Here is a 57,671-nt window from a genome sequence, read left to right as displayed (position 1 = left end):
CGTCGGTGCTGAGACCCCTGATCTTGTCCATGATGTGTCCAGGCAGTTGTCGTTCGACCAAGGCCTCGTACTCAAAGAGACGCTGTACCTCGGGGGTATCAGCGGCTTCTTCGAACAGGAGGTGGTGGATGGCTGCCTCATAAATAGATGCATATTGTTGGACCTGCAGTTGAATTTGAGCCTGTTTCGCCCAATCCTCATCAATCCTCAAGCCTTCCCAAAGCTTGTAGAGGTTTCTCGCCGCATAGAATTCTTGACCAATCCGCTGGCGAAGCTCCGCGTTGCTAATGAAATCAAAGTAGTCGACATGCCAAGCAACGTCCCCCGGAAGGTCGTTACGCGCATACTGGATCGCTTGTGACCGAGCCGGTTCATTGAGTGGCATGGGAAACCTTCCATCTAAGGTGACTAACTTTCCCGACATACTCTAGACGGCCATGGTGTCGATGATCTTTCCTGTCTGCCGGTTCGAGCCCGCAAGCTTTAGTTCATGCGCCCTCTGACCTTCTCGTGGTCAGTAGTGACCTGCGGCGCCCCGATTAGGTTGGCAGCTGCAGCCGCCCTGCCTGCCTTGGTGCGTTCGGAAGGGTGCATTCATTCCCGTTCGGCCCGCCATGGGCGAATCAGTGCAGCGGATAACCAGCTGAAGCGGATCAGCCGACGGGCCTATTTCCGCCGTTGCCACAACCCTGCTGAACGGGAACGACCTTGCCCAGAACCTTGATATGGAGCGACTCCCAAACCGATAACGGCGCATATGTTGTTGGGGCTCGAGGGTAGACAGTCGGGCCGGCCCCACCCTCACCACCACACATGGAGCCGGGACCCTGCTGCGCATGTCCGCAACGCAACATTGCAGCGGTGGCGCCCTCTGGGAACGGCAGAGCCGCTCCCAGAGGGCGCTTATTCTCCACGCTGGTGGAGCCTTAACCTGGCTAGGACTTGGTCCCCACAACGGGGTGGACCCGTGATCCCACGGACTTCGTTTAGAACTTGCTGACGTTAATCACACACTGAAGGATCTTTTCAACGGTGGCATCATCCATGGCTGTGGACAGCGCAATCAGTCCATTCGTTCCGAAAAGAAGTCCTTCACTGTATGCGCCCCACCATGTGGTGTTCATGTCGTCGGGAAAGATTCGTATGAGCGATCCGAAGCCGGAGCATCGCACCCCTGCCTTCAGCAGTCCCTCTCGGAGCGCATCGCCCTTGGCATTGAGCTCGCGGATGTCCTCCTGCTGGAAGTAGTCCAAGGCAATTAAGCCGGCATTCATGGTCACAGGGTTGGCGCTGAAGGTTCCGCCCCAGACAATTGTGCCTGGCAACGCGGGATTGGTGGCACCCATGACTGTGGCCTTTCCGCCAACTGCTCCAACAGGGAAACCTCCTCCTATGACTTTGCCAAGAGTAGTCAGGTCAGGTTCAACCCCGTAGACGCCCTGCAATCCTTCAAAGCTTGACCTAAAGGTGATGACTTCATCGATGATGAGCAGGGCATCGTGTGCCTTGGTTTCTTCGCGGACTAATGCCACGAATGATTCGTCGGCGGGCTTGAGGCCTGCACGGTTAGGCATCAAGTCGATGAGGACTGCTGCTACCTCCCGACCACGTTCTTGAACGAACGCTTTGAATTGCTCCGCGTCTCCGACCGGCAGTGTGACCACCGAATCAGCCACACTGCGGGGAATGCCCGGCATGGTCAAGTCGACAACGGCGTCCGAGGTTCCGTGGTAACTTCCCGCGAAGCGCACAATCACGTCCCTCCCCGTATGGGCCCGGGCGATCCGGATGGCCTGCATTACGGCCTCTGTGCCTGAGTTGACGAATCGCCACTGCTCGGCTGCGGGCAGTCTCCTGCTGAGCTCTTCCGCCAACCGGATTTCCGATTCGGTCGGCAACCCGAACGACGTGCCTTGTTCGACTATCTCGTGGACTTTCTCGAGCACAGGCCGGAACCTGTGGCCGTGGATCAGTGAGGTGTAGTTGTTGTTGCAGTCGATGACTTTGTGACCATCGACGTCGACTACGTGCGCACCATCGCCGACTGCCGCATACGGCGCACTGGGCGGGACGAAGAGGGTAGAGCGTGTATTGCCACCAGGAAGGACATGAAGGGCTTCCTGGAAGAGACCGGAGTTTGTTGCCACTTGGACGCCTGTCATTATTCGACCTCCTTGACCGAGGCTGTCGGCTGGATGCCGGTACCCCGTGTCTCCCTCGTTGCCAGCGCGGTGAGGGCAACGACGAGGCAACCCAGACCCACGTAGATCTGGATCGATAGAGTTGAATGAAAGGTGCTCAGCAGCCAGAGAGAGATCGTCGGAGCGAGGCTGCCGCCCACGATGCCCGAGAGTTGGTATCCGATGGATGCGCCACTGTAACGGTGTTCGGTATCGAACAGTTCGCAGATCCATGAGGCCTGCACGCCGTACATTGCCGAATGGAAGAAGAGGCCAATAACGACACCGAGGATGATGAAGACGCTGCTCTTTGTATCCAGCATGGGGAAGAACGCGAAAATCCAGGCCAAGCAGCCAACTGCGCCGAACACCGTAACCCGGCGACGACCAAATTTGTCGCTGAGTGCGGCGAAAGCTGGATAGGTGAAGATCTGCATGGATGCGACGCTTTGTGGCCACAACAGGAGGTCTCAGAGACGCGTTCAACGACGCCTCTCACCGAAGTGTTGCCGCGACAGTGGTGCTCTTCCTCGAAGACCTTCGAGCCGGCAAACCCACCCTCAGGTAGAGCGCGGCCGACATCCCCGGAAAGCGTCGTGGCCGGTAGTACGCCCCACTAACCCAGCCGTGAAGGAAGGATGAGCATGCTCACCGCGCTCACCCGCAGGATACAAGAGATATGCGGGAACGAACTCGCACTACCCCGCCAACAGGTGCTTGCACTGGCCAGGAGGAACACCACCCATGGGCCCCTCGAAGCTGCCATCTCAGTCATGGCGCGACGACCGTCCTTGCTGAGTCCGGGCGTTACCGTCGACATCGTCTGTTTCACCATGGACCATTTCCGCCTAACGATGTCGGTCACCATGCGAGCCCATCCGCGCCAACCCCTCGGCGACGTGTTCTGGCAAGAAGCAGAGGCCTGGGCGCACGCCTTAGCCGACAACGCAGCGGTAACCATTGAACCCCGCGGGGTTATCCACAACGGTGGAGGCAAGATTTTCCAGTATGGATTAAAGGAGAGGGATCTGAACGGCAGGTCAACCGATGAAGCTCCTACTGCACCTGGGACTTCCCGAGTCATTCGCCACGCTCCGTCAGCTGCCGAACCAGTTCCTCATCCACCGCATCAATCGCAGCGGCCGTCACATCCGTCACGGAGTTCTCCTTTTTCCTCAGGAGTTACACCGACATTTACAGTCCTAGGCCACGAGCAGGCCCTGGCTCTCGCCGGACAGATAAGGCAGGTGAATACGCCCTAGCGCTTGATGGTGAACGGGCGTAGCGTCGTTGATGCCGAGGCGGGGCGGACGGATTGCCTACGGTCTCGGGTGGAATGGTGTTCTGTCGCAAGGAGCCCGATTGTGGCTGGTTGGAATATTGATACCGCCGCGGGGTCTTTGAGCGCGACGGTCTCGTTGGTTGAGGGCTCAAACTTCTGCATATCCCTGCCGAACGGTGACATCCATCCTGAGCAACCCCACGGGGTATTTCATGAAGACACGCGCATACTTTCCCGGTGGGTCCTGACAGTCAATGGCCAACCAATCGAAAGCCTGACTGCGGAAACCAAGCAGCCGTATAGGGTGGCCTTTGCTGGCCGGGTCCCGGGCAGCGAGGGCTATGCGGACGGTCCGCTCCTTGTCTATCGCCTCCGGGAAGTCGGGATCGGAATTTCCGAAAAGTTGACGGTGCGAAACTTTTCCTCGAGGCCGGTGGACTGTCACATTGTTATCGACGTCGGTACGGACTTCGCAGACTTGTTTGAGGTCAAGGAATCCAGGATCCAGCGGCGATGGAAGACGACTTGGGCACAGAGGTCCGACTCAGTGACAATAGCCGGTGAATGGGAGCAGGTTCGTAAGTCCGTCGTTATCAACGCCAAGGGCGCGGAGATCTCCCCTGGGATCCTCACATATCGCGAGGTCATACCGCCCCACGGCCACTGGACAAAGAATTTGAGCGTAGTTCCGGAGGCATCCGAGGGAAGCGCACCTGATTTTTTCGAGCATCCGGCACCGGGCGAAATGTCTGCTCGGGACCGTCGTCGGCAAGAGTGGGTAGCGAAGATCCCCGTGCTCCAAATAGGGAGCAAATCCATCGAGAGGACCCTCCGCAGGAGCTACGACGATCTGGGGGCTCTGCGCATTGATGATCCCCAACATCCAGAACGCGTTGTCGTAGCTGCGGGGGCGCCCTGGTTCATGACGCTGTTCGGCCGGGACTCCATATGGGCTTCCGGCATGGCGCTGCCAGTGGATCCGTCGCTGGCTTTGGGCACGCTGCAGACCTTGGCTGACCGCCAGGGCCGAACGGTTGACCCGATGAGCGAGGAAGAGCCAGGCAAGATCCTGCATGAAGTCCGGCTAGGAGTGTCCAGTGGACTGGCCCTGGGCGGCAAGTCTGCCTACTACGGGAGCATCGACGCGACACCGTTGTTCGTAGCCCTGCTTGGTGAGGTTAGTCGGTGGGGATTCGCCCCTGAATTGATTGAGGCCGTGTTGCCGCACGCAGACCGAGCTCTGGACTGGATCCGGGACTACGGCGATCGAGACGGCGATGGCTTCGTCGAATATCAACGGCTGAATGACCAGGGCCTGATCAACCAGGGCTGGAAGGATTCATGGGACGGGATCAATTTTGCGGATGGCTCACTGGCCGAGCCTCCAATCGCACTTTGTGAGGTCCAGGCTTATGTCCACGGTGCTTACGCGGCGCGTGCCTGGATGGCCTACGACGCGGGTGACTATGGCAAGGCCGCGGAGATGCGACAGCGGGCAGCGCGACTAAAGAGGCAGTTCAACGAGATGTTCTGGCTTCCCGACAAGGGCTACTACGCCGTGGCGCTCGATAGAGACAAGCGTCCTGTGGACGCCTGCGCGTCAAACATGGGCCAATGCCTGTGGTTCGGTGTCGTCGATGAGGACAAAGCACCTCTGGTAGTGAAGCGGTTAATGTCTCCCGAGATGTACAGCGGTTGGGGCATCCGCACCTTGGCCAGTGATATGGGCGCCTACAACCCGGTCAGCTACCACAACGGCTCAGTGTGGCCCCACGATAACGCCCTTATTGTCGCGGGGCTTCTTCGATATGGCTTTATCGAAGAAGCGAAAGAAATCTCAACAGCCTTGTTTGAAGCCGCCAGTTACTCCGGCGGCCGCCTACCGGAACTATTCTGCGGTTTCAGCCGGGAAGAATTCTCCGATCCCGTGCCGTATCCAACGGCCTGCTCCCCCCAAGCATGGGCAGCTACCACCCCTATCCAGCTCATAACGAGCCTGATGCGATACGACCCCGACGTTTCCGCAGGGGCCCTGTGGCTTGATCCGGTGCTTCCCGATACATATGGCGGTCTGCACATCCGACACGCTCCGATGGGGCAAGGCCGGATCTCCATCGACATCTCCAACTCAGACGTGTCGGTCAAGGGGCTGCCTGCCGGCATGTCTCTTCAGCGTGGGCGCCGGCCGTGGATAACCGATCTGGTTGATGCTGCCCCATTGGAAGCGAAAGGTCACGGGCAACCCGCCGAAGGGACGACATCGCAGGCGCCTAAGCGCGACGAAGAGTCAGGCTAACAACCCAGCAACTAAGAGTGCGGAAGGTCTGGCGCAACCCCGGTTGCGCTGCACGATGACCGCTGAGCGACTGCACGGTTGCTGTGAACTCAAATCGCCGGCCGGCAGCAGCTGCGCATGCCTGCCACACGATCGCTCCGCACCAGCAAAAAGCCGCGACGGCAAGGTCACCTAAAGGCAACGGTTCCGAAAAGCGAACTCAGATCACCCACGCAATGGCGTGTGCGGCAAAGGCGACCGTCACAAATATGCCATAAGCATCCCTCGAGACCGTGCTATTGCAACTTGCGTGCGACCGTAGTAATTTATGACACATTGCACAGTTCGAGCAAGGAGAGATGCAATGACCGATACCGCCACCACGACGAGCCGAGTGTCCGTAGTTCGCGAGACTGAGCGTGAGAGTTTGTGGTTCCTGGGTGACCTGATTCAGCCCATCATCACGACGGAAATGACGAATGGCCTCTTTCAGATGTCCCTGACCCATTCCAAAGCCGGCTCCGAACCGCCGTTGCACGAGCACAACGGAGAGGATGAGATCTTCTACTTGCTGGAGGGGCAGATATCGTTCTGGGCAGCCGACGTCGCAGTGACATTGAACGCCGGGGACTGCATTCTGCTGCCCAAGGACGTACCGCATATTTTCAAGGTCTCCCCCGAGGCCGAAGCCAAGTGGCTAGTCATGAGCGCACCAAGCGGTTTGGAGCAGTTTTTCCGGGCCGTGGCCATCCCTGCGGAATATACGGGACCTCAAGCCGGCTGGGCCATGGACGAGGAGACCGAGCAACGGCTTGAGGCGGCTGCAAAAGCGTTCAACATCAAGATCATTGCTCCTCCGGGGACCCGCCCCAACGCCACGGCTTAGCCCCTGAATTGCTACTCGAAGGCCAGGAAGGCACCGAATCATGAACGAAAACACAACCACGGCAGTACCTCCCACCAAACGCTTGGTCGTTGCTGGTCCTCCTGCGGCTGACGTCGTCGCTGAGCTCATCAACCGCATTCACGCAGTGGGTCCGATCTTGCGCGAGAACGCAGTCATCGCCGATAAAAACAGGGTTCTACCAGACTCGACGATCGAGGCACTCGAAAGCACCGGCGCCCTGCGCATTTCCGCACTGCAGCGCTACGGCGGCTACGAAGGTGGGGCATCGATGCTGCTGGAAGTTGCCCGCACTGTCGGGTACTACTGCCCTGCCGCAGCATGGGTGACAGTGATCTCCAACGGGTCTGTCCTCTTGGCCAACCGCTATGACGATGAACTTCTCGATGAGATCTTCGCCGACGGCCCTGTCCGCATGGCTTCGATTTTTGCCAGTCCCCAGGGACACGCCACTCCCGAGGGTGACGGATGGCGCGTCAGCGGAGAGTGGCCCTTTGCGTCAAATTCCATGCACTCGGAGTGGGCGATTGGAATCCTCAATGTCAGCGACGCTGAGAGCGACAACACCAGCATCGGGTTCGCAATTATGCGGCGAGGTGAATACTGGGTCAAGGACACGTGGTACACGATTGGCATGCGGGGAAGCGGCTCGAACACCATGGTCGCTGAAGACCAGTGGATTCCCCGCAGCAGGATCATCACCTTCGAACAACTGATGGGCCAAGCCATAGAGTCGGACCCCGCCGTAACGTTTGGGCGGCGCCTGACCCCGCATCTGACCATGTCGACCACCATTCAGGCCCCTGCGCTGGGGGCAGCATTCGCTGCTTTGGACTACGTCTCAGAAATCTCCCACAAACGAGGGATCACCTACACAAACTACAAGCGGCAAATTGATTCCGGTGCTTTCATCCAAGGGCTCGGAGCAGCAAGCATGAAGATCGACTCTGCGCGTCTTCTGCTTGAAAGGTCCGCGGCAACCATCGACCAAGCCGCCGCGGGCACCACGCCGATTCCACTCGTGGACCGGGCACGAAACCGCGGTGGCATCGGTCATGCAGGGCACGAGCTGGTGGACGCGGTTAATGAGCTGTGCTGGCTGCATGGAACGGCCGCTTTCGCCGAGAACAGCCTTCTGGGCCGGATGTGGAGAGACATCAACACTGGAACGCGTCACGCCTCGATTACGGCACCCATGGGCTACGAACTCCATGGAAATGGCTTGACCGACACCGAGTTCATCTCAGCAAAGCTTTAGCCGACGCCATGACACTGAACGGCACGTCCACATCATCATCCGGGTCTTTCGCGGCGAAGCTTCGCAGAGCAGATCTTCCCGGGATCAACGCCTGGTACGGTATCCGGTTCGCCGAACTGACAGGCGGCAAACGATTCACACCTACACGCCCTGCCCACGGCCAGGTTCACGCTGGTCGGCTGGCCGACGTGCCGGTCTTTCCCCAGCGTGCGAGCCGGTTGGCCAGTGCGATGGGACATGGCGTCACATCGAACGAACAGTCCGACGACGCGTTCTTCATGAACGTCTGGGCCCCCAAGAACGGCGACAACCTACCCGTGCTGTTTTTTGTCCACGGCGGGGCATGGATGAGCGGAGGCGGGTCCATGGAATGGTATGACGGCACTGACTTGGCACGTCAAGGCATCGTTGTCGTAACGGTGAACTACAGGATCGGCCCGGTTGCTCACTTGGCCGATCCTGCCACTGCGGCTCTTCCTCTCCCGGCGGAAGACCTGCTGTGTTCCCTGCGATGGGTCAAGGAGCACATCAGGGCGCTCGGCGGGGACCCCGAACGGGTGACACTAGTCGGGCAGTCTGCCGGGGCCTGGTACGGCCACCTGCTCAGCACGGTGGAGGAGGGCGCAGGCCTCTTCCACCGTGTGGCGCACCTGAGCATGGGGACCCGATCACCTTGGGAGCGCACACGCTTTGATGAGATCCGTGCGCGTGTCGAGGCAGCACTGGAGGGCAGGGACATGCAGGTGGTTCCCGCAAGCGCTCTTCTTTCAGCCGGCATTGCCGGCCTTGGAGGACAAAACCGGCCCCTGGGGCATGCCTCGTCGGCCTTCCTGCCTGCCGTGACTGCTCGTCTGCCAGAACAACTGCTCGACCCTGCCTGGTGTGCCTCGAACTGCCACGTCGACAGCGTTTACTTCCGAAACACGGCCGACGAGTCCGCCACCTTCTTCTTCAATTCACCGCCGGAGGTGAACGCAACAGCCGCCCAAGTCGACGCTGTGCTCGAATCACTCGCAGAAGCCGACATACCGCCTAGGTTCGATGCATCGGCGGTATCCCCCTACCGAGCACTCGTTGCACTGTCTTCGTGGCGCCAGTTCCAGCGGCTTCCGAGCGAGTTGCATCAGAGTTACGCCGCGGCTGGCCTTGACGTCCATGCAGCGTCCTTTGATCTGGAGAGTCCATTGGAGGGCCTGCACAGCGGGCACTGTCTCGATTTGCCGTTTCAGTTTGGCAACAGGCCGGCATGGGCTGATGCGCCCATGCTTGAAGGGATAACCGACGAGGAATTTGCTTCTGTGTCCAACGAGCTCATTGCCGGCCTGGTGGAGTTCGTCGTGAGATAGGTGCCCGAGCTCCCAACAACCAGGATCGGTCGTGGCTTGTTGGGATAGAGCGGCCTGATGGATTTCCGTCAGGCCGCTTCTCTTTGTCCATGGATCACGCGGTTGGCGTGACGCGCCGCCAGCGGCCCAAGTACGCCATGAAGGTCACTGAATAACTGCCGAGCCTCCGTGCCCTTCCAATTGTCGGGCAAGGACTCCAAGGGCAGGCCCGGGTCAAGGAACGGCAGCCGACGCCACTGTGTCACCATCGGAATATAAGCCTTGAAGGCATCCCGGTACGTCAGATCAGTGCGGTCCTTACGCCGCCTCCACTCTTTGAGTTCGCCCGAATGGGCATCAATGAACTCCGCGTAATAATGCTCGAGTGCCTCAAGGTCCCACCACTGGGCAACCTTGTCCCTAAGTTGGCCGGGCCCTGCCGGATTGGAAATGAAGAACTCCACGTAGTCGTGCAGATCGTTGCGTGAGACGAAGTCCGAGGCCTCGGTGAAAAGCTTGTTGGGCGCGATGCAGAGTCCCGGGGCTACGTTGCCAAAGCCCATGCGGGCCAGCCCGGCACGGATCTTGTTCCGCTGCGCCCGCTGAGCCTCGGGGACCGAAAAGGATGCAAGGAGCCACGGATCGTTGGCTGCGGCGGGACTTGGCACAAAGATTCGCTCGTCCCGGGTGCTGAAGTGTTCTTCCAGTTCCGGCGAGAGCGTGTAGCCATTCTGGCCGTCAATTTTTTCGCTGGTCAGGACGCCCTTCTTCTTTAACCGCGAGATTGAAGACCGGACGCTGGCGGGTTCGCAGCCCAGGTCCTGCAACAGGCGCACCAGGAGGGCCACAGGTATGACTCCCCCGCTGCTGCGGCCATAGAGTCCGAACACCGTGATGATGAAACGGTGGTGGGCGGGCTGTCCGGTCGCGCCAGGAAGGCGTCCGGCAATTATCTCGTCTTCGGCATGCACGGGCCAAGCTTAGCAACTGAAGCCGGCATTTTCGTTGTCGTGCGAGATTAAATCCGAACGATCGCCCGAGGACTTGCCATAGGTTGGCCGTCCCATCGGTCCCCAAAGCTCCCTCTGAATAGAAACTTCCAAATTGCTATTGTGCGACGGTCGTCACCTAGTGGAGAATATTGCTCAGTGTGGTGACGGTCACGCCGTCCCCCATCCGCAACGACGCGGCAACCATTAGCACCAGGAGGAACCAGTGCTGACTTCCCTCAAAGCACCGGCACAAGAGGCCGGGGGCAATGTGAGTTCCGGTGGCGTGGAGTTCCACGCCGTGAGCAAGACCTTCCCCGATGGCACCCAGGCCTTGGACGCAATTTCCCTGCATTGTCCGGCCGGCGAGACAACCGTCTTCGTTGGCCCGTCGGGATGCGGCAAGACGACGGCGCTGCGCATGATCAACAAGATGGTCCTGCCCTCGCGTGGGCATGTCACGGTCAACGGCGTGGATGTCGCTTCCATGGCGACCATGGAGCTTCGCCGCCAGATCGGCTATGTCATTCAAAACGCGGGGCTTTTCCCGCACAAACGCGTCATTGACAACGTCGCATTGATTCCGCGACTGCTAGGTGAGGCGAAATCAACTGCCAGGGACCGGGCCGCGGAGCTGTTGAAGCTCGTGGGTCTTCCGGTCGAACTGGGCAGGAAATACCCCCACCAGTTGTCCGGTGGGCAGCAGCAGCGCGTGGGAGTGGCCCGTGCCTTGGCCGCGGACCCGCCGATCCTCTTGATGGATGAACCATTTTCGGCGGTGGACCCGATCGTTCGTCGCGACCTGCAGAATCACCTTAAAGGACTTCAGGGCGAGCTCCGGAAGACCATCATCATGGTCACCCACGATCTCGACGAGGCGGTCTTCCTGGCCGACCAGGTTGTCGTCTTTCGTCCCGGGGCCGTCGCGCAGGTTGACAGCCCGGGGAGCATCTTGACGGCGCCGGCCGACGACTATGTAGAAGGGTTCACGAAAGGCAACGCAGGCATCAAGTGGCTCTCGCTCCTACCCACCGAGGGACTACTGCTGGAGCCTGTTTCATCCGACGCCGGAGCTGAGACGCGTGCGGCTTCTGGCTGGGTACTACAAAACGACGACGACGGACGCCCCGAGTCGTGGATACAGGCCGGCACGCCGGGGGCGACGGGCGGACAGGGCCCGATTCCTGTGAGGAGCCCCTTCGTGTACGGCGTGGACACGTTGAACTCCGCACTGAATTCGGCAGTTCTTTCTCCCGCTGGCAAGGCGGTTGCCGTTGACTCCCACGGACGTACTCGTGGACTGGTTGACGCCCGAGAGATTCATGCAGCAGTGCGGATCGCCAAGGGGAACGACAATGACTGATCTTGAATGGGTGCTCTCGAACGCCGGACGTATATCGGTAATGGTTGGCGAACACCTGCTGCTGAGTTTCGTTTCAGTCTTTATCGGACTCGTGATATCAATCCCCCTCGGCATAGCTTGTGCCAGGTGGAGGCGCTTGTATGCCTTCGTTCTGGTGGTCACCAGCGCTGCCTTCGCGATTCCGTCTGTGGCGATGTTCATTCTGCTGATGCCCTTCTCTGGAATCTCGCGTACGACGGCGATCATCCCCCTAAGCATTTACGCTGTCGCTTTCCTGATCAGAAACGTCGTGGCTGGTATCGATGCGACAGCGCCGGAACTCAGGCATGCGGCCGACGCCATCGGTTATGGCTCGCTTCACCGGATCTTTTCGGTGGACCTCGTTACTGCGGCGCCTTTCATTTGGGGGGCCGTTCGCGTTGCCATGGTTTCGGTCATTTCGATGGTTTCCGTCGTCTCGATTTTGGGTATGCCTTCCATAGGCGACCTCTTCGTCGACGGGATGCGCAGGTTCTACGCCACACCTGTCATTGCGGGCATCATCCTGACCATTGTCTTGGCAGCTGTCATTGACCTGCTCCTGGTTCTCGCCCAGAGAATCACTACTCCGTGGGCCAGGAGGGCGTAATGGATCAGCTTCAACTCGTGGCGGAATGGTTTGCCAACCCTGCACACTGGGCCGGTGACCGTGGCATTCCCATTCGAGTCCTTGAACATCTGAACTTTTCGGCCACCGCCTTGGCCATCGCATTCGCCATCGGCTTTCCACTTGGCGTGACCTTGGGCTTCTTCAACAGGGGACAAGCATTGGTGGTTGGCCTCGTCAACGCAGTTCGGGCCCTGCCCACCTTGGGTCTGCTCACGATCTTTGTGATTCTTAGCGGCATCGGGCTGCTACCGGTCCTGCTGTCACTGATCATCATCGCAGTCCCTCCCATTCTCGTTGCGACATTCGAAGGCGTGCGTGGTGTCGACAGGTCCATCACGGACGCCGCCCAAGCGATGGGTATGAGTCGGCAGCGCACCGCTTACCTCGTCCAGGTACCAATCAGTGCCCCCCTCATCATCGTCGGAATCCGGAACTCCGCGATCCAGGTCGTGTCGACGGCAACTATCGCCGCCTTCGTGGGAATCGGCGGCCTGGGCCGCTTCGTATTCGATGGCCTCGCCAGCCGCGATTTCGGCCAGCTGGCAGGTGGCGCAGTACTTGTTGCCATCCTCGCACTGGCTGTGGAGCTGATCTTGACTCTCATCCAACGAGCGGTGACCCCCGGTAACCACAATCTACTCAAGACCAATCCTGTAAGCATCGAGACCCCCAACCAGAAAGTCCTCATCCCATGATTCGTTCGCCCAAGAAGATCGCTTCCATCGCGGTCGCTTCCACCCTCACTCTTGGCCTTGCGGCCTGCGGTTCCGCATCGTCCGACCCCTTCTCCTCAGGAGGAGATGGCAAGAGCATCGTCGTCGGCTCCGCCAATTTCAGTGAGAACATCATCCTCGGTGAGGTCTACGCCCAGTCACTGGAGCGTGCCGGCTACAAGGTAGACCGGCGATTGGACATCGGTTCACGGGACATTCTCTACGGCCAGATGGGCGACTGCAAGATCCAGGTAGCACCGGAATACAACGGGGCACTGTTGAACTACCTTGACCCTAAAGCCACAACCCAGGACAAGGACAAGGTCTTCAAGGAATTGGAGACTAAGGTCAAAGAAACCCTCAAAGTTCTGCCCATATCTCCGGCCCAAGACACCAACGCCCTTGTCATGCAGCGTTCCAAAATGGAGCAGATGAAGATCAACGAGGTCTCCGACCTTCAATCAGCCGCACCCCAACTGACCATTGGAGCGCCCCCGGAGTTCGAGGCACGCAACGACGGGCTGGCAGGGCTGAAGGCAAACCATGGCATCAACTTCAAGGCGTTCAAACCGCTGGACTACTCGGGGCCCATCACACTTTCTGCACTGCGCAACAGCGACATTGACGTCGGACTCTTGTTCAGTACAACGCCGGACCTGGCCAAGGGCGACCTCGTAGCCCTCAAGGACCCCCAAGGCATCCTTGGTGTCAACAACGTGGTGCCCCTCATCTGCGAAAAGGCCGTCGATGCCAAAGCACAGGAGATCCTCAACGGCATCAGCCAAAAGATGACCACCGACGACCTGGTCAAGATGAACTCCGCATACACCTTCGACAAGAAGAATGCCGACGCCATAGCTGCCAGTTGGATCGACGGGAAGCTCTAGGTAGGACGGGAACACCATGCACCACATCGTTGACGGCGTCCAGGACCTCACGCTCGAGGTCTATGAGGATGTCACAAGAAACTCTGGCACCATCGAGATCACCAACGACCTGCGCCAGAGAATCGATTCACGGCGTGCCGAGTTCTTGAACTATGTCGAGCACAACCGGGAAGCCCGCCTTTATGGAATCACGACAATGCACCACGTGGGCGCCAAGAACGTGATGGACGACGGCGCATTGGCGGAGTACGCAACCCGCATGCCGGCATCCGGTTCCAGCTTTGGTCCGGGCCTGCCTGAACGAGTTGTGCGCGGCATCATTGTGGCCCGGTTAGCCGACTTTCTCAACGGCACGGGGTGCTTGCGTTCGGCCACCGTGGATCGGATCACCGGCATGCTCGCTGAGCCGGAGATGCCTTACGTTCCGGCAAGGGGTTGCGGCGAACCTGGCGACATCGTCCCACTGGGTTACCTGTTCAGGGGACGCTTCAACGGCACCCTCCAGCTAGGTGAAGGCATGGCAATGATCAACGGTTCCCCTGTGGCAGCAGCAGCTCTGGCGGATGCTGCCCTTGGGGCCGCCCGCCGCGTCGCCACCATAGAGAGTGTCTTCGCCTTGGCTGCATTCGCGGCTGCTGCGCCTCTGGCACACTTCGATCAGGCCTTTGAAGAACTGTGGCGTGACGAACACCAGGGAAGGTCCGTGCGCGCCATCAGAGAACAGCTCGAGGAAAGCGAAGGCCTGCAGCAACTCGTCTATCAGGCTCCGGTCTCGTTCCGGAGCACCCCTCGAGTTCTGGGTGCACTCAGGCGCAGCCACGCTGAAGCCGAACGGGCTGCGCTGATCGGACTGCGCGCATCGTCCAACAATCCCGCGTTTCTGGGACCCGAACAGCGCCCACCCCATGGTGCCATCCTCTCCAACGGCGGTTACCACAATTCATTGGCTTCCCCGACTTTGGACAATCTTGCGCGGTCCTGGGCAGACACCACGCAGCTGTTTTCTGCGCTGACGAGCCAAGTGACAGAGATGCCGGGCGGCCTGCTGTACCTCGAGCCGGAGGCTGAAGTGGCAGCCCTTTACCATGTAGCCACCGGGTGGTCCGAAGAAGCACGGGCCAGCGCGACCCCGACGCTCATGTCGTTGGGAAACAGCGGTCAAACCGATACGGGAACCCTGGATTTGCTGGCGTGGCGTAAAGCAGAGGAGGTCAAATTTGCCCTTGAAGCCGTCACTACTGTGCTCGCCGTGGTCGCCGCGCACACGGCGAAACGCAAGAACCTGGAACCAGCTGGCCGGCTGGGAGAATTCCACACAAACATTCTCAGCCGGTTTCCCGTCGGCACTAAACCAGTTGACTTCCACGAATCGCTGGCGTCGGTCCGGGAATTCCTCACCGGCACACCAGCGCTTGTCGAGCAATAGCAGCAGCACGAGTGAAGCGGGTTTTGATTCCTGCTGAGCGGGTACATACTTCCCAGGGTTAGTGTAGAACGCTGTTGGAAGGGGCTGAGCCCGGTAGGTGTACCGCGGCCAGCCCCTTCTGCCCAGCTTCAATGAGGCCGCCCAGGATCACTTCGCAGGCTTCCGAAATTGGCGGGCCAAGGGGAACCGGCTTTCCGGAAAAACGTGGAGGAAAACCCCACGCACCACGGCTGACAGCCTGTCGCAAACATGCGCTTTATCGCAAAACCACTGCTACCAGACGACGATCGCGGACCGCATCCGTCAGGAAGTTGCCGCCCCGGCAGGCGTGCCTATGATCGCCGTCGGCACCATTTCAAGCTACGACGACGTGAACTCGATCCTCCTTGCAGGCCGTGCCGACCTGATCGCCCTTGGCCGCACGCACCTGTATGACCCCCAGTGGACACTGCACATCGCCGCTGAACACGAGTACCAGAACCTGGGTGCCCAGCGGATTCCGCAGTGCGGTGCTGCGCCGGACGTGAATGCCGGCAAAAGAAATTTATGGCAGATTAGTGACTGTCGTCATAATTTGGTGACATACTGGTGTGAGTTGAACCTCAAAGAGGAACACATCCCCGCCTTCGCTCCGCACGTTCTCAAAGCTGAGTGGCCGACCGGCCAGCGGATGCTGAAGCACACGGAAGGACAAGAACCCAATGGCTTCTTCGCTACTAGACGAGGCAAAGCTCTCTAAATTTCATATCCGGACCGCAATCGCAGGCTCCGCGGGCCAGTTCTGCGATGGCTTCGTACTGGGCATCATCGCGCCGGCTCTGCCGCTCTTCGCGGCCAGCCGGGAAGTTTCACCTCTCATGAGCGGACTGCTCGGCGCTTCGGCACTCATCGGACTGTTCGTCGGAGCATCATTCTTCGGCTGGCTCACCGACAAGATCGGCCGAAAGAAGCTCTTCATAGCCGACATGGTGGCGATCGCACTCCTGTCACTGGCCCAGCTGGGAGTCGAATCGGCCGCCGCACTCTTCGTGATCAGGTTACTGCTGGGCATCGCAGTGGGTGCCGATTATGCAGTCGGGCCGACGGTGATCGCCGAATTCTCTCCCAAGAAATACCGGGCCGCGCTGCTGGCATCAGGTCCGGCCATCTGGACTGTCGGCTACGTTGCTTCCTTCATCCTCGGCTCGGCAATGGCAGATACGTCTCCTGATTCCTGGCGTTGGATGTTGGTAGCCGGGGCCATCCCGGCCGTACTCCTCGTCTTCCTTCGGCTGGGCATCCCGGAGTCCCCCCGCTGGCTTATCGAGAAAGGCCGGTTCGACGAAGCCCTCGCGGTAATCCGGAAGCACATCGAGCCAAACGCAACCATGGCTGACGTCGTCACGGCAGGGAGCACTGGTCGCACGAACGGCACAGAGGGCAGCCCCTTGCGCCTTCTACTGCAGCCCTTCCACCGCCGCCGCCTCGGCTTTGTATGTTTGTTCTGGTTCTGCCAGGTCGTGCCGTATTTTGCGGTCTTCACGTTCCTTCCTTCAATCTTGGAAAGCCTCTCTACCGGACCGTCTTTCGTCCAGACGCTGACCGTCGACATCTTTCTGCTGATCGGTGGCGCCCTCGGCGTCTATGCGATCACCCGTGTAGGCAGGCGCCCATATGCGACTATTTCCTTCTCAGTCCTCGTCCTTTCCACGGCGGGCCTCGGGATATGGGCCAACGCGCCTCTCTGGTACGTCGTGGCATGCTTCGCGCTCTTCGCATTGGTTTCCTCAGCCATGTCCTCGCTGGACATCGTGTACCCGACCGAGCTGTTCCCAACCGAAATCCGGGGAACCGCGATGGGAATCGCTGTCGCGTTCAGTCGGATCGGCGCAGCAGTAGGCACCTTCCTCTTGCCAATCGGCATGGATAGCTGGGGAGTCCACACCGTAACCCTCATAACGGCAGCAATCGCAGGTATCGGGCTTATCGCCTGCGTTCTCTGGGCGCCCGAAACCCGTGGCTTGGCACTCACGGCAGCTGCGGGTGGACATGACGCACTCACACCAGATGACGATCGCGACCTAGAAAAGATTCCGGCCTAGAGGGCCGACCGAAACTTAGAAACGAAACAAAGGAGCATAATGCATCACCTCATTTCCACGATCGAGGACATCACACTGGATCTCTTCGACGATGTCGCACGTCGAAACGCCACGGCAGAGCTTTCCCCACAATTGGCGGCGAGGATCGACACTCGCCGCGAACAATTCCTCGACTATGTTCAGGGCAACCGCAACGCGCATCTTTATGGCATCACTACCAGGCATCATGTCGGGGCCAAGCACGTCCTGGACGCCGACGGCTACGACGAGTTTGCCTCCCGCCTGCCTGCCTCCGGGGCTTCCTTCGGGGAAAGACTTCCGGAACGACTTGTCCGCGGCATTGTCGTGGCACGCTTGGCAGACTACATCAACGGGACCGGTTGCCTACGCTCCGCGACAGTCAGCCGCATCTTGGGCCTGCTCACCCAGCCCGAACTTCCCAAACTCCCGCTGAGGGGCAACGGTGAACCCGGCGATATCATCCCCCTTGGCTACCTCTTCCGCGAACTCTTCAACGGAAGCCTGCAAGTGGGCGAAGGCATGGCCATGATCAACGGATCCCCTGTTGCCGCCGCGGCTCTAGCGGATGCAGCCGTTGGCAGCCGTAAGTACGCCAAGACACTGGAACTGACTTTCGCGTTGGCAGCCTTTGCCGTATCTTCCCCACTGCAGCACTTCGACCAGAAATTCGAATCACTCTGGAACGACCCATACATCGCCGAGACTGTTGGCAACATCCGTGGATACCTTGAAGGCGCGGAAGGCATCCAGCACCTGGCCTACCAAGCCCCGGTCTCATTCCGGAGCATGCCACGTGTGCTTGGATGGTTCCGTCGCACCGCGGCCACCATCGAAGAACTGGCCTCAACTGCACTTCGAACTTCGTCGAACAATCCAGCCTTCATCGGCCCCGAAGAGGTCCCTCCATTTGGCGCCGTTCTCTCTAACGGCGGCTACCACAGCCCTTACGCCAGCCCCGCTCTCGACTCACTCACGCGGTCTTACGCGGACGTCACACAGATGTTGGCAGCGCTCACCAACCAGGTCATGGAGATCTCGGGTGGGCTGCTGAGCCTGGAACCAGAATCCGAAGTCTCGACGCTCTACCATGTGACCACCGGCTGGGCTGAGGAAGCCCGTGCTGCTGCCACCGCAACTCTGATCAGCCTCGGAAACGGCGGGCAGACAGACACGGGCACGCTCGATCTGCTTGCTTGGCGCAAATCCAACGAGGCGGCCCAAGCCGTTGAGGCAGCCAGCACCGTTCTGGCAGTCGCCGCTGCCCACACCGTTGTGCGGAAGGGCATCCAGGCCACCGGAGAGCTGGCCATCTTCCACGACGACATCCTGCGCGCATTCCCTGTTGGAACCAAGCCCGTCGAATTCGATGCCCGGCTCAGCGAGGTGCGCTCGCTCATGCATCAGGAGGGACACCAGGCCCTCTTCGTCTAGACGACACGCAATGGGCCTTGGTTTGCCGGCCGCCGCGACGGTCGCCAAACCAACGCCTTTGCGTTCAGGCATCCCGAAATTCGGAACCAGAGATGCTCGTCACCGTCGGTAAGCGGCGATTTCCCCCCCGTTACATTTATTCCGCCCCCGAAAGCCGGGGACGGGGTCGCTGGACCTGGTATGACTTTCTTGCCCTGTCACCAATGATCCGGGGGGTGTTGTCGCCAGGTTCGGAGACACACGTTGACTGCTGATAGGGACACGGCCGGCTCCTTCCACGGGGTCAGGTCTCTTTGTAACGTGGGTGCCAGCATCGGGTGTCGTGACTGCGGCCATGAGTGGTGCAAAGGAGCGCCGGATGGACGAAGGATACGAGATCTACTGCGGGCTGGATGTCGGTAAATCCGAGCATCACGCCGCGGCCTTGAATGCAGCCGGTGAACGGGTCTTCGACAAGCCGCTGCCTCAGGACGAGGCGCGGCTGCGCGAGCTGTTCACCGGCCTGCAGCAGCACGGCAGGGTGCTGGTTATCGTGGACCAGCCCAACACCATCGGCGCCCTGCCAATAGCAGTGGCCAGGGACTGCGGATGCACCGTTGCCTATCTGCCCGGCCTGGCAATGCGCAAAGCCGCTGACCTGTACCCGGGAAAGTCCAAGACGGACGCGCGGGATGCGTTCATCATCGCCGAGACGGCCCGCGCCATGCCGCACACCTTGCGGGCCGTTGACCGGGACAGCGAAGTACTCGCGGCTTTGAAGGTGCTCTCTGGATTCGACGCTGACCTGACCCATGAATGCACCCGGGCGATCAACCGACTGCGTTCTCTGCTGCTGCAGATTTTCCCAGCACTGGAGCGCGTCTTCCCGGGAACCGTGCTCACCCGGTCCCTGGTCCTGGAGATGTTCATCAAGTACGCCGGACCGACCGGGCTGCGGGCCGCCGGACGGTCCAACGTGCTGCGCTGGACCAGGAACCACAGCCGCAAGGATCCGGTGAACCTGGTTGACGCCATCTTCACGGCACTGAGCGAGCAGACGGTCACCGTGATCGGCACCGAAGCGGTCGAATTGGTCATCCCTCGCGTCGCCGCCCAGATTAGGGAACTCAAACACCAGCGAGCCATCGTGGCTGAAGAAGTTGAAAAGCTCCTCGATGACTTCCCTCTTTCCCGGGTCTTGATGTCCATGCCGGGAGTCGGCATCAAGACCGCAGCGACGATACTCCTGACCATCGGCGACGCCGGCACCTTCACCACTCCCGGGCACCTCGCCGCATACGCCGGCATAGCCCCTGTGACACGACGCTCCGGGACCTCGATCCGCGGTGAATTCCCTGCCCGCTCGGGGAACAAGCAACTCAAAAACGCTCTCTTCAGATCCGCCTGGATCGCCAGCTGCCACCACCCTGCGTCCAAGGCCTACTACCAAAAGAAACGCGACCAGGGAAAGAAACACAACGCCGCCGTCATCTGCCTGGCCCGGCGCCGCTGCGACGTCATCTACTCAATGCTCAAACACGGCACCCTCTTCGAGGAAAAACCCGCACTGGCCGCTTGACCAAAAGCATAGGGACACCCCCCCGCAAACCAACCACGGAGGTTCTCGTGGTCGACCGCCCCTAACACTTGTTTGGTGCACATCTCCGTGCTACGGTATTCATCAAATAGAGACGATCGCATGAATATTGCAATAAATGGTTGAGGCATCTTGCTGATGATGCCGAGTCGCAGGGACCCCGTTATCCGCATATGTGTGCCTCTGGAATCTCAGCGAAGGGCACCCAAGAAGCGCCTGTGCACAAACGAAGGATCCCCGTCATGGCTAATCAGCACACAGCCCAACACGCTCTACGCATAGCCAGCGACGAGACAACCCCCGGAGTCGGGAGCATCGACGCTCCCGGGAAAACTCCGACCGAGTAGAACCACAAGGAGACGACAATGACTGATACGAAGAGTCGATCGCTTGATCCCACCAGATTCCGCGAGGTCTTGGGACACTACCCCACCGGTGTCACGGCAGTCACCGGTATCGCCGACGACGGCGAACCCTGCGCGATGGTCGTTGGCACATTCACGTCAGTGTCGCTGGAGCCACCGTTGGTAGCCTTCATGCCGACCCGGACCTCTTTCACATTCGACAAACTTCGCACTGCCGAATCCCTGGCCATCAACATACTTGCCCACGATCAGGAACAACTCTGTCGGCGGCTGGCTAAGCCGCAAGCCGACAAGCTCAAGAACGAGGCGTGGGAACTTTCAAAGGGCGGGGCGCCCATCCTGGCTGACATTGTTGCTTCCATCGACTGCAAAATCGAGCAGGTAGTTGAGGGAGGGGACCACTACATCGTCCTGTGCGCTGTCGAGGATCTGAACGTTCATCGATCCATCGCACCCCTTGTGTTCTTTCAAGGCGGTTACGGCGGATTCGCCATGGGGTCCTTCATGATCCGCGCCGATCAAGACCTCGCCCCCACAATCGCTCGCGCTCAAACCTTGCGTTCCGAGATTGAATCACTTGCTTTCGAGATCGGGGGCGAGATCACGCTCTTCACCCGGCAAGGCGACGACGCCGTCGCTGTACTGTCCGCGGTCGGCGCCGACACGGACATCATCTCGCCCCTGGGCTCCCACTATCCGTTGATTCCGCCGTTGGGCGATGCCTTCATCGCTTGGTCGGCGCCTGAAGAACAGCAACGCTGGATCTCGAAGGCATTCGGCGCAACGGAACAAGAACTTCTCACCCTTCGGCAGCGACTGGCCGAAGCTCACGAACGAGGGTGGTCGCTTTCCTTGGACGCACCTGGAAGGCGCGACCAGCTTGAGGCTGCTATCGGCGAATACGGGGCAGGAGATCAACTTCCTGCCAAGCAGCGTGAAATCAGCCAGCGCATCGTTAAGTCAGCCGGATATTTCCCTATCGGTGAACTTGACCAGACGGCGAGCCACGACGTCGCGACAATCACCGTCCCAATCCACTTGCGGGAAGGTGAACCCCAACTGATCCTGCGCTTGCTTTACCCACCCAAGGGTGTGCCTGGCACCACGGTGGAAGCGTGGGCACAACGCATACTGTCCTTTGCCGCCGACGCGGCTCGGCTGCTTGAATAGTCCTGTCACAAACGCACCAACTCACCATTCGGGACAGTCGGCATGTCCGCGGCCCTTGGCGGCAATGAACATGCGGCCATCTCTCGATTTCCGGATGGATCGTCCCGCTCCGGGTTTCTCAATGGGTTCGTGCCTGCTCGTAGATGAGCGGCAGGGCCCGGCACTCGCGGCGTCCTGCGCATTGGCCGACTGTACTTGCGCGGACGGCCTTGGCCGCTTCGCGGGTCACAGAAACTGTGGTCGCGGCACGCTAGGCAAACCGGATGGCAACTTGGGGCAGTTCGTGCTTCACGACGCTGTTGATCTGGGGACACTCAGCTGCTGACCCAGCCTGATCGAGACGGTAAGTGGCCCCCCGGGGACCAATACGTTTGCCTTTCGATAGTTCGCCGGCGGCCAACGGTTCGAGCGTCGATTCGGCCGCTGTTGACCGGGCTGCGAACGCGGCGGGTCAGGTCTCCGAGCGCCCCGAGCCGTACGGCGTGTGGTGCTTCAGGCAACAGAAAAACTTTGTTTCGCGAACTTCTTAGGAACCTAAGCCTTACTACCGGAATATGGTCGCGTGGCTTGCTGCGACGGTTTTCCGTCGTCCGCTGGTTTGAGGCCCTGGCTTCGAGCTGATTGGGAGAGAGTGTTCGCCGGCAATACGCGAGGCGTTTTCAATGGCTCCCGCAAAGCGGAGCGCCAAATTACAGTCGACTCGCGCGGTCGAGTGATCATCAACATCGCCTCCACTGCAGACACAGGCACAGCGCCCGGTCTGTCGGCGTACGGCTGTTCAAACATGTTGTACGGACAATGACCAAGCAGATGGCGCTTGAGTTCGCGCCACTGGGAGTCCGCCTTCGCGGCGTTGCGCCAACATTCGTACCCACGGAGGGAAACATGGCGGCGGCCGCAGCTCGTTCGCTGAACGAGGAGAGCGACGCAGCCGCGGTGCTGACGAACAGCCTTATTGCCCGGATGGGCCCTCCCGACGACATTGGCCGAGTCGTCCTGTTCTACGCCAGCGACTCGCCCAGTTTCATTACTGACAGCACCCGACTCGCCGACGCTGGCCAAATGATCTGAGGTCGGCCCGTCAAGAATGCCAAGGCGAAGGTACGTGCCCGATTGCCAATCGCGGTCGCGCACTGGACTGGGTGACCGTCGAGTCGGGGCGGCAAGTCTGCTGCCCATTTCCTGAAAGACGGCAGCAAGCTTCAGGCGCTAACCCAGGAGCCGAACGAGTAAGAGCATGTTTTGAGGCAGCCGGTAGCACATCGGATCGCCCGAGCCGCGGATGGCAACAGAGCACCGTGTGTCCTATTGGGCTCCAGTTTCCCTGGACGTTAGTACCCATTCTTGGCGCCATCGCCCAGCATAGCCAGCGCTACCTTGCCGATAGCGGCGCATGTGTCTGCACCCGGGCAGGACACCGTCCTCACAGTTCGGGACGATCCCACCCTGCCAAACCCCGCTGAGCTGAGGAATAGGGTCGGCGAGTCATGCGGTGAATCCCTGAGATGTCCATGAACGATCTGAAACAACACCGCTCTTTGTCAATCAGATATCTCAATCATCGCTGTGCGCGGTCTCCGTGCCACTCGGATGCGTACGCGTGAGCCACGCAACGGATTCTTTGCTCGGCGTTAGTGCATCGTTTCGTGCCTCACGCAATTTCCGTCCCGGTCCCCACGTTGCACTCCAGCCCCTCTTCAGTGCTCAGGTTGGTTATCAGAACGACCTACGAAACCAACCGCCACAAGCAAAGTACAAAGCCAAAAAGGAACAGGACAATGAATGCGCTTACCATCAAGGACCCCGCCGACCTGCTCAGCTTCATCGGCCATACCCTCGGCTTCTGGCCACAGGAAAGCCTTGTGTGCATCACCCTCGACAAAGACAAAGTCGGCGCCACCCTCCGCATAGACCTCCCCAAACAACCAGGCCACGAAATGCACTTTGCCCGCACCGTAGCCGCCTACCTCACCACCGACGAACGAGCGAACGGCATCGTCTTCGCCCTCTACACATCCGAAGTTCCAGGGCCAGGAGAGGCACGTCCGCACCGGGCCACCATCGCGGCCCTCACCGGCGTCCTCGCCCAAGAAGGTATCACCATCCGTGACGGCATCTACGTCACCGACACCACTTACTCCCCGTACGACACGACGCCCGGTGACAGCATTGGGATTCCGATCGGCACCACCGAATACAGTCACTTCAACGCCGAATTCATCTACCGCGGCAGCACCATCGAACCTACCAACCGGGTAACTCTCCCACCGGCGGCCCACAAGCAAGAGGATGCGACCGCCGTCGAACACTACTTGCAAACCATCCTGAGACGCCCGCCATCGGCAGCGATCCAAGACGCCCACCGCCTCTGGGCCGGCATGCTCAAAACCAAGGACTACCCTAGCGACCAGGACGTCCTGAAGCTCTTCGCCTACTACCAGGTCCCGCACATCCGAGACCGGCTCATGGCCGACATCCCAGGCATTGACGAACCCCCCGAACGTATCCTCTTCGCGCAAACCGAGGCAGCACCGAGTTGGTCACGCATCGAAATGGGCCAAACAACTCCTCCTCCACGCCTACACCAGAACCAGCCCCCAACACGCCGCCCCCAGCCTCACCACCATCGGCTACATCAACTGGTGGCAAGGACCAGGATCCAAAGCACACCAATACCTCCAACTCGCCCTCGACACCGACCCCGGCTACCGCTTCGCACGCCTCACCGACCACATGCTCGGAGCCGGCATCATCGCCGGCTGGAACACCACCCAAAACACCGCCTACAAAACCCACCTCGACATGCCCTAGCGTGCACAATCACCCGGCGCAGCACGAACACGCAAGTATCTCGATCGGGGGGAGTCTACCCAGTGTCGGCTGCGCCGCTTGGCGCGGTGGTATCTCAAACGGTGATATCTCCGGGTACGAAACCGTGCCATTGAGGCTCACGCACCGCCGATCACACCTTCGTGAAGTTAGATGTCCCGCAGTGACCCCGCGCTAAGGGCTGTTAAGTAGCATTCACAGCGAGGGAGCCACCTCTTCTAGCTTCGGCCTATGACCAGTTCTCCCGCGAACCACAAAAATGTCCATCCCGCGGTGCCCAACCGAAGGCACATCATCATCGGCGCCATGTTCCGGGCCGTTGGGGCCTACCCCAGCGGGTGGCGATACCCCGGCGCGCACCACGATCCTCATGACGACGCCGAGGTCATCCGGGCCACTGCGCTGGAGGCTGAACGTGCCGGACTGGACTACATCTTCTTCGGTGACTGGCTGGCTACCGGCCCGGATCTGGAATTTCGCGATCCCTACCTTGCAGCCCGCATTGAGCCGCTGAGCGCTGTCGGATTCCTGGCAGGAGTGACCTCCCGCATCGGCCTGATCGCCACGGTGAACGCCACCTATTCAGACGCCTACACGTTGGCACGTACCAGTGCCTCCGTCGACCGTCTCAGCGGCGGACGGCTTGGGCTCAACATCGTGACGGGAGCCGAGCCCAGAGCCGCTGCCAACCACGGTCGCGAGGCACACTGGGGAAACGAACAGCGCTACGACTCCGCAGAGGAACTTATCGATGCACTGCGTTTGCTTTGGGACAGTTGGGGCGACGGCGCCCTCGTCGCAGATCAGGAATCCGGGACATATCTGAACCCAGACAGACTCCACCGAGCCGATTTCCAAGGCGAGCACCATCCAGTGGCCGGGCCGCTGAATGTCCTCAGACCGATCCAGGGGCACGTGCCATTAGTACATGCGGGCACCTCCACACGGTCCAGGGAACTGGTTCACTCCCGCGCGGACCTGGCGCTGCTGGGACTTTCCGGTATCGCCGAGGCCGCCGTTGAAACGGCCGCGCTGGGGCGGGAAATCGCCGCCAAGGGTCGGGACCCACAGGCTGTCAAGACCCTCACCCCCGTTCTGCCCATCATCGGCGCGACCGTCGAGGAAGCCTGGGATATTCATGACTTCCTGGTGTCCCGAGTGCCAGTGTCCCCCGGTCCGCATGACGGGCGGGAGGGCTTCCCGGATACCCGCAGCCTCGCCGCCTTGAACGATACGCTGGGCTTTCCCGCAGCTGACTTCGATCTGGACGCAGAAGTCTCAGTTGCCGATGCCGCGGGCTTCAGCCCGCGCGGCCGGGATCTGATCGACTTGGTCGCCCGTAGGTCTGGGCGGGTTCCCGGTTCCCAGCGGCCGGTGCGCTGGCGCGATCTTCTGGTCAACCAGCTTGTGCCTTACAGCGTCGTGGTAGGCACGCCCGTGCAGGTGGCGGATTATCTGCAGACTTGGCACGAAGAAGGTGGCGTCGACGGATTCAATGTACTTACCCCATATCTGGGCGACCAGTTCGAGCGGTTCACCCGCGGGGTCATACCCGAACTTCGGGCCCGGGGCCTGTTCCGGGAGGCGTATCAAGGGACCACCCTGCGCGACCACCTCGGCCTGACTGTTCCAGCCAACGTACATGAGCGGGGGGAATCACAGCCGCGTGAAAAGCGTTCGACGACGGACGCCACCGTCAGTGCGGGAGTGACGAAATGAGCCCCGCCAGTCAGCTCCCGGCAACTGACGCTGTACAGGCCGACTTCCGGGACGACCACTTCATCAGCGCCACAGACCTGGCACAACAACTATCCGGCGGGCAGCCGCCTGTCCTGCTGGACGTTCGTTTCCAGCCCGGGCTGGCGGACCCTGAGGCAGAATACGACGCCGGTCACTTGCCAGGCGCCCACTACGTCCACTTGGCCACTGTCCTCGCTGACGCCGGCACCCACCGGCCCGCCTCCGACGGCGCGCTGCCCCTTCCGGAGTTGGATACCCTTCAGCATGCCCTCCGGGGTTACGGCATCAATGATGATTCACGGATCGTCGTCTACGACAACCGCCACGGGCTTTCCGCAGCGCGGGCATGGTGGGTACTCCGGTGGGCGGGATTGACCGACGTCAAGGTCCTCGACGGCGGCTACGGGCATTGGCTGCGCCAAGGTCTTTCAACCAGCATCTCCCGCCCACATCCACATCCCGGGACTATCACCCTGGAGCCATTCGGCCCGTCAGGGAAGGGACACCTACCCACTCTGAGCACCGCGGACGCCGCAGTCTTTTCCTCCTCCGGCGTACTCATCGACGCCAGGGAAGCAGGACACTTTTCCGCGAGCCCGGACGGACCCGCGACCCATATCCCTGGAGCGCACAGCGCACCCAGCAGCACCGATCTTGACCACAACGGCCTTCTGCTTCCCGCCGAAGTACTGCGTGCCCAGGCCGCTGATGCAGGACTAACGACCGGTGCAACGGTCGGGACCTACTGCGGAGCCGGAGTGCTGGCCGCCCATAAGGTCCTCACGCTCGCCACGCTTGGCCTCGATGCGTCCCTGTACGTCGGTTCCTGGTCCGCGTGGTCCGCTGCAGCTTCCGCCGAACCGGCTCCGACAGCTGGAAAGTAACCTGCTTTCCATTGCGGAGCGTGACCCGGTTTTGCGTAATGCGAACCGGAGTGACCGCTGATGTCGCTCGACTTCGGCAGCGCATTTTGCCCCTCCTACAGTGAAGTCAGGCGTCCTGACATCGCTCCCATGCGCGGTCCCGCCGCGCACTCCATTTCATTTGAAAGAGGCACTTCCATGGTTTTCCTCAAACCTGTCCGCGCCATCTCGGCAGGCATAGCCGCGCTTGCGCTGGCAACCGTCCTGGCCGGCTGCGGCTCCAGCCCTGAGGCCACGAGCCCTTCCGACGGCGGCGGCACTCCAGTCACAGGTGGCACGCTTATCTACCTTGAGCAGCAGGCCCATACCAACCTCTATCCGCCGTCGGGAGGGTTTTACCCCAACGGCGGCGTCCTCAACCAGATCACGGACAAGCTGACCTTTCAGAACCCTGAAACGCTCAAGATTGAGCCCTGGCTTGCCGAGTCCTGGACCAGTAACGCCGAGCTGAGCGAGTATACGTTCAAGCTGCGCAGCGGCGTCACGTTCTCTGACGGCACGCCCGTGGATGCCGCAGCGGTGGCACGCAACTTCGATACCTACGGCTTGGGCAACAAGGCCCTGAACCAACCTGTCTCAGAAGTCATTAACAACTACGACCACAGCGAAGTGGTGGACCCGCTCACGGTCAAGTTCTACTTCAAGAAGTCCTCGCCCGGCTTCCTCCAGGGCACGGCCACCATTGGCTCCGGCATCGTTTCCATCAGCACCCTGGACCGGAAGTACGACGAACTCGGTGACGCCCGAAACATCATCGGCAGTGGTCCCTTCACGGTGGCCAGCGAGGTCCTGGGCAAGGAACTGGTCCTGGACGCCCGCAAGGACTACAACTGGGGACCCGCCGAGGCGGAGCACCAAGGCCGCGCCTACCTGGACACTGTGAAGATCGTCGTCACGCCGGAAGACAGCGTCCGCACCGGCTCACTACTCGCAGGCCAAGGCGACCTGATCCGGCAGGTTCAGGCTTACGACGAGAAACAGGTGGCGGCACAGAACTTCAAGATCTACGCCCCGGGCACTCGCGGGGTCAACGACAGCATTGTCTTCCGTCCCGACAATGCCCTGGTGGCCGATGTCCGGGTCCGGCAAGCACTCCTTAAGGCCACAGACACGAATGAAGTTGTGGACACCATCTTCTCGGAGAACTACCCTGTGGCTACCTCCGTCCTCGCCAAGGACGCCGCCGGCTACGTGGATCTGTCCGGCAAGTTGGGCCACGATCCGGAGAAGGCCAAGCAACTCTTGGAAGAAGCGGGCTGGAAACTTGGAGCCGACGGCATCCGGACCAAGGATGGAGCCCAACTTTCCCTGACCATATACGAATCCCTGCCGCAGCCTCAGAACAAGGCTGTGCTGCAGCTTGTGGCGCAGCAGTGGCAAAAGGTTGGCGTCAAGCTCAACGTCCTGGCCGGCGATTCCGGTAGCAAGACCGTTGACAGCCTGGATCCTGAGAAGACTCCGGTCTCCGTCGCCATGGTGGGCCGCGCCGACCCGGATGTCATCAAGAGCCAGTTCTACCCGAAGAACCGGGACGCTTTGCTGCAGCTCGGTGGCAGCAGCCAGAAGGTCAAGAGCTTCGTCGATGAGAAGCTCAACTCGCTGCTCGAAGCCGAGACAGCACGTACCGATCCCGAGCAGCGGTTGAAGGACGTTGCCGACATCCAGAACCACCTCATCGACCAAGCCCTGGTCATCCCGATCTTCGAGGAACCTCAGGTGTTTGCTTCCGCACCGTACCTGCACGGGCTCGCCTTCGAAGCCGTGGGGCGTCCCAGCCTCTACGGCGTCTGGCTCAAGAAGAGCTGATATGCCGCGCTACCTCCTGAACCGATTCGGCCAGGCTGCCTTGGTGCTCTGGGCAGCGTTCACCATAGCCTTTGTGCTGCTGCAAGCGCTGCCCGGGGATGCCCTGCTGATCAAGTACCAAAACCCGGACATGGGTCTGAGCCCGCAGGAAATCGCGGACATCCGCAGCTCCTACGGCGCAGATACTCCGTTGTTCTTCCAGTACCTTGACTCACTGGGTGGTTTTCTCACCGGCAACCTCGGCTACTCGGTCCAGGCCGGTGTGCCTGTGGTCGATCAACTGGCCGCCACCGTCCCCTCGACGTTGGCACTCGCGGGGCTCGGCTTCCTCGCCGCGGTGATCCTCGCCGTCGCGATCGCGTTCCTCTCCAGCCTGGCACCGTTCGCCTGGCTGAGGGACGCACTCCAGTCACTGCCGTCGCTACTGGTTTCAGTGCCCGTCTTTTGGCTTGGCATCGTCCTGATCCAGATTTTTTCCTTCCGGTTGAAGCTGATCCCCGTCATCAACCCACCGGAGGCACTGGGCCTGATCCTGCCAGTGGCCACACTGGCCGTCCCCTTGTCGGCGCCGCTGGCGCAGGTACTGATCCGAAGCATCGACGACGTACGCACCCAGCCCTTTGTCGCCGTCGCGCGTTCGCGTGGCGGAAGCAATGCCTGGGTACTGAGCCACCACGTGGCCCGCAACGCGGTGCTTCCGGCGCTGACCATTGCCGGTGTTCTGCTGGGAGAACTGATTGGCGGGGCGGTGGTCACCGAGACCGTGTTCGGGCGCAATGGGGTGGGCCAACTGACACAACAGGCGGTCAACAACCAGGACGCAGCCGTGCTGCAGGCTGTGGTGGTACTCGCCGCGGCGGCCTTCGTCCTGGTCAACCTTGCCGTGGACCTGCTGTACCCCGTGTTGGACCCCCGGCTTAAGCGAAAGGCAGGAGCGCTCACATGAGCCCGGCAACTTTGGAGGAATCCCCTTCCTCGACCAGGGATCGCATTCCCGAGCCCACCAAGCCACGGCGGCGCTTCACCATCGCCCGGATCCAGCCCGGCCTGCTCCTTGCCTGGCTTGTCCTGGGAATCGTCGCCCTATGGACCATCGCCCCCGAACTCTTCACCAGCCATAACCCGATCTCCGGTAAGGCCAGGGACAAGCTCCTCCCGCCAGACGGCGAGTACTTGCTGGGCACCGATGAGCTGGGACGCGACCTCCTTTCGCGAATGATCCACGGATCCATCAATTCCGTGACCGGCGCTTTGGTAGCGGTCGCCGTTGGGCTCGTGGTGGGAACACTCCTCGGCCTGCTGGCAGGGTCATTGGGAGGCTTTACCGATGCCGTTGTCATGCGGATTGTGGATGTCCTGTTGTCGATCCCCAGCCTGCTGCTATCGCTGAGCATCATCATCATCCTCGGGTTTGGCACCGTGAACGCCGCAATAGCCGTGGGCATCGGGTCCGTAGCCAGTTTCGCCAGGCTCTCCCGGTCCGAAGTCCTGCGCGTGCGTCGCAGCGACTTCGTCGAAGCTGCTTTTGGCAGCGGTGGAACGTTCACCGCTGTCCTGTGGCGCCATATCCTGCCTAACTCGGCCGGACCGGTGCTGGCACTCGTGGCCCTGCAGTTCGGCAGTGCCATCCTGGCCATCTCCACTCTTGGATTCCTGGGCTACGGTGCTCCCCCGCCCACCCCGGAGTGGGGGTTGCTGATCGCGGAGGGGCGGAATTATGTGGCCACGTCCTGGTGGCTGACCACCTACCCGGGTTTGGTGGTGGTTGCCGTAGTTTTGTCCGCCAATCGCATCAGCCACTCGATCCGAAAGGTACAACCATGACCGACGTTCTGCCAGACCTGGCTACGGCCGCACCCGGGCCTACGGGTGCTGTTCTGGTCCTCGAATTAGTGAACTTGTCAGTTTCATATGCTGACCACCACCGAAAACACCGCCGGGTGGTCCACGAGGTTTCGCTGAAGATCTCGCCCGGCGAAGTCCTTGCCCTGGTGGGTGAATCAGGCTCCGGGAAATCCACCACGGCCCAGGCCGTCATCGGATTGCTCGCCGGCAACGGCCGAGTGGACGGGGGAAGAATCCTCCTGAACGGCACGGACATTGCCGGCTGGTCCCAGAAACGCCTCGAATCGATCCGCGGCGCCAAGATCGCGCTGATCCCGCAGGATCCCACAAGCTCGTTGAACCCGGTCCTCACCGTCGGTGCCCAAGTGGAGGAAGTGCTGCGCCTGCACACCAAGCTTCCCAAGCCGGAGCGCCGGAAAAGGGTCCTGGACCTGCTGGCGCGGGTGGGCATCCCGGAACCGGAACGCCGTGCCGGGCAATACGCGCATGAGCTCTCCGGAGGCATGAAGCAGCGCGTCCTTATCGCTGCGGCCATAGCCCTTGAGCCTCAGCTGATCATCGCGGACGAAGCGACCAGCGCACTGGACGTCACTGTTCAACGGCGGATTCTGGACCTCATTGATGACCTGAGGGCCGAGACCGGCACAGCCGTCCTTTTTGTCACACACGACCTCGGGGTGGCGGCAGACCGCGCCGACCGGGTTGTGGTGCTGAAAGGCGGGCGGGTCCAGGAGCAGGGTCCCACAACCCAGGTACTCACGAACCCGTCCACCGATTACACCCGCCAACTCCTGGCCGATGCCCCGTCCATTTCTCCAAGCGTTGGCCGCCCGGCACCCAAGCCTGGCCGGGAGAACACAGTGGAGGTCTACAACCTCATCCAGGAGTTCGACTCCGGGCGGAACCAGCCGCGGTTCCGCGCCGTAGACGACGTTAGCTTCCAGGTTCCTCGGGGCAGCACCCACGCAATCGTCGGTGAATCCGGCTCCGGGAAGACCACCACCGCGCGTGCCCTCGCGGGATTCCAACGGCCCACTTCGGGCAGCATCTCCATCAGCGGCCACGAGCTCTCCGGGTTGGACGCCAAGAGCCTGCGGCAGTTCCGGAAGCACGTTCAACTCGTCTACCAGAACCCGTTCACGTCTCTTGATCCGCGGCAGACGATCGGCCGGATCATCGAAGAACCCCTACTGAACTTCGGTCCGGGCTCCCGCCAGGACCGCGCCAAGGCTGTCCGGGACCTCCTTGACCGCGTCCATCTGCCTGAGGGCCTGCTGACCAAGCATCCACGCGAACTCTCCGGCGGCCAACGTCAGCGGGTGGCCATTGCCAGGGCCCTTGTCCTCCGCCCGCAGGTCCTGATCCTGGACGAGGCAGTTTCGGCGCTGGACGTCACCGTCCAGTCCCAGATCCTCACCTTGCTGGAAGAACTGCAACGCGAACTGGACCTGACCTACGTCTTCATCACGCACGACCTCGCCGTGGTGCGGCAGATCGCGGATACGGTCTCGGTCATGAGCGGCGGCCGGCAAGTGGAAGATGGCACCGTGTCCGAGGTGTTCGACAACCCCCAGCACCACTACACCCGGGATCTGATCGAGGCAATCCCCGGCAACCGAAAGGCGAAGCAATGACCCACAGAGCAGAAGCCACCAAACGGATCGGCTTCTTCACGCGCCTGCTCGACGACGTCGGACCGGCCGAGCGTTACCGGCTCGCTCTGGAGCAAATCCAGGCCGCAGAAGATACGGGCTTTGACACGGCGTGGGTTGCACAGCACCACTTCAACGAAGCCGAAGGCGGCCTGCCGGCCCCGCTGGTTTTCTTGGCGTACGCCGCTGCCCGGACAACCAGCATCCGGCTAGGTACCGGAATCATCACGCTCCCGCTGGAGGACCCGCTCCGGGTGGCTGAAGACACTGCCGTGCTGGACCTGATCTCCGGCGGCCGGCTTGAGGTCGGAGTGGGGACGGGCGGCACACCGTCCTCCTTTGCTGCCTTCGACCTTGAAAGTGACCAACGCCGTCGGATTTTTGCGGAAAAGTTGCAGCTCCTCACCGAGGCGTGGGGCGGCAAGGACATTCGGTCCTCAACCAATGCCCTCTACCCGGCAGCTCCCCAACTGCTCGAGAGGCTGTGGCAGGCAACATTCTCGAGCAGCGGAGGCGAGCGTGCAGGCCGGGCCGGCGATGGCTTGATGTTGTCGCGGACCCAGCCGCGCGAACAATCCTTGGCAGGGGCAACCTTGGACCAACTGCAGAACCCCATCATCGATGCCTACCTTGAGGCACTACCCGCCGGGGCCACGCCACGGATCCTGGCCTCCCGCACCCTGTTCGTGGCCGACGACCGGGCCACTGCCCTCCGATTCGCCGAAGCTGGACTGCGCCGGATTGTCCCGCACTTCGAACGCCAAGGTCATGTCTTCGAAAGCCACGACGTGGAGTCCCTCATCGCGGCCACCGACGCCCATGTCGGAACCGTAGAGGACGTCGTCGAATCGCTCAGCCGTGACAGCTCGCTGGAGCGGGCAACCGATGTGTCCTTCCAGGTCCACTCCATCGATCCACCCCACGAACACATCCTTCGCTCCATCGAACTCGCCGCCACCGGGGTGGTACCGGCGCTCGGCTGGAAGCCTGACACCGCCCCCTTATCCGACCTGCAAGGAGAGAAATGAGCAACACCAAACCCGACGCCGTCGACACCATCCTGGGGATCGTCCCAGGCTCACCCCTGGACGCGCTGCGTCACCGGCGCCCCATCACCCGCGACAACACTCAAGCAAGCTATCTCGCTCTTTTCCATGCCGATCAACTCGAGGACGCGGGCCTGACTGAACGCTTCGCCGTCGCCGTGTTTGTGGCGCTGCTGCATGGCAACCAGGCAGCCGCGACCTTCTACAGCCAGGGTTTGGAAGAGGCTGATGCGGAGCCGGGCCTCGTAGCTTGGCTGCGGGAGGCGGCTGCTGCCGGCGCAGCCCAGGGACCTTACGGTGAGTACCGGGAGCCCGGGCTCCGCCGCGAGGACCGCCCAGGCCTCCGCTGGACCGCCGCGCCGGAACTGGAAGAAGCGTTGGGAACAAAGTTGGCGGCGGCGCTGGCACACGCCCACTTGTTGGTCTTCCGGCCCAGGGAAGCATCGCCTGATGGCTTGGACGCCCTGGTACGAGCCGGCTGGTCCACCACCGGAATCGTGACGCTCTCGCAACTCGTCGCTTTCCTGGCCTACCAACTCCGCGTTATCGCCGGGTTGGAACTCCTGGCCGGCGATACGGCACAGGAAACCTCCACCACGGACGCGGGAGACGTCGTAGAAACCAAGACAGTAAGGATCAACGCATGACTGACGGAGTAGTCACCTACGCCACACTGAACCGCCCCGAGGCCTTCACTCAGGAGCAACTAGGTTGGGTGCCCTGGCTGCATGCCCCTGCCGTGGAAGACCTTACGGACCGCCAATACGACGGGCTCGTGGACCGATCCCGAGCCTCCAGCGACTACTTCCGCCTGCTGGCCCGGGATCCTGACATCCTCGGGGCAAGGACCAGGACAGACAAGGACATCTTCTACAACACCAAGGAAGGGCTGCCGCGCGCCGAACGCGAGCTGGCCGCAGCTGCTACATCCCGGGAGAACGGCTGCGTCTTCTGCGCCTCCGTGCACGCGCGATTCGCTTCCCACTACTCCGACCGCCACGACGACGTCCAGCGACTCCTCGACGAAGGCACCTCCGCTGACCTTGGCCCCCGGTGGAACGCGATAGCCGCCGCGGCCAAGGCACTGGCCCAAACTCCCCCACAGCTGAACGCCGCGCACATCCGTGCGCTCGAGCTCGAAGGGCTCGACGCACTGGAGGTTTCGGATGTCATCCACGGCGCAGCGTTCTTCAACTGGGCCAACCGGCTGATGCTGTCCTTGGGCGAGCCAGAGGACACGAACCTGGGCTGACGCGCGGGGACGGGACCGCGAAAATTGCGGACCATTTCATCGAGTACGCGCGGGGACGTAGCGGGCGGCGATTAGACGCAAAGGCGAACGTACGACGGCGGGAGGAACCCGCCGTCGTACGTTCTGCTGGCGTTGCTGCTGGCTGGGTTAGCCGAGAAGGCCGCGCAACGGACAACCCACGGCACCCCTGTCAGGGAGCACCTCCCTTACCTTCGGGGTCTCAATGGCTTCCATGTCCAAACTTGTCGATCGCCTCGGTGCTGCAGGGCTGGTTACCAGGTCCCTCGACTCTGAAGTTCAACGAAGAGTTTTGGATGCCGGATCGCGGGTACTACGCCGTCGCCATGGACGGCAAAAAACGACAGGTTGACGCGTGTGCGTCAAACATGGGGCAATGCCTGTGGCTCGGAATCGTGGACGAAGATAAGGCGCCCCTGGTGGCCGAACGGCTCATGTCCCCGGAGATGTTCAGCGGCTGGGGCGTGAGAACTCTGGCCAGCGATATAGGCGCTTACAACCCCGCCAGCTACCACAACGGCTCCGTATGGCCGCACGACAACGCCATCATCGCGGCCGGCCTCATGCGCTACGGCTTCGTGGCCGAGGCACAACGCATAGCCACAGCACTCTTCGAGGCGGCCGAGTACACCGAGGGCCAACTACCTGAGCTGTTTTGTGGCTTCAACCGAGATCTTCTCGCCGCTCCAGTGCCGTATCCAACAGCCTGCTCACCCCAGGCCTGGGCTGCGACCACACCCATCAGATTGATCACGAGCCTGATGCGGTACGACGCGCACGTTTCCCGGGGTAGCCTGTGGCTGGATCCCGCGCTGCCGGAGTCGTTCGGCGACCTCAACATCACCAACGTGCCCGTCGCCGGGGGCCGGATCACTATCGACATCGCCAATTCCGTTGCGACAGTCCAAGGGCTCCCGGAGGGAATGACGCTCCATCACGGGCACAGACCCTGGATGACCGAACTGGTGGCGCAAGAGGAGCACAGAGGAAGCGTTCAGTAGACAGTATGGGCCGGGTGCCGTTTCTTGAATTGTCAGCAATTTTGAGTGCTGTTCCCTTTTGCTCCCCCAGCACCCTGCAATCCTTTTCAGAGATGGCCCGCGCCCGAGGTCTTCGGCCCACAGCGAAGGTCATGCGTCAGGAAGTACGACCCGCAACATTCGAAGAAGCTGAAAAGCTGCGAATCGCCCCGGCCTCAGCCGTCATTCAGATAGACAGGCTCAGGGGCATGGACGGGACACCCGTCTGCTTCGACGTCGTCGTCATCGCCGAAAGCCGCGCCCCGGAACTGGCCAGCGCCAACCTCAATGACGCCGCACTCTACGAGACCCTGAGAACGGAGTCCGGAATTATGATTCACCGCAGCGCTTACAGCCTCATCGCCGCCACAGCCGACTCAGTCCTGGCACCTCTCCTCGGCATAGCAACCGGTGCCCCGGTCCTGGTGGGCCAGGAGATCGCCTACGGCACCGGCGGCATTCCTATCCTGCTGGGCCTGAACAAATACCGCGGAGACGCATACCGGTTCGAGGCCGACCTGTATCGGCGCGCCTGACCGGGCGCTACCAAGGGGCTGCCTCTCCTTCCCGCAGCACTAAGCGGATCAACAACGGACCGCACCGCCCTGTTGCACTGCAAGTCAGGCGCGGCGTGCGTGAGGCGTCGTCACCAGCCAAGTAACGTGGGGATAATCAACACAAGGAGGACCCAAGGTGTTACCGGCTGCGCGTCGCGCCAAACTGCTATCGGAGCTAAACGACTTCGGTGTCCTATCAACGGACCAAATCGCCGAACGCCTGGGCGTTTCGGGCGAAACAGTCCGAAGGGACATCACCCTGCTGGAGAAAAATGGGCAGCTTGTCCGCGTTCATGGAGGAGCCATGAGCTTGGCCGACGCCTCCCACGTCAAAACGGAAGAGCCCTTTGATATTCGGTTGGACGAACAGCGTGAGGCAAAAGCGCGCATTGGTGTCGCTGCAGCAGGCCTGGTTAAAAACGGGGACATCATTGCCATCGATGTGGGAACAACATCACTGCAAATCGCAAAAGCTCTGCCCAAGGACTTCCGCGGTGTCGTCGCCACTCCCTGCCTGCTCGTTGCCGGTGAACTGGCGGGGAGACCGGGGCTCGACGTGCTCCTTTCGGGGGGCTGGGTCCGCGGTGGGGATCTTGCTTGCTCCAACTCCCAGGCCGTGAGCTTTTTCCGGAACCTGAACACCGACGTCGCCTTCTTATCATCTGGCGGCGTGGCCGCCAAAGAAGGCCTGACTGACTTCTACCGCGACGAAACGGCCACCAGACAGGAGATGCTCAGAAATACCCAGCGTTCCTACATCGTCGCCGACTCCAGCAAACTAGGGAAAGTGGCTCCGTACCACGTGTGCGATCTTAGCGACGTCACCGGAGTAATCACGGAAAGCATCCCCCACGAAAGCCTCGTCCAGGAGCTTCATCGACACGGAGCGCAGCTGATTCTGCCGGACTCCTGAGGTGGCTCCGAGGGCCCCGATCGCCGATATCACGGCGGTCAGGGGCCCTCTTTCTTTTAAGGCTGTGTGGCCGACGTTACGCCGGGACTTGACCCCTGCCACAATCCAATCCATACTTTTCCTCAAGAATCCTCATTAATCCACACATCTGGTCACTACTGCACAGATGGGAAGAGTTGAGGACACGCACGCTACCGAGGCAAGTTTTCGGCGCCAACGAAGGCGTCCCGGCGCAAGCTGGTTCCATGACCACGAATACCAGGGAGCCCCCGAGGAGATCCCCATGAACAACAATCAATTCACCGGACAGCAGGCCGGCGCGCCTGCCCGTGACCGGGGCAGCAACGTTGCTGAGTTTGGCTACAAGCAAGAAATGAAGCGGGGCACCGGACGGTTCGCCTCCTTCGCCGTGGCCTTCGCCTTCGTGTCGATCGCAACCGGCATCTTCACTACGTACGGATCGGTACTGAACAGTTCCGGCCCCGCGGGAATCTGGACGTGGCCGATCGTAACCATCGGCCAACTCATGGTGGCCTTCATCTTCGGCTCCTTAGCCGCCCGCATTCCCGTGACCGGCTACTCCTACCAGTGGATGTCGCGTCTGGCGAACCCGGTCCTGGGGTGGATCATGGGCTGGATGTCCTTCACTTTCCTTGTCATCGTCGTCGTAGCCGTCGACTACACCATCGCCTCGGCGGTCCTTCCGGTACTCCTTGGATATGTTGGAACCGCAGCCAATGCCTGGCTCATCACGGCGATCGTGATCCTGCTGCAAGCCCTTCTTGTAGCGTTCTCCACCAAGTGGACCGAACGCGTGAACAACTGGGCGGTGTCCGCTGAACTCATCGGCATGATCCTGCTTGTGGTGCTGCTCTTCGTCGTGGGTTTCGCCGCTAAGGAGCTGAACGTCGGAAACCTGTTCTCCACCGGGGCGATTCCCGCCGAAGGCTACGTGGACTTTGGCACGTTGACGCAGGTTGGACCGTGGATGACGGGAACCTTGCTGGGTGCCTTCACCATTGTCGGCTTTGAATCCGCGGCAAACCTAGCCGAAGAAACCAAGGAACCGGCCCAAGTAGTGCCCAAAGCCATGGCACAGGCCGTCATTGCCTCGGGAACCCTGGGTTTCCTTTTCCTGATAGCGATCACCATGCTTGCTGGGGACCCGATTGCCCTCGCAGAGTCCGGAACCCCCGTAGCCGACGTCATCAACCGCGTCTTGGGACCGGTCGTTGGAACCGCGTTGCTGGTCATGGTGGTCGTCGCAATCTTTGCCTGCGGCATGGTCATCCTGATGACCGCCGTCCGCCTGGTCTGGGCCATGTCCCGGGACGACCGCTTCCCAGGTCACGCAGTGTGGCGCAAGGTCTCACCACGATTCGGCACCCCCACGGCGGCGACCTGGCTGATCTTCGCCATCGCGGAACTGATCCTGGCCATTTTCGCGCTGCAGACCGACACGCTCTTCAGCCTGTTTGCAGCCGCCACGCTCTTACCCGCAGTCATTTACGCCGCAACAGTGCTGCTGTACATCATCAAGCGAAAGAACCTGCCAACCAGCCGTGGATTTACCCTCGGCAAGTTCGAAGTTCCCGTCATTGTTCTGGCGTCGATCTGGCTGGTCTTCGTGCTGTTGATCTTCCGGGATTCATCCTTCGCCGGGTCGTGGGTCTACGTGGCTCTGATGGTCGGCTTGGGAGCGATCTACCTGCTCTTCCTGCTGATCAAACGTGGCGGACCTTCCGGTCTTGCGATGCCGGACATGCACTCTATTGACGCCGAACTTGACGCAGACGCCAAAAGCGCAGAAGGGAAACGGGTATGACCACCGTACTTGCCATCGATCAAGGGACCTCCGGCACCAAAGCCGTCGTAGTCGACGGCGAAGGCAAAATCCTCGGCCTGGCTGAACGCACGGTCCGCCCCAGCTACCTCCCCGGCGGCGGTGTCGAACAGAACCCCCAGGAACTCCTCAACTCAGTCCTCGAAGCCGGACGCGCAGCTGTCGTTCAATCCAACGCTCTGATCGATATCGTCACCTTGGCCAACCAAGGTGAAACGGTGCTCGCCTGGGACCCGGCGACGGGAAAACCCCTCTCGAACATGATCGTGTGGCAGGACCGCAGGGCCGATGGCATCTGCAGTGAACTGGCCGAGCACGGTGAACAGGTCGCCCGACGCACGGGACTCGTCCTGGATCCCTACTTCTCAGCTCCCAAGCAGGCGTGGATCCGTCGCAACATTACCCGCGAAGGCGTCGTCACAACCTCCGACACCTGGCTGATCCATCAACTCACCGGTGAGTTCGTCACGGACGTTTCTACCGCCAGCCGTTCGCTTGTCACTGATCTGGACACGACGGACTGGGATCCCGAGCTGCTTGCGTTATTCGGACTTGAGGGTGAACGCCTCCCCCGGATCCTGAAATCAGACGAGATCGCGGGAGCAACCAGCGCGTTTGGCGGAGTCATGGCCGTCGGCGGACTCATCGTCGACCAGCAGGCAGCATTGCTGGCCGAAGGATGCCTTCGCCCCGGCGAAGCCAAGTGCACCTTCGGTACCGGTGCCTTCCTGCTGGCTAACACCGGCACATCCGCCGCCCGCTCATCGGCAGGGTTGACCGCCTCGGTGGCGTGGAACGTACAGGACAAGGCTTCCTACTGCTTCGACGGACAGATCTACACCGCCGCCTCAGCGGTGCGCTGGCTCCAGCAGCTGGGTTTCATCAACGAAGCGTCCGAGCTGGACACCGTTTCGGCTACGAGCTCTGAGGGTGTGCTCAGTGTTCCTGCGTTGGCTGGACTTGCCGCGCCCTGGTGGCGACCTGACGCCAAAGCCACCTTCAGCGGCATGACTCTCTCCACGGGCCGGGAACACATGGTCCTGGCGGTACTGGAAGGCATCGCCGCCCAAGTCGCCGAAGTGGGTGACCTGATCGCAACCGACATTGGCAGTCCACTCCAGCGCTTGAGCGTTGACGGCGGCCTGACACAGAGCAAGGTCCTGATGCAGTCGGTGGCGAACCTGATGCAGATGGAAATCGCCGTGTACCCCTCCCAGCACGCCACTCCCCTGGGTGCAGCCGCCCTGGCCCGTGTCGCCGCTGAACCGACACGCAGCCTAGAGAACGCAGTCATCCCCTGGCAGCCAAGCACCGTTTACGAACCAAAGTGGTCCGCCGACCAAGCAGCCGATTTCCGGTCTCATTGGCGCGCCGCTGCCGAATCAGCTCATTAAGCAAGGAGAAAGAACGTGAGCACAACACAGACCAAGACCTACGACGTCGCGGTCATCGGCGCCGGCATCGTCGGGTCGGCAATCGCACGCAAACTCGCAGGCTACAACCTCTCCGTGGCTATCATCGATGCCCGCGAAGATGTCGGCGACGGCACAAGCAAGGCCAACACCGCGATCTTGCACACAGGATTCGACGCCAAGCCCGGAACCCTTGAGTCACGGATGGTCCATGAAGGCTTCCATTTGCTTTCTGACTACGCCAAAGCCACCGGCATCCCTGTCGAACCCACCGGGGCGATTCTTGTCGCGTGGGACCAGGAACAGATCGATGCGCTGCCCGGTCTCAAGGAAAAGGCCGGGAAGAACGGCTATACCAAAACCGAAATCATCAGCGCCGAAGAAGTCTACGCCGCCCTGCCCAACCTGGGGGCCGGCGTCATGGGCGGGCTCACCGTGCCCGATGAGTCGATCATCTGCACCTGGACCACCAACCTCGCTCTGGCCACGGACGCTGTCCAGCGGGGCGCCGAAGTCCTTCTCCGCCGCCGCGTTGCCAGCATCGAACGTAGCGGTGACGTCACCCACCTGTTCACCAGCATCGACCGGATCACCGCCCACTGGGTCGTTAATGCTGCAGGCCTCGGCGGCGACAAGATCGATGCCTTGTTCGGATATGACCGCTTCCACCTAACCCCCCGCCGCGGCGAACTGCTCGTTTACGACAAGCAGGCACGCCCTCTGGTAAACAAAATTGTGTTGCCCGTACCCACTGCGCTGGGAAAGGGCGTGCTGGTCAGCCCGACGATCTATGGAAACGTCATGCTGGGCCCAACGGCCGAGGACCTGAACGACCGGGAAGCCACTGGTACCTCCGAAAGCGGCTTTAAATTCCTCAAGGGCAAGGGCGAAAAACTTATGCCCGCCCTCCTTGAGGAAGAAGTCACCGCCACCTATGCCGGTTTGCGCGCGGCCAGCGACTACCCCGATTACCTCATCGAAGTCGACGCCGAGCAGCAGTACGTTCTGGTCGGCGGCATCCGGTCGACCGGCCTGACCTCAGGGATCGCCGTCGCCGAGTACGTCGACGATCTCCTGAAGAAATCAGGGGCCATTGACCTGACTGAACGTACCGACCTTCCCGAACCGCCGCTGATGCCGAACATCGGCGAAGCATTCCTTCGGCCCTATCAGGACGAAGCGCGCATCGCAGCGGACACCGCGTACGGCAAAATCGTGTGCTTCTGCGAACGCGTCACCGCCGGAGAAATCCGGGACACCTTCTCCAGCCCAATCCCCCCGACCACCTTGGAGGGCCTCCGCCGCCGAACCCGGGCACACAACGGCCGCTGCCAGGGCTTCTTCTGCGGGGCCGAAGTAAAAGAACTGCTTGACACAAAGGGTAAGTCTGCCGGCTGCTCACACGCCGAAACCCGCACACTCACGGAGGTAAAGAAGTGACTACCGGACAGGCCCTGAACCCTGCCGTCCTGATCATCGGCGCCGGCCCATCCGGTCTTCGCGCCGCAGCCGAACTCGCCCCCAAAGTCAACGGTGAGGTCCTGGTCCTCGAGAGGGAAAGTGTGGCCGGAGGAATCCCTCGCCACAGCGACCATCTCGGCTACGGAATCCGTGATATGGGCAAATTCATCAGCGGCCCGAAGTACGCCAGGATCCTACGGGAAAACGCAGCCGCTGCGGGAGCGAAGATCATCACCAACGCGATGGTCACCGACTGGGCTGGCCCCCGCTCCGTCAACGTCACGATGCCTGCGGGCAGGACCCGGATCGACGCGGATGTGGTCATCCTCGCCACCGGTGCCCGTGAACGTCCCCGCCCCGCCCGTCTCATCCCCGGTGATCGGGCACAGGGGATCTACACCACAGGCCACCTGCAGAACATCGTGCACCTCAAGCACGGCAAGGTTGGCAAGAAAGCCGTCATCGTCGGCGCCGAACTGGTCAGCTGGTCTGCGGCCATGACGCTGCAGCATGCAGGGTGCAAAACCGTACTCATGACCACCGAATATCCGAAACCTGACGCCTACTCGTTCTTCAGCGGGCCCGGAAAGATCATGTTCGGAACCAAGGTTGCCACGCGCAGCAGGGTCACCAACATCATTGGAAAACCGGTCGTTGAAGCTGTGGAAATCGAGAACCTCGACACGGGGGAACGGAAGATGGTCGCCTGCGACACCGTGATTCTCACCGGCGACTGGATTCCGGACAACGAACTCGCCCGGGCCGCCGGACTCGAGATCGATCCCGCAAGCAAGGCTCCTGTCGTGGACGCCTCACTGCGGACCAGCACCCCCGGGGTGTTCGCCATCGGAAACATGCTCCACCCTGTGGACACAGCCGATGTCGCCGCTCTGGACGGAGCCGCGGTTGCTGGTCACGTTGTCAAGTACCTCAAAGGCGAACGTGCCAAGGGGGATGGAATCCGGCTCAGTGCCGAAGCTCCCCTGCGCTGGATCTCGCCGTCCAAACTGCACCGGAACGACTCTGCCCCACCCCGTGGCCGCCTCCTCCTTTGGAGCGACTCCTATGTCGCTTTCCCGCAGGTCGTGCTTCGCCAGCAAGGCCGTGTCATCGCCCGCAAACGTCTCCCGTGGCCCGCGGCCCCCGGGAGGGTATTCCGGGTTCCCTCCGACGTGCTGCACGGCATTGACTGGGAAGCCGGGCCTGTCAGCATAGCTCTGGCCAACTAAAAACCATCACAAAACCAAGCACCACCCTAGGAAAGGCAAAAATGTCCCAGCGTCAAAACATCTCCTCCGGGTCCTCCCGCGAACCCGTTCTCGGCTACTCCCGCGCCGTGCGCATCGGCAACCAGGTCGTCGTCGCCGGTACCACCTCCGGCGGGGTCGGAGAGGACGCAGCGGCTCAGACGCGTGAGATCTTCGCCCGCATTGAAAAAGCCCTGACAGAAGCAGGCGCCGGTTTCCCCGACGTCATCCGCACCCGCATCTACCTCACCAACATCGCCGACTTCGACGCGGTCGGTGCCGTCCACGGCGAAATCTTCGGTGACATCCGTCCGGTCACCGCAGTGGTCGAGGTCGGCGCGCTGGCCGCCGAGGACCTCCTCGTCGAGATCGAAGCCGACGCTTACCTGCAGTGACACCAGTTGAGGGATCCCAGTCCCTCTTTGACCTCGACGGCGTGCTGATCAGAACGGACACCATGGCCGCGCTGATCAGCCGCCGTCTGGCCGCCCGCCCGTGGCGCTTGGTGGCAGCATTTCCTGTGTTCCTGATTGCGGTGCTTTCTCCATCCGAAAGCACCCGCCGGCCCCGCATGAATCGGCTGCTGGTCTCAATCGCCTTGCGTGGGATGAACCGGGCCAGCTATGACCGTTTTGCGGTTGAGGTCGCAAGGGACCTGGCGTCTGGAACCGCCGTCGTCCATGAGGCCGTTGAGGCCTGCCGTGCGGCCTCGGCCAATGGACCAACGGCCGTGGTAACGGCCTCGGAGGAAACCCTTGCCAGGGCCTACATGAACTTCGTTGGTCTGGCACATGTGGCTCTCCTGGCTTCACGGCTCGATTTCCCAGAGCATCCCCGCCTTTCACACCACAACGTCGCTCATGCCAAAGTAGCTGCCGTCAAGGAGGCAGGATTCACTCTGAGGTGTGCAACCCTCTATACCGATTCAGCCAGCGACCTTCCCCTGGCCCGTGAAGTAGAAAACACCGTCATCGTCAACGCCAACGCTCGCTCCACCGCACTTTTGCAAAGCGCTTCACGCTCCCATAGATCGGTGAACTGGCGCTAACACACCAAAGGAGCCCCGATGTCCCTCAACGAGCCTGAAGAGTACGCCACTCCGTTACTGCGCCCCTGGGCCGTCCGCCCGGGGGATGCCGTCGAGTTGCGGCGCTGCGGCGCCAGTATCAGGCAGGGAACAGTCGAAACAATCATGCCTGACGGAAGTGGATTCTGGATCGGCGCCCATGGACCTGATCAACGTCTCTTTGTTGACGTTCACGACGACGAGCTGGCCGTCTGGTCCCACCAGTGACAGTCCGTTTACCCAAAACTGCATTAATGAAGGGCGGGTCCTGGTCCGGAAGCTTTCCTTCCGGACCAGGACCCGCCCTTCGCCGTCGGTCCGCCCCACGCGAGAGGGACGAACCTATGATCGGTTACCGGGCGGCTGTTCCCTCGGTGTAGTCGTCATCGCCCTGCACCCAGGAGAAGAGGCGGCGCAGTTCGCGGCCGGTGGCTTCAATCGGGTGCGCCTCAGCCTTCTTCCGCAGGGCGGCGAACTCGGGGCCTCCGGCATTCTGATCGTCGATGAAGCGCTTGGCGAAGGTGCCGTCCTGAATGTCGGACAGGACCGCCTTCATGTTCTCCTTCACGTTCGGCGTGATGACCCGCGGCCCGGAGAGGTAGTCTCCGTACTCTGCCGTGTCGGAGACACTCCAGCGCTGCTTGGCGATGCCGCCCTCGACCATGAGGTCAACGATCAACTTGAGCTCGTGCAGGACTTCGAAGTAGGCGATTTCCGGCTTGTACCCGGCCTCGGTCAGAGTCTCGAAGCCGTACTGGACCAACTGTGCGGTGCCACCGCACAGCACCACCTGTTCACCGAAAAGGTCAGTCTCCGTTTCCTCAGTGAACGTGGTCTCAATGACCCCGGCCCTGGTTCCCCCGATGGCCTTGGCATACGAGAGCGCAAGCTCCCGTGCACCACCGGAGGCGTCCTGTTCCACGGCGATCAGGGCCGGCACTCCCCGTCCTGCTTCGAACTCCCGGCGGACAATGTGCCCCGGTCCCTTGGGTGCGACCAAGGCGACGTCAACGTCCACCGGAGGTTGGATATAGTCATAGCGGATGTTGAAGCCATGCGCGAAGAAGAGCGCATCACCTGCCTGCAGGTTTGGAGCGATCTCCTCGGCGTAAAGCGCCGGCTGGGTCTGGTCCGGTGCCAGGATCATGATGACGTTCGCCTCGGCCACGGCCTCGGGAACAGTGAGGACCCGCAGTCCGTCTTCCTCCGCTTTGTACCGGGACTTGGATCCTTCCTTGAGGGCGACGGTCACATCGACCCCGGAATCCCGCAGGCTCAGCGCGTGCGCGTGGCCCTGCGAGCCGTAGCCTATGACGGCAACCTTGCGGCCCTGAATGATGGCCAGATCGGCGTCGTCGTTGTAGAACAGTGTGGTCATGCTCGATTTCCTGTCAGGCTTGGTGCCGGGATGCATCCGGCGGGTTGGCTGAGACTTTCAGGGGTGGTCCCATCGGCGGTTCGGGTGTTGCGTTCGTATTCCCGTACATAGTCGATGCAGAATCCGATGACGCGTTCTACCCAGATCTTTCCCATGTCTTTTGAGGACTCGCTGAAGTCTCCGGTGACGCCGGAGGGGCAAATCTCGGAGAAGTCCCAAAAAATCTCACCGGGAAGGTCGTGCGGAGGGACCAGCGCCTGGGTATAGCTTGAGGGCCGCCATCCTTGGAACGGCCTGAGTTCCGGTTCCGGCAGCTGGTCGAGGCGGACTTCGCCCGGAAAGATTTCCATCATGGCCGACATCTCGGGCTCAGCCCCATGCCCGTAGACCTTGTCCGGATCCTTATAAGCGTCCCTCATCAAGCTATAGCCAAGACCCCATGGGTACAGCCGGCCCACAAGAATACCGAATCTGTCCCGCAGGATGTAGGCAGCCTCAGCAGTTGCCCCCAGGTTGCCCCCGTTGCCATCGACCAGGACGATCCGTTTGAACCCGTGACGAGCCAGTTCTGACCCGATGGATACAACGACGTCGGTCAGCACCCTTTGAGGAAGGCTGATCGTGCCAGTGTACCCACGAAGGTTATGGGAGTGCCCATAGGGCAACGTCGGTGCCACCACCGCTCCCGTGGCTGAGGATATTTCCCGGGCCACGTGATCGGCGATCAATGCATCTTCATCCAGAGGAAGATGGGGACCGTGCTGTTCGATAGCGCCAATGGGCAGCAGGACAACTGGATTCTCTTTGGCGACCTCGGCTGCCTCCGTCCAGCTCATGGAACCGAGCAGACGCGGGCCGCCAGGCTCCGGCCGGGCGCCCACCAGGCGTGACGCGGCAGTGTTAGGTTCAGTCATGTGCGTTGACTTTCTGGAGATAGAAACGGCGATGCTCAAGGACGGGAACTGAGGCACGGACCTCTGCCAATCGTTCGGACGATAACTCATGGCTGACCAGCCCAGGCCGCGGACCGGCTTCGGCCTTGATGACACCTGAGGGGTCGACGATGACGGACCGACCAATGCAAATCGGCCCGGTTTGTCCAGCGGCGGCGACGTAAACGGTATTCTCGATGGCCCTGGCGCGGATGAGGGTACTCCAGTGTTCTTCCTTCAGGGGACCAGCCACCCAGGCCGCCGGGATGAGAATGACTTCAGCCCCGGCGTCGACAAGGCGACGTGCAGATTCCGGGAAGCGGAGGTCATAACAGGTCAGCAGCCCGAATGTGGTTCCGTCAACGGTGAACGTCGTCGGGTCATCAAGTTCACCGGCCTGAACGGCATCCGATTCGCGGTAACCGAAGGCATCGTAGAGATGGATCTTCCGGTATGCGCCCTGCAGCTCACCCGCTGGGTCCACCACGATGACGGTGTTGTGGACTTTTTCGGTGCTGTGGACGCTTTCCGTCATGCCCGCGACGATCCAGATGCTGTGTTCCCGGGCCAGCTGTTGCAGGAACTGGACGAAATTTCCGTCCAGGTCTTCGGAGACCGGATATAGGGCGCTGGTGGAGTCGGGCGGGCTGTACATGGCGTTTTCGGGAAGGACGACCAAGTCGGATCCATCTGCGGCCGCTTGGGTTACCAGCGCAGCGATGTTCTCCCGGTTCTCGGCTTTGTTGGTGCCGGCGCTGAATTGGGCGACTGCTATTTTCGGTGACATGGTGCTTCTTTCACTAAGGGGCCCGCTAGCGCAGGACCTTGCGGAGCCCGACCAGACGTTCCACGACGATCACAATGACAATGCTTAGGACGATCAACATCGTGGATACGGCGGCCAGGAGTGGATCGGTGCGGGTCTGCACGTAGTCGAACATGGCTATGGGCAGTGTCCTGACCCTGCTTGAGACGAGGAACAGGCTGACCACGGCTTCATCGAACGTGAGCAGGAACGCCAGGATGAAACCTGACAGGACGCCGGGGAAGATCAACGGCAGGGTAACCGTCCGAAAAACCGTCGCCGGTGAGGCACCAAGCGTTTGGGCCGCCTCTTCGCACCGTGCGTCCATGGTCGTCAGGCTCAACAGCGTTGTCCGGATGACATAGGGAATGACCAGGCCTGCATTGGCCAGAATGAGCCCTTGATAGGTGCCCTTCAAGCCGAGCGGGCTGAAGACCAGCAACAGGCCAAGGCCGACGACGATAGCAGGAACCAGCAAGGGCGCCAGGAAGATGCTTTCAATTGCGCTACGGCCACGGAACTTACCACGGGCCAGTGCGACAGCCGCCGGTATGGAAACGGCGGCCGACAATACCGAGGATCCCGCCGCGACGAACAGGCTCACCTGCAAGGCATTGGCGAACCCACCGCCATTGGCAAATAGCGCCTGGTACCACTTCAAGCTCCACCCGCTGGGAGGGAACTGGAGGATGTCATCGGCCGAGAAGGAGATGATCACGGTGATAATGATTGGAGCCAGCAGGAAGAGGTAAAGCGCCGTGACACCGATGCGAACGGGCCAACGACCCAGGATGTTGGTTCTCATGAGGAACGGCTCCAATCCAAGCGGTTCATGATGCGCTGGTAGCCGACCAGGACGCCGGCGAAGAGTGTCATCAGGATGAATGAGATCGCCGCCGCCAACGGCCAGTTCAGGGAGTTCACGGCTTGGTCGAAGATTTCTGTGGCCATAGTGAATACCCGCCCGCCACCGACGAGTGCCGGGGTGACGAAAGAGCTGATGGTCAGGACAAAGACCAAGAGGCAGCCGGTAACGATCCCGGGCATGGTCAATGGAAGGACCACCCTGAAGAACGTCCTGATCGGACCTCCTCCCAATGTGGCGGAAGCTTCCAACGTGGTGTCGTTCAAGCGTGAGGAGCCGGTGACGACACTCAGGATCATGTAGGGCATGAGGATTTCGACGAGGGCGATGATGACGCCCAGTTCATTGTTGGCCAGTTTGATGGGTTGGGAGATGAGGCCGATTGCTTTGAGCGTTTCGTTGACGATTCCTTCGTCACCTAAGATTGCCATCCAGCCAAAGGTGCGGACCACGGCGCTGGTCAGAAGCGGAGCCAGCGCAAGGACGAGAAGCGCGCTCTTCCAGCGGGAGTTTGTACGGAGCAGGAACAATGCCAGCGGAAAGCCTAAAAGGAACGCACCGGCAGTCACCACCACGCCTAGGTAGAGGGTGCGTCCGATGATACCCAGGTTGAATGTGCTGCTGAAAAACTCGATGTAGGAGTCGGCGGTGAAGGCCTCGTGGATCAATCCGCCCGCTTCAAACCCATTGAAGGACATCCGCAAGAGCCATGCCAACGGCACACCGAACACAACGCCAATCAACAGCAAGCCCGGAGCAAGTTTCATGGTGGACAACAAGAACGGCGGCAGCTTCTTTGCCGTTGGTTCCGCGGCAGTCGCCGCCGGTCTGTGAAGTTCTTTAGTGGACATGGTCGGCTGCCGGTTTGAGATGCTGGGCCAATACGCGGTTGGCGATGGTGACATCCGGGAGGGGTGTTCCATTGTCGAGCTTGCTGATCAGGACGTGTTCATTGGCGTCCGAATCGAGGGCTTGATCAATGAGCGACTCGGCGTCCTCCGGGGCCAGAGCGAGCACGCCGTTGTCATCGGCGAGGATGATGTCCCCCGCACATACGGCAACCCCGCCGATGCTGACCGGAACGTTGACGCCTCCTTGATTTACGCCGAGGAGTTTCGTCGTCAGGACACTGCTGCCTCGGGCGAAGACCGGCAGGCCGATCCGTGCCACCTCGTTGACATCGGTCATGACGCCGTCGATCACGATGGCCGAGCCACCGGCGACCTTGACGGCATGGGCGACAACCTCGCCGACGGGCGCATGACGGCGGTCCCCTCCCGTTGCGACCACCAGTACGTCGCCTGGTTCCATCAGGGCCACTGCCCGGTGCATCAGGGACGAATCCAGGCCCGGGATGTGGACGGTGACAGCACGCCCGAGGATTTTGCTGCCGGGAAGGTGGGACTTTATCCCGGACTCGACGAAGCCGCGTTCGTGAAAGTGGCCGATAGTCGGGTAACTGACGCGCTTGAGCTTGGCGTGCAGTTCAGGATTGATGGGTGCGCCGTTGGGGCGCTCTGTGATAGCCATGGGAAATTCCTAGCGTTGTGGTCAGGGTCCGGGGTCAGGCGGCGATGAAATGAATGGTGTCCGTGGCGGCCGTAATGGCCGCTTCCGAGCCAACTGCCAGCGTGGGGGAACCATCGGCCCTCATCTGGACCCTAAGGAGGTTCTGCCCAGCCTGGATTTCGTACTGGATGGTGTCACCGAAGTACGTTGCCGAGCGCACGTCGCCGCGGATGCCGTTGCTGGAGCTCGAGAAGCTGTGGGCCTTGAGCTGGTGAGGGCGTACCATGGCGGTTGACTTACCGGAGTAGGTTCCTGAGATGCGCGGGACACTGAGGTGCCCCGCCCCTGGAACGTCCAGAACATGATTGCCGGCGCTGCCCGACACTTTAATGTCGTCCAGCAGGTTGGCCTGGCCGACGAACTCCGCTACAAAGCGGGTCGCTGGGCGTTCAAATATGTCACTCGGCGTGCCGAATTGTTCCAGCACGCCCTCGGACATGACGGCGATCTTGTCGGCCATCGTGAGGGCTTCGTCCTGGTCATGGGTGACGAAAACGGAAGTAATACCCATCTTCCGCTGGATGCTTCGGATCTCCGTACGCATGGCATCACGTAGTTTGGCATCCAGGTTCGACAGAGGTTCGTCCATCAGGAACAGTTGTGGGTTGACGACAATGGCCCGGGCGAGGGCGACACGTTGCTGCTGGCCGCCAGAGAGAGCTGTCACCCTCCGGTCCGCGAGATGGCCCAGACGAACCAGATCGAGGGCATTTTGGACCTGGACGGCAATTTCGGCTTTGGGAACTCTGCGCATCTTTAGTCCGTAGGCCACGTTCGACTTGACGTCCAGGTGCGGGAAGAGTGCGTAGTTCTGGAAAACCATTCCGATTGAACGCTTGTGGACCGGAGATTTTGTGATGTCTTTACCTTGGACGGACACCGAACCGGATGAAGGTTCAATGAGCCCTGCGATCATCCGAAGGGTAGTGGTCTTGCCGCAACCCGATGGACCAAGCAAGGCCAGGAAGTCGCCTTCGTCGACATTCAGTGAGACACGGTCAACCGCTGGAATGGACGTGTTCTTGTACTGCTTCGTAAGGGCGCTGATGCTGAGGTATCCGGCGCGCGGCGTCGAGTCAGCCGAAGGCATTACTTGGCCCCCACAACTTCAGTCTTAAGGCGGGTGGCCCAGCTATCACGCTGCTTGACAACGACATCCCAGTCCAGCGGGATGACACGGTCGGACTTGGCAGGATCTGCGACCGGGATCTTTTCCAGGGTCTCGGCCGAAAGTTGGACCTTGGTGTTAGTCGGCGCGTAGGCCATCAGCTTGGCAAAGCTGCCCTGGGCTTCGGAGCTCAGTGCGTAATTAATGAACGCGGAGGCAGCCTTCGGGTTCGGGGAGTTCTTGACCTGATTCAGGGTGTTAACCTGCAGCACCGTGCCTTCCTTGGGAAGGATGGCCTTCATGGACCCCTTGGCCTGGTCTGCGAAGAGCTGGGAACGAGCGTTCCAGCCAACGCCGTAGGATGCGCTGCCGTTCTGGACCATCGTGTACGGGTCGGGCTGCGGGTTCCAGGTTTCGACTCGCGGCGATAGCTTGGCCAACTTCGCGATGCCCTGATCGACCGACTTGGTGTAGTCGCCGCCTTCCATCTGGGTGGTGATAACCGTGAGTCCGACTGTGCTGGTCAGGTCGGGCGGGCCGATAATTGCGGTTTTGCCGTCTGCAGCGGGATCGTCCCAGAGGGCCTTCCAAGAATCGGGCGTTGTCTTGACTGCATTGGTGTTGTACATCAGGGCAACGCTGTCGAATGTCACACCGGCACCCATGTCGCCAGCGATCCGGGCTTTGGGGTCGAGGTCTTTGAGGTTGGGTACTGCCGCTGGGTCCAGAGCCTGGAAGATGCCTTCGGCATTGGCAGTTCGTGCTACCGCCAAGTCGAGCAGCGATACATCCACGCTGGGGCTATTCTTCTCGGCGCGCAGAGCCGCGAGCGACTCTGCGCTCGTTCGTGCCTGAACGAACGAGATGTTTAGGTCCGGATGGAGTTTCTTGAACGGTTCCACGACCGCCTTGACGTAGTTGTCCTGAAAAACACCCGGGTAGATGCTGAAGACCAGTTCGCCAGAGATGTCGTCGTTGCCGGCGGACGGAGTGGAGGGAGAACCACCGCATGCGGTGAGGGCAAGGGCGGGTAGTGCGAGTAGCGCAGCTCCTTGGAATAGGCGCCAGGTACGTGTTGCCAAAGTGTGCTCCTGAATAGTGGTCGGTGAATGCGATGTGGAGACGAATGCCCGAAAGTGAGGACTTTTGTGGAACTCATTCTGAATCTGTGGACTACTGTGTGTCAAGAGTTACATCATTCTGTGACGGCAGGCACTTGGAAATCTCACACGCTCACCACGCTTGCGGCGGGCAGAACCTCTGGAACTAGCGCATTCTGGGACCGCCCTGAACGCCTACGTCCACAGTGATAACAGCGTGGTGGCTGTTCGTTTCGGTGGATCAACTCGCCCCTTCTGGCATCCAATCGGTCAAATTCGGGCAGAGAGTACGATCTCAGCCTTGATTAGAACGACCACTAGCGGTGATACTGAGTGGCATGAACCCACGAAAAGCCTCAGAATCGGTCAAAGATGCTCGTTGCTGAAAGACATAGGCAGATTGTGTTCCGACTACATGGAACTGGAGTCGTAAGTACAGAAGACCTCGCGCAGTCTCTTTCCGTATCCAACGAAACGATTCGCAGGGACCTGGCCTTACTGGAGAAGCGAGGACTGCTATCCCGTGTCCACGGCGGCGCGACAGCTCCACTTCCCCTGCCACCAGGAGAAGAGCCTCCGTTTGCTGAACGCGCAAACGTTGCCGGAGAAGCCAAGGACCGCATCGGGAAAGCAGCGGCCACTCTCCTGAAGCCAGGACAATTCATCGTCCTTGACGTCGGCACGACAGCCCTGAGTGTTGCCCGGTCCATCCCCACTGATTTCCGCGGTACGGTCGCCACGAGCTCCTTGCTCGTCGCCATCGAGCTGTCGAACCATCCCAACCTAGTGGTTCACGTCGCGGGCGGGAGGCTCCGCGGCGGGGACATGGCGCTCTCCAACTCCAACGCGCAAAACTTCTTCCGAGACCTTCACCCGGACATTGCCTTCCTGGGATCAGGCGGTGTTGATGCCAAAGCCGGTCTCACCGACTACTACCTTGAAGAAGCGGCCGCGAGGAAGGTCATCGTTCAGAACTCCGCTGTTTCATACATTCTGGCGGACTCCTCGAAATTCGGGCGGGTAGCCCGACATCGCGTATCAGGACTGAACGAACTGGCTGGGCTGATCACCGAATCTGAACCACCGGCTGAGATTCGAGAGGAATTAGAGAAACACAACGGGGTAATCCTCATCGCTTAAACGCCATCGGGCCCGGCTGAGGCGTTTTCCTCCGGGGCGATGCCGGCGTAGGAGCCCAGGTGCCCTGCGCTGGCGAAGTGTTTGCCGATCACTTCAGTGAGGATGCGTACGCAGGTCATGACGCCTATGCCGGGCATCGAGGTCAGGACCTTGTGAAGAGGGTGGGTCTCCACGACGGCCTCGACCTGGGCGGCAATACCATCACAATGATGGCGCAGGGAGAGGAGTTGCTCTGCGAATTTCGGCAGAAGGACGCCCGCGGCGTTGCATCTACGACCACAACGGTCTGTTCCCCGAGGGCTGCGGAGACCGCGTCGGTGAGGCGTTCAGCGGCCCGAGGGGGCATGTTTCGTCAGCCGTGCCCTGACATGTCCGCGATGGGGCATGGTGCGGGCTGTCTCAGCGATAATCGCCGCTTCCCTGGCCGGTCCCATTCATTCGGAATCAACGACCGTGAAGCGCCGAGCACGTCATTCTATTTACCGAGGGCATATTGCCATTCTGCCCGACGTAGTCGCTGCCGGAATGACCTCGTCCCACAACAACACGTCTCGCTGCCTGTTAAGACACGGGGAGCCCATGGCGGCCACGAAAGTGCCCGGCGACAAAATGTCGCACTTTTCGACTGTCGATAGCGGCAATGCTGACAATCAAGCGTTGTCGTGGTCACACGATCCAGTGGGCAGGAAATGCCGTTTGGAATTTCTTGACGGGCCGTCGCACGCCCAGTCCCGCCTGCTTCATGCCCAACGTTTACGGTCCACGGCTCGCACTCAGACAGCGACTTCGACAGTTCATTCATGCCGTTCACGCTTTGCCGATTGACTTTACTGGATCGGTTGTGCTGGCTCGGAGCATCACTTCCCCTTTCAGGACACAGTCAACGTCGTCCCCGAGCGACATCTCGGCTGCTCGGGCGCCGATTTTTTGGAGCGGGAGTCTCACGGTCGACAGGCGTGGCCAAAAGTCTTTGACTTGAGGAATGTCATCAAAGCCCCCGATGGCGTAGTCGCGGGGGCTTTCGTAGCCGGCAGCGCTGAGGGTTGAAATGAACCCCATTGCAACCCTGTCATTGACGGAAAGGACGCCGTGCCTCATCCCGTACTGCTGGTCCCGGATGTTGCGAAGGACTTCCTCTCCGGCCTTGAGGCCGCCCGAACGGTTCATCTCGCCGCGGATCACGTTGGCCGTCGGAGCACCCGACTCTCTCAGCCCACGGATGAACCCGCTAACCCGACGATCGGATTGGCGCACGAGCTCAGGGCCCGCGACAATCGTGAAACTGCTGCAGCCCCGAACTGCCAAAGCGGAGGCCAGTTCAGCGGCGCGTTCCTCCTCCTGGATGCGGAGGACAATTTCAGCGCCGGAGGTGTTGTCGAGGATTCCTTCCCCTACGGTCACCACGCGCCCCCCGGAACGTGTGTATGTTTCTGCTGCCGCCGCCAGGAGCAAGGTCTCTTCCCGGAAACCGGGACCATCGCACCTGCTGCCTGCGAGAATGATCCCCTCCACACGCTGGGAAACGAGTGCCTTAAACGCACGCAGTTCGCCACCAGTGCTTCCGTCGATGCAGGACAACAGCAACAACGTCCCGTTCCGCGCACTTGCTTCCTGGGCTCCTTTGGCGATTGCGGAAAAGTAGGGGTCGCCGACGTCAGGGACGACGAGCCCTAGGAGTCTGGATGTTGCCCGGATCACGGCCTGTGCTGTTGCGTTGGGCCGGTAGTCGAGCGTCTGGGCAGCAGATCGGACGCGTTCAACAATATCCGCTTTCGACCGTCTATTCCCCGACCCGTTGAGGACACGTGATGCCGTGGCAACAGATACGCCGGCCCACCGGGCCACGTCAATGAGTGTCGCTGCCACTGCGGTTATCCCCGTCGCCCTCCGCTCGCAGAACGCATCTGGCCAAGCCCCTACTTAATCGGGTAGCTGCCCGCAAGCGCGTGCAAAAACGATCATCTGTTCGCGCGACGCAACACCGGCCTGCAGTACTCATCCAGGAGAACAGTGGGGAACGCAGGACACTCACGGCCGCTCCCCCAACTGCTCACCCGCTTCGCTGGTATCGATCCGTCTCACACGGTATTCCTGGAACTCGACGATGCGCCGCTCACCGTGGTGGTCGGTTGCCCAGAACAGGTCGAACTGAGGCATCAGCTCCGTGACACGCCCTGAGAAGTGGACCGTGCCGGCTCTACAGGCCTCGATTCTGTCGCCAGGCTCTAACCCCTCACAAGACTCGATGGCCGGGTGTGAGTCGGTGGCTGTCGCGTCGGCCAGTTCGATGGCGCCGGACCCGGTTGGGATCATGGACGTCATGGCAGGTCATACCTCCAGTGCAAGGGCTGAGGTCTTGGACTTCCACGGCAGGCGCCGTTCATGGGCGCCTGCGGCGAGGACCTCCTCCGCCGCGCCGGGGATACGCAGGAGAGCCTCGGTGCCTGCGGGGATCACGAGAACGAGGTGCAACTCATCCTCACAGGTGAGCTCCCACCGGACACACACGAGTCCGTGCGGAGACTCGAGAGTGGTCTTGGCCCAGGTGAGCCCGCCGCCTGGCTGGGGGGCGACCAGAATGCGTCCGTAGCCAGGCTCCAGCGGCGCAAGACCACCAACGCAGCGATGGAGCCAGTCGACCACCGCCCCGAGGGCGTAATGGTTGAAGCTCGTCATGCCGCCGGGATTGATGGTCCCGTCCGGGAGCATGGAGTCCCAGCGCTCCCAAATGGTCGTCGCGCCCTTCGTTACCGGGTACAACCAAGACGGGCATTCTGTCTGCAGCAGCAACCCGTACGCCGTGTCCAGATGACCGGTTGCGGTGAGGGCATCGGTGACAAACGGGGTGCCCGCGAACCCAGTCGAGATCCGGTGTCCGGCGGCCTCGACGAGTCCGGCCAGCCGGTCGCCGGCAAACTCGACGTCGGCCTCGCCCAGGATTCCGAAAACGATCGCGAGGGCGTACACCGTGGTGCAGTCGCTCGTAATCACCCCGCCCTGGACATAGTGCTGGTTGAATGCGGTGCGCAATCCGTCGGCCATGCCGCGGAATTCCGCGGCGGCTGCGGCGTCGCCCAGGATCTCGGCGGTGCGCGCGAGAAGGTCCGCGGTGCGGTACGCGCAGAGCGTGGCAACAACATGCCGGTCGGCTTTGGCCTCCGCGGGCTGCTCAGGTGCGGCGTCCGGATCCAGCCAGTCGCCGAATTGGAACCCAGTGTCCCAGAGCCCGTTCGCCGAGAGCAACTGCCGTAAACGCCGGGCATGGGCGAGCATCGACGGGAACGCCTCTTCAAGTACCCTCCGGTCTCCGTAGGCCTGCCAGAGCGCCCATGGCACCCACACGGCCGCGTCGCTCCACAACGCCGTGGTGTCCAGATCGGGCAGCTCCGCCGAGTGCTCGACGTACTTGAGCACATCCGGGACCACATAGGGCACGATGCCGTCCTGATGCTGCTGCTCAAGCGCCAGATCACGCAACCAGTCACGCAGGAAGTCCCGGGAGTCGAAGAGGAAACATGCGCTGGGGGCGAATGCCGCGATGTCCCCGGTCCACCCGAGCCGCTCGTCGCGCTGCGGGCAATCCGTGGGCACATCAACGAAGTTCCCACGCATACCCCACACTGTATTCTCGTGCAGCTTGTTCAGGAGCGGGTTCGACGTTTCAAACGTCCCCGTCCGCTTCAGATCCGACGAGATCACGACGGCGGTAAGCCCGCCCAAGTCCCGCAGGGCCCCGGCGCCGCCGGGCCAACCCGCCACCTCGACATATTGGAAGCCGTGGAACGTGAACGTCGGCTCGAATACGTCCGCCCCGCCCGAGAGCGTGAACCGGTCCGTCGCCTCCGCCGTGCGCAACGGCCGCGTGCCCAGTTCCCCATGCTCAAGGACCTCAGCGTGCCGCAACGTCACCACAGTGCCTTCCGGCCCGACCACTTCGGTCCGCACCCACCCGACCAGATTCTGACCAAAGTCCACAAGCACCTTCCCCGACGGCGACTCCCAGACTTTGACAGGCTCCAGCTCCATCTGCTTCCGCACCGGCGGAGCGACATACGGCTCAAGGCGGGACAGGCCGTCGTCGAGCACATGCACGCCCACCCACTCAGGTGAGGTGAACCCAGGAGCCAGCCACCCGTCGTCGTACTTCCGGGCATCAATATCCTGCCCGTCATAAAGGTCATTCGAAGTCGTAGCCGACGCCCCCGCGCTCCAGGAGGAATCCGTCCCGAACACCTGCACATGCCCATCCG

Annotated in this window: 51 protein-coding genes and 2 pseudogenes (2 of these 53 running past the window's edge); 37 read left to right on the top strand and 16 right to left on the bottom strand. The window is 61.2% G+C overall.

Translation table 11 applies throughout. The features are described 5' to 3' along the window. The 3 genes from LDN75_RS10660 to LDN75_RS10650 form a co-directional block, all read right to left on the bottom strand. Positions 1-385, bottom strand: the 5' portion of a protein-coding gene (locus LDN75_RS10660) for a hypothetical protein (protein WP_223937247.1). Its footprint begins 290 nt before the window's first position; only the first 385 of its 675 coding nucleotides appear in the window; the start codon lies at positions 383-385; its stop codon lies beyond the left edge, outside the window. A gap of 601 nt (positions 386-986) precedes the next feature. Beyond that, positions 987-2,162 (bottom strand): aminotransferase class III-fold pyridoxal phosphate-dependent enzyme, encoded by a 1,176-nt coding sequence (locus LDN75_RS10655; protein WP_223937246.1) that lies wholly within the window; start codon positions 2,160-2,162, stop codon positions 987-989. After that, positions 2,162-2,617 (bottom strand): MFS transporter, encoded by a 456-nt coding sequence (locus tag LDN75_RS10650; RefSeq protein ID WP_223937245.1) that lies wholly within the window; start codon positions 2,615-2,617, stop codon positions 2,162-2,164. Before LDN75_RS10650 ends, LDN75_RS10655 begins: the two co-directional genes overlap by 1 nt. A 927-nt stretch (positions 2,618-3,544) precedes the next feature. On the opposite strand from LDN75_RS10650, the gene LDN75_RS10645 reads away from it, so the two are divergent. The 4 genes from LDN75_RS10645 (at position 3,545) to LDN75_RS10630 (ending at position 9,245) form a co-directional block, all read left to right on the top strand. Next, entirely contained in the window at positions 3,545-5,758 is a 2,214-nt protein-coding gene (locus LDN75_RS10645) for a glycogen debranching N-terminal domain-containing protein (RefSeq protein ID WP_223937244.1), read from the top strand. Between the two features lie 343 nt (positions 5,759-6,101). Then, positions 6,102-6,623 (top strand): cupin domain-containing protein, encoded by a 522-nt coding sequence (locus LDN75_RS10640; RefSeq protein ID WP_223937243.1) that lies wholly within the window; start codon positions 6,102-6,104, stop codon positions 6,621-6,623. A 40-nt stretch (positions 6,624-6,663) separates the two neighbouring features. Further along, positions 6,664-7,899 (top strand): hypothetical protein, encoded by a 1,236-nt coding sequence (locus LDN75_RS10635; protein ID WP_223937242.1) that lies wholly within the window; start codon positions 6,664-6,666, stop codon positions 7,897-7,899. Between the two features lie 8 nt (positions 7,900-7,907). Further along, positions 7,908-9,245, top strand: a complete 1,338-nt coding sequence (locus LDN75_RS10630) for a carboxylesterase family protein (protein ID WP_223937241.1) — start codon at positions 7,908-7,910, stop codon at positions 9,243-9,245. Between the two features lie 68 nt (positions 9,246-9,313). Here LDN75_RS10630 and LDN75_RS10625 read toward each other — a convergent pair whose 3' ends face one another. After that, positions 9,314-10,195 (bottom strand): PaaX family transcriptional regulator C-terminal domain-containing protein, encoded by an 882-nt coding sequence (locus tag LDN75_RS10625; RefSeq protein WP_223937240.1) that lies wholly within the window; start codon positions 10,193-10,195, stop codon positions 9,314-9,316. Positions 10,196-10,439: 244 nt separating this feature from the next. Here LDN75_RS10625 and LDN75_RS10620 point away from each other — a divergent pair, with 244 nt between their 5' ends. From LDN75_RS10620 to LDN75_RS10465, 32 genes and pseudogenes are all read left to right on the top strand, one after another. Continuing rightward, a complete protein-coding gene (locus LDN75_RS10620; protein WP_275959811.1) occupies positions 10,440-11,576 on the top strand; it encodes an ATP-binding cassette domain-containing protein in 1,137 nt (378 codons plus the stop codon). Then, positions 11,569-12,204, top strand: a complete 636-nt coding sequence (locus tag LDN75_RS10615) for an ABC transporter permease subunit (RefSeq protein WP_223937239.1) — start codon at positions 11,569-11,571, stop codon at positions 12,202-12,204. The genes LDN75_RS10620 and LDN75_RS10615 overlap by 8 nt, the downstream gene beginning before the upstream one ends. Then, positions 12,204-12,920, top strand: a complete 717-nt coding sequence (locus LDN75_RS10610; RefSeq protein WP_223937238.1) for an ABC transporter permease — start codon at positions 12,204-12,206, stop codon at positions 12,918-12,920. The genes LDN75_RS10615 and LDN75_RS10610 overlap by 1 nt, the downstream gene beginning before the upstream one ends. Continuing rightward, complete coding sequence (locus LDN75_RS10605) at positions 12,917-13,825, top strand: ABC transporter substrate-binding protein (RefSeq protein WP_223937237.1); 909 nt, start codon at positions 12,917-12,919, stop codon at positions 13,823-13,825. The genes LDN75_RS10610 and LDN75_RS10605 overlap by 4 nt, the downstream gene beginning before the upstream one ends. A gap of 16 nt (positions 13,826-13,841) precedes the next feature. Further along, entirely contained in the window at positions 13,842-15,251 is a 1,410-nt protein-coding gene (locus tag LDN75_RS10600; protein WP_223937236.1) for an aromatic amino acid lyase, read from the top strand. A gap of 334 nt (positions 15,252-15,585) precedes the next feature. Further along, positions 15,586-15,990, top strand: a complete 405-nt coding sequence (locus LDN75_RS24150; RefSeq protein WP_263422363.1) for a hypothetical protein — start codon at positions 15,586-15,588, stop codon at positions 15,988-15,990. After that, the gene (locus tag LDN75_RS10590) at positions 15,953-17,332 is read left to right on the top strand and encodes an MFS transporter (protein WP_223937234.1); all 1,380 of its coding nucleotides are present in this window, start codon (positions 15,953-15,955) and stop codon (positions 17,330-17,332) included. Before LDN75_RS24150 ends, LDN75_RS10590 begins: the two co-directional genes overlap by 38 nt. 39 nt (positions 17,333-17,371) lie before the next feature. Then, positions 17,372-18,784, top strand: coding sequence for an aromatic amino acid lyase (locus LDN75_RS10585; protein WP_223937233.1), 1,413 nt, complete (start codon positions 17,372-17,374; stop codon positions 18,782-18,784). A gap of 358 nt (positions 18,785-19,142) precedes the next feature. After that, positions 19,143-20,342, top strand: coding sequence for an IS110 family transposase (locus LDN75_RS10580; RefSeq protein ID WP_223937232.1), 1,200 nt, complete (start codon positions 19,143-19,145; stop codon positions 20,340-20,342). A gap of 383 nt (positions 20,343-20,725) precedes the next feature. Further along, on the top strand, positions 20,726-21,895 hold the full coding sequence (locus tag LDN75_RS10575; RefSeq protein ID WP_223937231.1) for a flavin reductase: 1,170 nt from the start codon (positions 20,726-20,728) through the stop codon (positions 21,893-21,895). Positions 21,896-22,693: 798 nt separating this feature from the next. Continuing rightward, entirely contained in the window at positions 22,694-22,966 is a 273-nt protein-coding gene (locus LDN75_RS10565; RefSeq protein ID WP_223937229.1) for an SDR family oxidoreductase, read from the top strand. 707 nt (positions 22,967-23,673) lie between these two features. Then, positions 23,674-24,327, top strand: a pseudogene (locus tag LDN75_RS10560) (DUF4192 family protein); the annotation flags it as partial. Positions 24,328-24,379: 52 nt separating this feature from the next. Next, positions 24,380-24,706: a DUF4192 domain-containing protein gene (locus tag LDN75_RS24145; RefSeq protein WP_263422362.1), complete on the top strand. Its 327-nt coding sequence runs from the start codon at positions 24,380-24,382 to the stop codon at positions 24,704-24,706. Between the two features lie 249 nt (positions 24,707-24,955). Beyond that, the gene (locus LDN75_RS10555) at positions 24,956-26,443 is read left to right on the top strand and encodes an NtaA/DmoA family FMN-dependent monooxygenase (RefSeq protein ID WP_223937228.1); all 1,488 of its coding nucleotides are present in this window, start codon (positions 24,956-24,958) and stop codon (positions 26,441-26,443) included. Beyond that, positions 26,440-27,348, top strand: a complete 909-nt coding sequence (locus LDN75_RS10550) for a rhodanese-like domain-containing protein (protein ID WP_223937227.1) — start codon at positions 26,440-26,442, stop codon at positions 27,346-27,348. The genes LDN75_RS10555 and LDN75_RS10550 overlap by 4 nt, the downstream gene beginning before the upstream one ends. 177 nt (positions 27,349-27,525) lie before the next feature. Continuing rightward, the gene (locus LDN75_RS10545; RefSeq protein ID WP_223937226.1) at positions 27,526-29,193 is read left to right on the top strand and encodes a TIGR04028 family ABC transporter substrate-binding protein; all 1,668 of its coding nucleotides are present in this window, start codon (positions 27,526-27,528) and stop codon (positions 29,191-29,193) included. A gap of 1 nt (position 29,194) precedes the next feature. After that, entirely contained in the window at positions 29,195-30,139 is a 945-nt protein-coding gene (locus LDN75_RS10540) for an ABC transporter permease (RefSeq protein ID WP_223937225.1), read from the top strand. Beyond that, on the top strand, positions 30,136-31,017 hold the full coding sequence (locus LDN75_RS10535) for an ABC transporter permease (RefSeq protein ID WP_223937224.1): 882 nt from the start codon (positions 30,136-30,138) through the stop codon (positions 31,015-31,017). Before LDN75_RS10540 ends, LDN75_RS10535 begins: the two co-directional genes overlap by 4 nt. Beyond that, positions 31,014-32,672 carry an ABC transporter ATP-binding protein gene (locus LDN75_RS10530; protein ID WP_223937223.1) on the top strand — a complete coding sequence of 553 codons (1,659 nt, stop codon included), beginning with the start codon at positions 31,014-31,016 and terminating at the stop codon, positions 32,670-32,672. The genes LDN75_RS10535 and LDN75_RS10530 overlap by 4 nt, the downstream gene beginning before the upstream one ends. After that, the gene (locus LDN75_RS10525; RefSeq protein WP_223937222.1) at positions 32,669-33,718 is read left to right on the top strand and encodes a putative FMN-dependent luciferase-like monooxygenase; all 1,050 of its coding nucleotides are present in this window, start codon (positions 32,669-32,671) and stop codon (positions 33,716-33,718) included. The genes LDN75_RS10530 and LDN75_RS10525 overlap by 4 nt, the downstream gene beginning before the upstream one ends. After that, entirely contained in the window at positions 33,715-34,383 is a 669-nt protein-coding gene (locus tag LDN75_RS10520) for a CMD domain protein (RefSeq protein WP_223937221.1), read from the top strand. The genes LDN75_RS10525 and LDN75_RS10520 overlap by 4 nt, the downstream gene beginning before the upstream one ends. Next, positions 34,380-34,988 carry an alkylhydroperoxidase domain protein gene (locus LDN75_RS10515; RefSeq protein WP_223937220.1) on the top strand — a complete coding sequence of 203 codons (609 nt, stop codon included), beginning with the start codon at positions 34,380-34,382 and terminating at the stop codon, positions 34,986-34,988. The genes LDN75_RS10520 and LDN75_RS10515 overlap by 4 nt, the downstream gene beginning before the upstream one ends. A 293-nt stretch (positions 34,989-35,281) precedes the next feature. Continuing rightward, positions 35,282-36,007 (top strand): annotated as a pseudogene (locus tag LDN75_RS10510) (amylo-alpha-1,6-glucosidase); the annotation flags it as partial. Positions 36,008-36,138: 131 nt separating this feature from the next. Then, positions 36,139-36,561 (top strand): UTRA domain-containing protein, encoded by a 423-nt coding sequence (locus tag LDN75_RS10505; RefSeq protein WP_263422361.1) that lies wholly within the window; start codon positions 36,139-36,141, stop codon positions 36,559-36,561. Positions 36,562-36,892: 331 nt separating this feature from the next. Next, entirely contained in the window at positions 36,893-37,495 is a 603-nt protein-coding gene (locus tag LDN75_RS10500) for a DeoR/GlpR family DNA-binding transcription regulator (protein WP_263422360.1), read from the top strand. A gap of 283 nt (positions 37,496-37,778) precedes the next feature. Continuing rightward, a complete protein-coding gene (locus LDN75_RS10495; RefSeq protein WP_223937217.1) occupies positions 37,779-39,320 on the top strand; it encodes an amino acid permease in 1,542 nt (513 codons plus the stop codon). Then, entirely contained in the window at positions 39,317-40,732 is a 1,416-nt protein-coding gene (locus LDN75_RS10490) for an FGGY family carbohydrate kinase (protein ID WP_223937216.1), read from the top strand. The genes LDN75_RS10495 and LDN75_RS10490 overlap by 4 nt, the downstream gene beginning before the upstream one ends. A 15-nt stretch (positions 40,733-40,747) precedes the next feature. Beyond that, positions 40,748-42,190: an NAD(P)/FAD-dependent oxidoreductase gene (locus LDN75_RS10485; RefSeq protein WP_223937215.1), complete on the top strand. Its 1,443-nt coding sequence runs from the start codon at positions 40,748-40,750 to the stop codon at positions 42,188-42,190. Continuing rightward, positions 42,187-43,440, top strand: coding sequence for an FAD-dependent oxidoreductase (locus tag LDN75_RS10480; protein ID WP_223937214.1), 1,254 nt, complete (start codon positions 42,187-42,189; stop codon positions 43,438-43,440). Before LDN75_RS10485 ends, LDN75_RS10480 begins: the two co-directional genes overlap by 4 nt. 41 nt (positions 43,441-43,481) lie before the next feature. Continuing rightward, positions 43,482-43,853: a RidA family protein gene (locus LDN75_RS10475; RefSeq protein WP_223937213.1), complete on the top strand. Its 372-nt coding sequence runs from the start codon at positions 43,482-43,484 to the stop codon at positions 43,851-43,853. Next, positions 43,850-44,506 (top strand): HAD family hydrolase, encoded by a 657-nt coding sequence (locus LDN75_RS10470; protein ID WP_223937212.1) that lies wholly within the window; start codon positions 43,850-43,852, stop codon positions 44,504-44,506. Before LDN75_RS10475 ends, LDN75_RS10470 begins: the two co-directional genes overlap by 4 nt. Positions 44,507-44,524: 18 nt before the next feature. Next, on the top strand, positions 44,525-44,752 hold the full coding sequence (locus tag LDN75_RS10465) for a hypothetical protein (protein ID WP_223937211.1): 228 nt from the start codon (positions 44,525-44,527) through the stop codon (positions 44,750-44,752). A gap of 124 nt (positions 44,753-44,876) precedes the next feature. Here the strand turns inward: LDN75_RS10465 and ilvC are convergent, their stop codons facing one another. From ilvC to LDN75_RS10425, 8 genes are read right to left on the bottom strand one after another with little or no spacing between them, the layout of a single operon-like run. Next, positions 44,877-45,902, bottom strand: a complete 1,026-nt coding sequence (gene ilvC / locus LDN75_RS10460) for a ketol-acid reductoisomerase (protein ID WP_223937210.1) — start codon at positions 45,900-45,902, stop codon at positions 44,877-44,879. Further along, positions 45,899-46,816, bottom strand: a complete 918-nt coding sequence (locus tag LDN75_RS10455) for a creatininase family protein (protein ID WP_223937209.1) — start codon at positions 46,814-46,816, stop codon at positions 45,899-45,901. Before LDN75_RS10455 ends, ilvC begins: the two co-directional genes overlap by 4 nt. After that, positions 46,809-47,621, bottom strand: a complete 813-nt coding sequence (locus LDN75_RS10450) for a carbon-nitrogen hydrolase family protein (protein ID WP_223937208.1) — start codon at positions 47,619-47,621, stop codon at positions 46,809-46,811. The genes LDN75_RS10455 and LDN75_RS10450 overlap by 8 nt, the downstream gene beginning before the upstream one ends. Before the next feature lie 25 nt (positions 47,622-47,646). Beyond that, entirely contained in the window at positions 47,647-48,444 is a 798-nt protein-coding gene (locus tag LDN75_RS10445) for an ABC transporter permease (protein WP_223937207.1), read from the bottom strand. After that, complete coding sequence (locus LDN75_RS10440) at positions 48,441-49,355, bottom strand: ABC transporter permease (RefSeq protein WP_223937206.1); 915 nt, start codon at positions 49,353-49,355, stop codon at positions 48,441-48,443. The genes LDN75_RS10445 and LDN75_RS10440 overlap by 4 nt, the downstream gene beginning before the upstream one ends. Further along, entirely contained in the window at positions 49,345-50,034 is a 690-nt protein-coding gene (locus tag LDN75_RS10435) for an RraA family protein (protein WP_223937205.1), read from the bottom strand. Before LDN75_RS10435 ends, LDN75_RS10440 begins: the two co-directional genes overlap by 11 nt. A 34-nt stretch (positions 50,035-50,068) precedes the next feature. Beyond that, entirely contained in the window at positions 50,069-51,163 is a 1,095-nt protein-coding gene (locus tag LDN75_RS10430) for an ABC transporter ATP-binding protein (RefSeq protein ID WP_223937204.1), read from the bottom strand. Next, positions 51,163-52,263 carry an ABC transporter substrate-binding protein gene (locus LDN75_RS10425; protein ID WP_223937203.1) on the bottom strand — a complete coding sequence of 367 codons (1,101 nt, stop codon included), beginning with the start codon at positions 52,261-52,263 and terminating at the stop codon, positions 51,163-51,165. The genes LDN75_RS10430 and LDN75_RS10425 overlap by 1 nt, the downstream gene beginning before the upstream one ends. Before the next feature lie 420 nt (positions 52,264-52,683). On the opposite strand from LDN75_RS10425, the gene LDN75_RS10420 reads away from it, so the two are divergent. Then, positions 52,684-53,421: a DeoR/GlpR family DNA-binding transcription regulator gene (locus tag LDN75_RS10420; protein ID WP_263422359.1), complete on the top strand. Its 738-nt coding sequence runs from the start codon at positions 52,684-52,686 to the stop codon at positions 53,419-53,421. On the opposite strand, the gene LDN75_RS10415 is transcribed toward LDN75_RS10420, so the two are convergent. The 4 genes from LDN75_RS10415 to LDN75_RS10400 form a co-directional block, all read right to left on the bottom strand. After that, a complete protein-coding gene (locus tag LDN75_RS10415) occupies positions 53,418-53,594 on the bottom strand; it encodes an IS110 family transposase (protein WP_223937201.1) in 177 nt (58 codons plus the stop codon). The genes LDN75_RS10420 and LDN75_RS10415 overlap by 4 nt on opposite strands. A gap of 634 nt (positions 53,595-54,228) precedes the next feature. Beyond that, positions 54,229-55,287, bottom strand: a complete 1,059-nt coding sequence (locus tag LDN75_RS10410) for a LacI family DNA-binding transcriptional regulator (RefSeq protein ID WP_223937200.1) — start codon at positions 55,285-55,287, stop codon at positions 54,229-54,231. Between the two features lie 162 nt (positions 55,288-55,449). Continuing rightward, positions 55,450-55,743 carry a hypothetical protein gene (locus tag LDN75_RS10405; protein WP_223937199.1) on the bottom strand — a complete coding sequence of 98 codons (294 nt, stop codon included), beginning with the start codon at positions 55,741-55,743 and terminating at the stop codon, positions 55,450-55,452. Positions 55,744-55,749: 6 nt separating this feature from the next. After that, positions 55,750-57,671: the 3' portion of an alpha-L-rhamnosidase gene (locus tag LDN75_RS10400; protein ID WP_223937198.1), read on the bottom strand. 376 nt of this gene lie beyond the right edge of the window; 1,922 of the gene's 2,298 nt are visible here — the last part of the coding sequence; its start codon lies off the right edge, out of view — the gene reads right to left on this strand; it ends in the stop codon at positions 55,750-55,752.

The sequence above is a fragment of the Arthrobacter sp. StoSoilB5 genome, from assembly GCF_019977235.1.
Classification (GTDB): Bacteria; Actinomycetota; Actinomycetes; order Actinomycetales; family Micrococcaceae; genus Arthrobacter.
This window is presented reverse-complemented; position numbering and strand designations above follow the sequence as displayed.

What these genes read in the sequence shown, in the direction of transcription:
- LDN75_RS10655 (WP_223937246.1), bottom strand. Translation starts at nt 2,162, where the DNA reads ATGACAGGCGTCCAAGTGGCAACAAACTCCGGTCTCTTCCAGGAAGCC.
- LDN75_RS10650 (WP_223937245.1), bottom strand. Translation starts at nt 2,617, where the DNA reads ATGCAGATCTTCACCTATCCAGCTTTCGCCGCACTCAGCGACAAATTT.
- LDN75_RS10640 (WP_223937243.1), top strand. Translation starts at nt 6,102, where the DNA reads ATGACCGATACCGCCACCACGACGAGCCGAGTGTCCGTAGTTCGCGAG.
- LDN75_RS10635 (WP_223937242.1), top strand. Translation starts at nt 6,664, where the DNA reads ATGAACGAAAACACAACCACGGCAGTACCTCCCACCAAACGCTTGGTC.
- LDN75_RS10630 (WP_223937241.1), top strand. Translation starts at nt 7,908, where the DNA reads ATGACACTGAACGGCACGTCCACATCATCATCCGGGTCTTTCGCGGCG.
- LDN75_RS10615 (WP_223937239.1), top strand. Translation starts at nt 11,569, where the DNA reads ATGACTGATCTTGAATGGGTGCTCTCGAACGCCGGACGTATATCGGTA.
- LDN75_RS10610 (WP_223937238.1), top strand. Translation starts at nt 12,204, where the DNA reads ATGGATCAGCTTCAACTCGTGGCGGAATGGTTTGCCAACCCTGCACAC.
- LDN75_RS10605 (WP_223937237.1), top strand. Translation starts at nt 12,917, where the DNA reads ATGATTCGTTCGCCCAAGAAGATCGCTTCCATCGCGGTCGCTTCCACC.
- LDN75_RS10600 (WP_223937236.1), top strand. Translation starts at nt 13,842, where the DNA reads ATGCACCACATCGTTGACGGCGTCCAGGACCTCACGCTCGAGGTCTAT.
- LDN75_RS24150 (WP_263422363.1), top strand. Translation starts at nt 15,586, where the DNA reads ATGATCGCCGTCGGCACCATTTCAAGCTACGACGACGTGAACTCGATC.
- LDN75_RS10590 (WP_223937234.1), top strand. Translation starts at nt 15,953, where the DNA reads ATGGCTTCTTCGCTACTAGACGAGGCAAAGCTCTCTAAATTTCATATC.
- LDN75_RS10585 (WP_223937233.1), top strand. Translation starts at nt 17,372, where the DNA reads ATGCATCACCTCATTTCCACGATCGAGGACATCACACTGGATCTCTTC.
- LDN75_RS10580 (WP_223937232.1), top strand. Translation starts at nt 19,143, where the DNA reads ATGGACGAAGGATACGAGATCTACTGCGGGCTGGATGTCGGTAAATCC.
- LDN75_RS10575 (WP_223937231.1), top strand. Translation starts at nt 20,726, where the DNA reads ATGACTGATACGAAGAGTCGATCGCTTGATCCCACCAGATTCCGCGAG.
- LDN75_RS10565 (WP_223937229.1), top strand. Translation starts at nt 22,694, where the DNA reads ATGACCAAGCAGATGGCGCTTGAGTTCGCGCCACTGGGAGTCCGCCTT.
- LDN75_RS10555 (WP_223937228.1), top strand. Translation starts at nt 24,956, where the DNA reads ATGACCAGTTCTCCCGCGAACCACAAAAATGTCCATCCCGCGGTGCCC.
- LDN75_RS10550 (WP_223937227.1), top strand. Translation starts at nt 26,440, where the DNA reads ATGAGCCCCGCCAGTCAGCTCCCGGCAACTGACGCTGTACAGGCCGAC.
- LDN75_RS10545 (WP_223937226.1), top strand. Translation starts at nt 27,526, where the DNA reads ATGGTTTTCCTCAAACCTGTCCGCGCCATCTCGGCAGGCATAGCCGCG.
- LDN75_RS10540 (WP_223937225.1), top strand. Translation starts at nt 29,195, where the DNA reads ATGCCGCGCTACCTCCTGAACCGATTCGGCCAGGCTGCCTTGGTGCTC.
- LDN75_RS10535 (WP_223937224.1), top strand. Translation starts at nt 30,136, where the DNA reads ATGAGCCCGGCAACTTTGGAGGAATCCCCTTCCTCGACCAGGGATCGC.
- LDN75_RS10530 (WP_223937223.1), top strand. Translation starts at nt 31,014, where the DNA reads ATGACCGACGTTCTGCCAGACCTGGCTACGGCCGCACCCGGGCCTACG.
- LDN75_RS10525 (WP_223937222.1), top strand. Translation starts at nt 32,669, where the DNA reads ATGACCCACAGAGCAGAAGCCACCAAACGGATCGGCTTCTTCACGCGC.
- LDN75_RS10520 (WP_223937221.1), top strand. Translation starts at nt 33,715, where the DNA reads ATGAGCAACACCAAACCCGACGCCGTCGACACCATCCTGGGGATCGTC.
- LDN75_RS10515 (WP_223937220.1), top strand. Translation starts at nt 34,380, where the DNA reads ATGACTGACGGAGTAGTCACCTACGCCACACTGAACCGCCCCGAGGCC.
- LDN75_RS10505 (WP_263422361.1), top strand. Translation starts at nt 36,139, where the DNA reads ATGCGTCAGGAAGTACGACCCGCAACATTCGAAGAAGCTGAAAAGCTG.
- LDN75_RS10495 (WP_223937217.1), top strand. Translation starts at nt 37,779, where the DNA reads ATGAACAACAATCAATTCACCGGACAGCAGGCCGGCGCGCCTGCCCGT.
- LDN75_RS10490 (WP_223937216.1), top strand. Translation starts at nt 39,317, where the DNA reads ATGACCACCGTACTTGCCATCGATCAAGGGACCTCCGGCACCAAAGCC.
- LDN75_RS10475 (WP_223937213.1), top strand. Translation starts at nt 43,482, where the DNA reads ATGTCCCAGCGTCAAAACATCTCCTCCGGGTCCTCCCGCGAACCCGTT.
- LDN75_RS10465 (WP_223937211.1), top strand. Translation starts at nt 44,525, where the DNA reads ATGTCCCTCAACGAGCCTGAAGAGTACGCCACTCCGTTACTGCGCCCC.
- ilvC (WP_223937210.1), bottom strand. Translation starts at nt 45,902, where the DNA reads ATGACCACACTGTTCTACAACGACGACGCCGATCTGGCCATCATTCAG.
- LDN75_RS10455 (WP_223937209.1), bottom strand. Translation starts at nt 46,816, where the DNA reads ATGACTGAACCTAACACTGCCGCGTCACGCCTGGTGGGCGCCCGGCCG.
- LDN75_RS10450 (WP_223937208.1), bottom strand. Translation starts at nt 47,621, where the DNA reads ATGTCACCGAAAATAGCAGTCGCCCAATTCAGCGCCGGCACCAACAAA.
- LDN75_RS10445 (WP_223937207.1), bottom strand. Translation starts at nt 48,444, where the DNA reads ATGAGAACCAACATCCTGGGTCGTTGGCCCGTTCGCATCGGTGTCACG.
- LDN75_RS10440 (WP_223937206.1), bottom strand. Translation starts at nt 49,355, where the DNA reads ATGTCCACTAAAGAACTTCACAGACCGGCGGCGACTGCCGCGGAACCA.
- LDN75_RS10435 (WP_223937205.1), bottom strand. Translation starts at nt 50,034, where the DNA reads ATGGCTATCACAGAGCGCCCCAACGGCGCACCCATCAATCCTGAACTG.
- LDN75_RS10430 (WP_223937204.1), bottom strand. Translation starts at nt 51,163, where the DNA reads ATGCCTTCGGCTGACTCGACGCCGCGCGCCGGATACCTCAGCATCAGC.
- LDN75_RS10405 (WP_223937199.1), bottom strand. Translation starts at nt 55,743, where the DNA reads ATGACGTCCATGATCCCAACCGGGTCCGGCGCCATCGAACTGGCCGAC.